The 57,209-nt window shown below is 61.0% G+C and carries 50 protein-coding genes, 3 tRNA genes and 1 pseudogene (1 of these 54 running past the window's edge); 41 read left to right on the top strand and 13 right to left on the bottom strand.

From position 1 onward, the window contains the following. The 5 genes from J4P02_RS24935 to J4P02_RS24915 form a co-directional block, all read right to left on the bottom strand. Nucleotides 1-38: the beginning of an FAD-binding and (Fe-S)-binding domain-containing protein gene (locus J4P02_RS24935; RefSeq protein ID WP_426195297.1), read on the bottom strand. Its footprint begins 2,773 nt before the window's first position; 38 of the gene's 2,811 nt are visible here — the first part of the coding sequence; its start codon is at nt 36-38; the stop codon falls past the left edge of the window. Continuing rightward, nucleotides 35-706: a LutC/YkgG family protein gene (locus tag J4P02_RS24930; protein WP_426195294.1), complete on the bottom strand. Its 672-nt coding sequence runs from the start codon at nt 704-706 to the stop codon at nt 35-37. Before J4P02_RS24930 ends, J4P02_RS24935 begins: the two co-directional genes overlap by 4 nt. After that, nucleotides 706-2,160, bottom strand: a complete 1,455-nt coding sequence (locus tag J4P02_RS24925) for a LutB/LldF family L-lactate oxidation iron-sulfur protein (RefSeq protein WP_426195292.1) — start codon at nt 2,158-2,160, stop codon at nt 706-708. Before J4P02_RS24925 ends, J4P02_RS24930 begins: the two co-directional genes overlap by 1 nt. Continuing rightward, nucleotides 2,157-2,981 (bottom strand): (Fe-S)-binding protein, encoded by an 825-nt coding sequence (locus J4P02_RS24920; protein ID WP_426195290.1) that lies wholly within the window; start codon nt 2,979-2,981, stop codon nt 2,157-2,159. Before J4P02_RS24920 ends, J4P02_RS24925 begins: the two co-directional genes overlap by 4 nt. Nucleotides 2,982-3,123: 142 nt before the next feature. Beyond that, complete coding sequence (locus tag J4P02_RS24915; protein ID WP_426195288.1) at nt 3,124-4,818, bottom strand: lactate permease LctP family transporter; 1,695 nt, start codon at nt 4,816-4,818, stop codon at nt 3,124-3,126. A gap of 261 nt (nt 4,819-5,079) precedes the next feature. Here J4P02_RS24915 and J4P02_RS24910 point away from each other — a divergent pair, with 261 nt between their 5' ends. Further along, on the top strand, nt 5,080-5,847 hold the full coding sequence (locus J4P02_RS24910; protein ID WP_426195286.1) for a GntR family transcriptional regulator: 768 nt from the start codon (nt 5,080-5,082) through the stop codon (nt 5,845-5,847). A gap of 81 nt (nt 5,848-5,928) precedes the next feature. On the opposite strand, the gene smpB is transcribed toward J4P02_RS24910, so the two are convergent. After that, nucleotides 5,929-6,411 (bottom strand): SsrA-binding protein SmpB, encoded by a 483-nt coding sequence (smpB, locus tag J4P02_RS24905; RefSeq protein ID WP_022642145.1) that lies wholly within the window; start codon nt 6,409-6,411, stop codon nt 5,929-5,931. Nucleotides 6,412-6,528: 117 nt separating this feature from the next. Here smpB and J4P02_RS24900 point away from each other — a divergent pair, with 117 nt between their 5' ends. From J4P02_RS24900 to J4P02_RS24890, 3 genes are read left to right on the top strand one after another with little or no spacing between them, the layout of a single operon-like run. Then, entirely contained in the window at nt 6,529-7,932 is a 1,404-nt protein-coding gene (locus tag J4P02_RS24900; RefSeq protein WP_426195423.1) for a sodium-dependent transporter, read from the top strand. A 7-nt stretch (nt 7,933-7,939) separates the two neighbouring features. After that, the gene (locus tag J4P02_RS24895) at nt 7,940-8,374 is read left to right on the top strand and encodes a type II toxin-antitoxin system RatA family toxin (protein WP_426195284.1); all 435 of its coding nucleotides are present in this window, start codon (nt 7,940-7,942) and stop codon (nt 8,372-8,374) included. Continuing rightward, nucleotides 8,367-8,681, top strand: coding sequence for an RnfH family protein (locus J4P02_RS24890; RefSeq protein ID WP_426195282.1), 315 nt, complete (start codon nt 8,367-8,369; stop codon nt 8,679-8,681). Before J4P02_RS24895 ends, J4P02_RS24890 begins: the two co-directional genes overlap by 8 nt. Nucleotides 8,682-8,737: 56 nt before the next feature. Here the strand turns inward: J4P02_RS24890 and J4P02_RS24885 are convergent, their stop codons facing one another. Beyond that, entirely contained in the window at nt 8,738-9,265 is a 528-nt protein-coding gene (locus J4P02_RS24885) for an outer membrane protein assembly factor BamE (protein ID WP_426195280.1), read from the bottom strand. Nucleotides 9,266-9,363: 98 nt separating this feature from the next. Here J4P02_RS24885 and fur point away from each other — a divergent pair, with 98 nt between their 5' ends. After that, nucleotides 9,364-9,771, top strand: a complete 408-nt coding sequence (fur, locus tag J4P02_RS24880; RefSeq protein WP_426195421.1) for a ferric iron uptake transcriptional regulator — start codon at nt 9,364-9,366, stop codon at nt 9,769-9,771. Between the two features lie 94 nt (nt 9,772-9,865). On the opposite strand, the gene recN is transcribed toward fur, so the two are convergent. Beyond that, entirely contained in the window at nt 9,866-11,539 is a 1,674-nt protein-coding gene (gene recN, locus J4P02_RS24875; RefSeq protein WP_426195278.1) for a DNA repair protein RecN, read from the bottom strand. A gap of 249 nt (nt 11,540-11,788) precedes the next feature. Between recN and grpE the strand changes: the two genes are divergently transcribed. The 8 genes from grpE to J4P02_RS24835 all read left to right on the top strand — a co-directional run bounded on the left by grpE (nt 11,789) and on the right by J4P02_RS24835 (nt 22,288). Then, entirely contained in the window at nt 11,789-12,355 is a 567-nt protein-coding gene (grpE, locus tag J4P02_RS24870; protein WP_426195276.1) for a nucleotide exchange factor GrpE, read from the top strand. 102 nt (nt 12,356-12,457) lie between these two features. Further along, nucleotides 12,458-14,374, top strand: a complete 1,917-nt coding sequence (gene dnaK / locus J4P02_RS24865; RefSeq protein WP_426195274.1) for a molecular chaperone DnaK — start codon at nt 12,458-12,460, stop codon at nt 14,372-14,374. Between the two features lie 321 nt (nt 14,375-14,695). After that, nucleotides 14,696-15,820, top strand: a complete 1,125-nt coding sequence (dnaJ, locus tag J4P02_RS24860; RefSeq protein WP_426195272.1) for a molecular chaperone DnaJ — start codon at nt 14,696-14,698, stop codon at nt 15,818-15,820. Between the two features lie 10 nt (nt 15,821-15,830). Further along, nucleotides 15,831-16,637 (top strand): 4-hydroxy-tetrahydrodipicolinate reductase, encoded by an 807-nt coding sequence (gene dapB, locus J4P02_RS24855; protein ID WP_426195270.1) that lies wholly within the window; start codon nt 15,831-15,833, stop codon nt 16,635-16,637. 256 nt (nt 16,638-16,893) lie between these two features. Next, on the top strand, nt 16,894-18,030 hold the full coding sequence (carA, locus tag J4P02_RS24850; RefSeq protein WP_426195268.1) for a glutamine-hydrolyzing carbamoyl-phosphate synthase small subunit: 1,137 nt from the start codon (nt 16,894-16,896) through the stop codon (nt 18,028-18,030). Nucleotides 18,031-18,160: 130 nt separating this feature from the next. Continuing rightward, nucleotides 18,161-21,382: a carbamoyl-phosphate synthase large subunit gene (gene carB / locus J4P02_RS24845; protein WP_426195266.1), complete on the top strand. Its 3,222-nt coding sequence runs from the start codon at nt 18,161-18,163 to the stop codon at nt 21,380-21,382. Further along, complete coding sequence (gene greA / locus J4P02_RS24840) at nt 21,379-21,855, top strand: transcription elongation factor GreA (RefSeq protein WP_426195264.1); 477 nt, start codon at nt 21,379-21,381, stop codon at nt 21,853-21,855. The genes carB and greA overlap by 4 nt, the downstream gene beginning before the upstream one ends. A gap of 28 nt (nt 21,856-21,883) precedes the next feature. After that, nucleotides 21,884-22,288: an MFS transporter gene (locus J4P02_RS24835; RefSeq protein WP_426195262.1), complete on the top strand. Its 405-nt coding sequence runs from the start codon at nt 21,884-21,886 to the stop codon at nt 22,286-22,288. A gap of 12 nt (nt 22,289-22,300) precedes the next feature. On the opposite strand, the gene yhbY is transcribed toward J4P02_RS24835, so the two are convergent. Continuing rightward, nucleotides 22,301-22,609, bottom strand: a complete 309-nt coding sequence (yhbY, locus tag J4P02_RS24830; protein WP_426195260.1) for a ribosome assembly RNA-binding protein YhbY — start codon at nt 22,607-22,609, stop codon at nt 22,301-22,303. A gap of 104 nt (nt 22,610-22,713) precedes the next feature. Here yhbY and rlmE point away from each other — a divergent pair, with 104 nt between their 5' ends. From rlmE to J4P02_RS24745, 17 genes are all read left to right on the top strand, one after another. After that, nucleotides 22,714-23,343 carry a 23S rRNA (uridine(2552)-2'-O)-methyltransferase RlmE gene (rlmE, locus tag J4P02_RS24825; protein ID WP_426195258.1) on the top strand — a complete coding sequence of 210 codons (630 nt, stop codon included), beginning with the start codon at nt 22,714-22,716 and terminating at the stop codon, nt 23,341-23,343. Between the two features lie 201 nt (nt 23,344-23,544). Further along, nucleotides 23,545-25,449, top strand: coding sequence for an ATP-dependent zinc metalloprotease FtsH (gene ftsH / locus J4P02_RS24820; protein WP_426195256.1), 1,905 nt, complete (start codon nt 23,545-23,547; stop codon nt 25,447-25,449). An 8-nt stretch (nt 25,450-25,457) separates the two neighbouring features. Then, nucleotides 25,458-26,309: a dihydropteroate synthase gene (folP, locus tag J4P02_RS24815; RefSeq protein ID WP_426195254.1), complete on the top strand. Its 852-nt coding sequence runs from the start codon at nt 25,458-25,460 to the stop codon at nt 26,307-26,309. Between the two features lie 16 nt (nt 26,310-26,325). After that, a complete protein-coding gene (glmM, locus tag J4P02_RS24810) occupies nt 26,326-27,663 on the top strand; it encodes a phosphoglucosamine mutase (RefSeq protein ID WP_426195252.1) in 1,338 nt (445 codons plus the stop codon). 66 nt (nt 27,664-27,729) lie between these two features. Then, entirely contained in the window at nt 27,730-28,485 is a 756-nt protein-coding gene (gene tpiA, locus J4P02_RS24805) for a triose-phosphate isomerase (RefSeq protein ID WP_426195250.1), read from the top strand. Between the two features lie 4 nt (nt 28,486-28,489). Further along, nucleotides 28,490-28,873: a preprotein translocase subunit SecG gene (gene secG, locus J4P02_RS24800; protein ID WP_426195419.1), complete on the top strand. Its 384-nt coding sequence runs from the start codon at nt 28,490-28,492 to the stop codon at nt 28,871-28,873. Between the two features lie 29 nt (nt 28,874-28,902). Then, nucleotides 28,903-28,988: transfer RNA gene (locus J4P02_RS24795), tRNA-Leu, on the top strand. A gap of 96 nt (nt 28,989-29,084) precedes the next feature. Further along, a tRNA-Met gene (locus J4P02_RS24790) sits at nt 29,085-29,161 on the top strand. A 129-nt stretch (nt 29,162-29,290) separates the two neighbouring features. Next, nucleotides 29,291-29,749, top strand: a complete 459-nt coding sequence (gene rimP, locus J4P02_RS24785; RefSeq protein ID WP_426195248.1) for a ribosome maturation factor RimP — start codon at nt 29,291-29,293, stop codon at nt 29,747-29,749. 47 nt (nt 29,750-29,796) lie between these two features. Then, nucleotides 29,797-31,278, top strand: coding sequence for a transcription termination factor NusA (nusA, locus tag J4P02_RS24780; protein ID WP_426195246.1), 1,482 nt, complete (start codon nt 29,797-29,799; stop codon nt 31,276-31,278). Nucleotides 31,279-31,305: 27 nt separating this feature from the next. Continuing rightward, nucleotides 31,306-33,819, top strand: a complete 2,514-nt coding sequence (infB, locus tag J4P02_RS24775; protein ID WP_426195244.1) for a translation initiation factor IF-2 — start codon at nt 31,306-31,308, stop codon at nt 33,817-33,819. Nucleotides 33,820-33,977: 158 nt separating this feature from the next. Further along, on the top strand, nt 33,978-34,379 hold the full coding sequence (gene rbfA, locus J4P02_RS24770) for a 30S ribosome-binding factor RbfA (protein ID WP_426195242.1): 402 nt from the start codon (nt 33,978-33,980) through the stop codon (nt 34,377-34,379). 3 nt (nt 34,380-34,382) lie between these two features. Beyond that, complete coding sequence (gene truB, locus J4P02_RS24765) at nt 34,383-35,300, top strand: tRNA pseudouridine(55) synthase TruB (protein ID WP_426195240.1); 918 nt, start codon at nt 34,383-34,385, stop codon at nt 35,298-35,300. A 140-nt stretch (nt 35,301-35,440) separates the two neighbouring features. Next, nucleotides 35,441-35,710: a 30S ribosomal protein S15 gene (gene rpsO, locus J4P02_RS24760; RefSeq protein ID WP_011059205.1), complete on the top strand. Its 270-nt coding sequence runs from the start codon at nt 35,441-35,443 to the stop codon at nt 35,708-35,710. 197 nt (nt 35,711-35,907) lie between these two features. Then, nucleotides 35,908-38,013 carry a polyribonucleotide nucleotidyltransferase gene (gene pnp, locus J4P02_RS24755; protein WP_426195237.1) on the top strand — a complete coding sequence of 702 codons (2,106 nt, stop codon included), beginning with the start codon at nt 35,908-35,910 and terminating at the stop codon, nt 38,011-38,013. Between the two features lie 117 nt (nt 38,014-38,130). Continuing rightward, nucleotides 38,131-38,206 (top strand) — tRNA-Thr (locus J4P02_RS24750). A 367-nt stretch (nt 38,207-38,573) separates the two neighbouring features. After that, on the top strand, nt 38,574-39,092 hold the full coding sequence (locus J4P02_RS24745) for a hypothetical protein (protein ID WP_426195235.1): 519 nt from the start codon (nt 38,574-38,576) through the stop codon (nt 39,090-39,092). A 124-nt stretch (nt 39,093-39,216) separates the two neighbouring features. Here J4P02_RS24745 and J4P02_RS24740 read toward each other — a convergent pair whose 3' ends face one another. Next, a complete protein-coding gene (locus tag J4P02_RS24740) occupies nt 39,217-39,558 on the bottom strand; it encodes a hypothetical protein (protein ID WP_426195233.1) in 342 nt (113 codons plus the stop codon). A gap of 316 nt (nt 39,559-39,874) precedes the next feature. On the opposite strand from J4P02_RS24740, the gene J4P02_RS24735 reads away from it, so the two are divergent. Continuing rightward, nucleotides 39,875-40,171, top strand: a complete 297-nt coding sequence (locus J4P02_RS24735; protein WP_426195231.1) for a DUF6388 family protein — start codon at nt 39,875-39,877, stop codon at nt 40,169-40,171. 65 nt (nt 40,172-40,236) lie between these two features. Here the strand turns inward: J4P02_RS24735 and nadC are convergent, their stop codons facing one another. Beyond that, nucleotides 40,237-41,085: a carboxylating nicotinate-nucleotide diphosphorylase gene (gene nadC, locus J4P02_RS24730; RefSeq protein ID WP_426195229.1), complete on the bottom strand. Its 849-nt coding sequence runs from the start codon at nt 41,083-41,085 to the stop codon at nt 40,237-40,239. Nucleotides 41,086-41,449: 364 nt separating this feature from the next. Here nadC and J4P02_RS24725 point away from each other — a divergent pair, with 364 nt between their 5' ends. From J4P02_RS24725 to J4P02_RS24700, 6 genes and pseudogenes are all read left to right on the top strand, one after another. Next, on the top strand, nt 41,450-43,678 hold the full coding sequence (locus tag J4P02_RS24725) for a DUF1631 domain-containing protein (RefSeq protein WP_426195227.1): 2,229 nt from the start codon (nt 41,450-41,452) through the stop codon (nt 43,676-43,678). Between the two features lie 63 nt (nt 43,679-43,741). Beyond that, nucleotides 43,742-44,302, top strand: a complete 561-nt coding sequence (ampD, locus tag J4P02_RS24720) for a 1,6-anhydro-N-acetylmuramyl-L-alanine amidase AmpD (RefSeq protein ID WP_426195225.1) — start codon at nt 43,742-43,744, stop codon at nt 44,300-44,302. Then, on the top strand, nt 44,299-45,135 hold the full coding sequence (gene ampE, locus J4P02_RS24715) for a regulatory signaling modulator protein AmpE (RefSeq protein WP_426195223.1): 837 nt from the start codon (nt 44,299-44,301) through the stop codon (nt 45,133-45,135). The genes ampD and ampE overlap by 4 nt, the downstream gene beginning before the upstream one ends. A gap of 323 nt (nt 45,136-45,458) precedes the next feature. Then, nucleotides 45,459-46,550, top strand: a pseudogene (locus J4P02_RS24710) (methyl-accepting chemotaxis protein); the annotation flags it as partial. Beyond that, nucleotides 46,527-47,456 (top strand): methyl-accepting chemotaxis protein, encoded by a 930-nt coding sequence (locus J4P02_RS24705; RefSeq protein ID WP_426195417.1) that lies wholly within the window; start codon nt 46,527-46,529, stop codon nt 47,454-47,456. The pseudogene J4P02_RS24710 and the gene J4P02_RS24705, both read left to right, overlap by 24 nt. A 185-nt stretch (nt 47,457-47,641) precedes the next feature. Continuing rightward, nucleotides 47,642-48,013, top strand: a complete 372-nt coding sequence (locus J4P02_RS24700) for a hypothetical protein (RefSeq protein ID WP_426195221.1) — start codon at nt 47,642-47,644, stop codon at nt 48,011-48,013. Here J4P02_RS24700 and J4P02_RS24695 read toward each other — a convergent pair. Further along, nucleotides 47,999-48,790: a TatD family hydrolase gene (locus J4P02_RS24695; RefSeq protein ID WP_426195219.1), complete on the bottom strand. Its 792-nt coding sequence runs from the start codon at nt 48,788-48,790 to the stop codon at nt 47,999-48,001. The two genes, J4P02_RS24700 and J4P02_RS24695, sit on opposite strands and share 15 nt — an antisense overlap. 3 nt (nt 48,791-48,793) lie before the next feature. Then, nucleotides 48,794-49,789, bottom strand: a complete 996-nt coding sequence (cra, locus tag J4P02_RS24690) for a catabolite repressor/activator (RefSeq protein WP_426195217.1) — start codon at nt 49,787-49,789, stop codon at nt 48,794-48,796. A gap of 299 nt (nt 49,790-50,088) precedes the next feature. Between cra and ptsP the strand changes: the two genes are divergently transcribed. From ptsP to J4P02_RS24670, 4 genes are all read left to right on the top strand, one after another. After that, nucleotides 50,089-52,950, top strand: coding sequence for a phosphoenolpyruvate--protein phosphotransferase (gene ptsP, locus J4P02_RS24685; protein ID WP_426195215.1), 2,862 nt, complete (start codon nt 50,089-50,091; stop codon nt 52,948-52,950). Then, complete coding sequence (gene pfkB, locus J4P02_RS24680; protein WP_426195213.1) at nt 52,950-53,891, top strand: 1-phosphofructokinase; 942 nt, start codon at nt 52,950-52,952, stop codon at nt 53,889-53,891. The genes ptsP and pfkB overlap by 1 nt, the downstream gene beginning before the upstream one ends. Before the next feature lie 11 nt (nt 53,892-53,902). Beyond that, a complete protein-coding gene (locus J4P02_RS24675) occupies nt 53,903-55,645 on the top strand; it encodes a PTS fructose-like transporter subunit IIB (RefSeq protein ID WP_426195211.1) in 1,743 nt (580 codons plus the stop codon). A 442-nt stretch (nt 55,646-56,087) separates the two neighbouring features. Further along, the gene (locus J4P02_RS24670; protein WP_426195209.1) at nt 56,088-56,468 is read left to right on the top strand and encodes a DUF6124 family protein; all 381 of its coding nucleotides are present in this window, start codon (nt 56,088-56,090) and stop codon (nt 56,466-56,468) included. Nucleotides 56,469-57,209 lie beyond the last annotated feature (741 nt).

The following is a 57,209-nucleotide window of genomic DNA, read 5'->3' as shown; positions in this document are numbered from 1 at the left end:
TGCTGGGCGTCACGCAGAAAAGTGGCCGGTAGGCTCATTGGTCCTCCAGGATCAGCACCACCAGGTCTTTCGGGCCGTGGGCGCCGTAGGCCAGGACTTGCTCGATATCAGCGGTCTTCGACGGGCCGGACACCAGCAGCGCATTGGTCGGCATGCCGGCGGCCCAGTTCATCTGTTGCTGCACCTGATAGAAGTTGTCGCGGATTTCGCTGGCCTTGAGCAGGGCGAAATGCACCGGCGGCACCAGGCTCATCAGTCGTGGTTCCTCCCGGGTCGGCCACATGATCAGGCTGCCGGTGGCGGCAATGGCGCCCAGGGTGCCGGTGAGGCTGGCCGGGGTGTCGTTGAACAGTTCGGCTTTCCATTCTTCCACCGGGCGGTCGTAGGCCTTGAGCGCCGGCAGCCCGGGATGCTCGGCCCAGTGCTGGGTAATGCGCTGGCCGTGGGGCGTGCTCGGGGCGATCAGCAGGCTGGGCAATTGGCGATCAGTGAGCAATTGCGCCAGCAGGTCTGGCCAGGCGGCATCTGTAGTCAGGTGGATCTCGGTGTGCACCGCTTCCATCAGCTTGCGCAACTGCGGGATGCGTTGTTCTGCGCTGTAGCTATAGGGCTCGGTCACCAGCGCTTCGTCGAAGTTATCCACAATGGGCGTGGTGCCGGCGAGGCTGTTGCGCAGCTTGGCGAGGATATTGTGTTTGGCGCTCATCAGCGGTCTCCCTGCTTGGCCAGGTGCTCACGGGCCAGGTCGTGCAGCGACCGGGCGGCGGGTTTTGGCGCGCTGTGGTTTTGCGTCCAGGGGCCGACCTTGCTCGGGGTGAGGGCACGCAGCCGGGTGGCGGCCAGGGTGAACAGGCGATACAGGGTCGGCGAGCTGTTGAGGCGGGCCCAGGCGTTCCAGATCAAGCGCTCCTTGCGCGAGTACTTGCTGCCCTGGCCGCGCATCACCTGATGGGGGCTGTCCGGGGCCTTGACGTTCTCTTCCCGCAGGCGCCGCAGCAACGCCGGGATTGGAATCTTCACCGGGCAGACTTCACCACAGGCACCACACAGCGACGAGGCGCTGGGGTGATCCGGCACCTTGGCCAGGCCCACCATGTGCGGGGTGATGATCTTGCCAATCGGCCCCGGGTACACCTCGCCATAGGTGTGGCCGCCGACCCGGGTGTACACCGGGCAGTGGTTCATGCAGGCGCCGCAGCGAATGCAGTTCAGGGTCTGGCGCAGTTCGCTGTCGGCAAAGGCCTGGCTGCGGCCATTGTCCAGCAGCACCAGGTGCACTTCTTGGGGGCCGTCCAGCTCATGTGCCTGGCGCGGGGCGGAGATCATGTTGACGTAGGTGGTGATGGGCTGGCCGAGGGCCGAACGGGTCAGCAGCGACAGCAGCGGCACCACGTCCCGCAGGTTTTCCACAACCTTTTCGATGCCGGTGACGGCGATATGCACCGGCGGCACTGTGGTGGACATGCGCCCGTTGCCTTCGTTTTCCACCAGCAGCAGGGTGCCGGTCTCGGCCACGGCGAAGTTGACGCCGGAGACGCCGATATCGGCTTCGAAGAATTTCTGCCGCAAGACCTTGCGACCGATCTGAATGAGTTGGTCAACGTCCTTGGTGTACTCCACGCCGAGTTTGTCGTGGAACAAGGACGCGACCTGACCGGCATTCTTGTGGATCGCCGGCATAATGATGTGTGAAGGCTTCTCATGGTCGAGCTGGACGATGAACTCGCCCATGTCCGACTCAAGGCATTCAATGCCTTGTTCAGCGAGGACATGGTTCATTTCCATCTCTTCGCTGACCATCGATTTGCCCTTGATCACTTGCCGCGCCTCGTGAGCGCGGATGATCGAAAGAACGATGCCATTGGCCTCGTCCACCGTTTCCGCCCAGTGCACTGTCACACCGTTGCGGGTCAGGTTCTGTTCCAGGCGCTCGAGCAAGTCGGGCAGCTTGGACAGCGCCCGGGCGCGAATCGCATTGCCCAGGGCGCGTAGATGTTCTCTTTCGTGGGCATCGCTGAACGAGGCCGCACGTTTGGCCATGAGTGAATCCATGGCGCTGCGAAAGTTGTTTCGCAGTTGTTGGTCGCCCAGGGCCTGGTGGGCCCGGGTGCGAAAATCGTCCGCCACCGTGGTGGTCGGAATCAGCTCCGGAGTGCTCATCGGGCACCTCCGGTACGTTGCCAGAGGAAGCTCGCCAGGTGCTGGCCGCGCAATGCCTCTTGCTGTTTCTCCAGGGCGCCGTTGATGTTCATCAGGCAGCCGCAGTCGGCGCTCAATACCTGGTGCGCGCCGGATTCCTTCAGCGCGCGGGTCTTGTCCGCCACCATGGCGCCGGAGATGTCCGGCATACGGACGCTGAAAGTCCCGCCAAAGCCACAGCATTCGCTTTCGTGGCTGTGTTCTACCCGTTCCACGTTGCTCAGCTGTGACAACAACTCACGGCCGTGCAGGTGGGTGTTCATTTCCCGGCGTGCCGAGCAGGAAGTGTGCAGCGCCACCTTGACCGGGGCACCGCTGTCCTTGAACTGCACCTTGCACACATGCAGCAGGAACTCCGCCAGCTCGTAGGTGCGGGCGGCCAGGGCCTGCACCTGTTGCAGCGTTTCGGGCTCGTCCTTGAACAAGTCCGCGTAGTGCTCGCGGAGCATGCCCGCGCAGGAGCCCGAAGGCACCACCACCGGGTAGTCGCCGGCAAACAGCGCCAGTTGCGAGCGGGCCACGGTGCGCGCCTGCTCGGTGTAACCCGAGGTGTAGGCCGGTTGTCCGCAGCAGCTTTGCCCTTGCGGGTAGTCCACGCGAATGCCTTCGCGCTCCAGCAGGTGAATCGCGTCCATCCCGGCTTCGGGATAGAACAGGTCGACCACGCAGGTGCCGAACAGGTAGACCCGCGACGGTTTCGCGCTGGGGTACTGCCGGGGTTCGGCCAGCGGCGGTGCGACACGGGTCGCATTGGGCACGGCGTTGTAGAAAAGCTCGCTCATCAGGCGTGTCTCCGGGTGGTCCCGGTTATTCGTCCGTCGCGGCGGCTGAAAGATAAACCAGCAAGCTTTCAGCAGCCTTGCAGACCGGGTGGTGAATGATTGACGCCGGAGGTCGGTCCGGCGTCGGTTGTTGCCGTGTTGCTTAGTGCACCAGCATGCCGGTGAACCAGTAGGCCTGGGCCAGGGTGATCAGACCGACAATAGTGGCAAAGAACAGACTGTGCTTGAGGGTGAAGCGGAACAGGTCCGATTCCTTGCCCACCAGGCCGGTGGCGGCGCAGGCCACGGCGATCGATTGTGGCGAGATCATCTTGCCGGTCACGCCGCCGCTGGTGTTGGCCGCTACCAGCAGGGTGTCGTTGACCCCGATCTGATGCGCGGTGGTGGCCTGCAGCGAACTGAACAAGGCGTTGGACGAGGTATCGGAACCGGTGAGGAACACCCCGAGCCAGCCCAGGAGCGGCGAGAAGAACGGGAACGCGGCGCCGGTGGCCGCCAATACCAGGGCCATGGTCGAGGACATGCCCGAGTAGTTGGTGACGAAGGCGAACGCCAGCACCATGCCGATGGACAGGATCGGCCAGCGCAGCTCGTAGAAGGTCTCCTTCAAAGTGGTAAGACCAGTTTTGACATTGATTTTCAGCACCAGCATGGAGATCAGCGCAGAGAAGAAGATCGCCGTGCCGGTGGCCGAGATCGGGTCGAGCTTGAACACCGCTGGAATGGCGGTCGGCGTGGTCACGATTGGCGCCATCTTGATCACCATCTGATCCAGATGGGGGATGGCGAAGTTGAACACCCAGGCGTACATCGAACCGCCGGCGGCGAACATCGCCTTGAACGGCTTGAGGGTCCAGATGGTCACCAGCACGGTGAGGATCAGGAACGGCGACCAGGCCTTGAAGATCTGCCCCAGGCTGTAGGGCGAGGCCACGGTGCTGCGTGGCTGGCCGAAGCCGCCGACGCTGGCGGTGATGGCTGCGCTGGAGCTGGCACCGGCGATCTGCGCACCGGCTGTGCGCTTGGGCTGCCAGATCTTCAGGAACAGGGTCAGGGAGATCAGGCTGGCCAGGGCCGAGGTGATGTCCGGCAGCTCCGGGCCGATGAAGTTCGAAGTGAAATACTGGGTCACGGCAAAGCTCAGGCCGGCCACCAGGGCGGCGGGCCAGGTTTCCTTGACGCCGCGCAGGCCGTCCATCATGAACACCAGCCAGAACGGCACGAACAGCGACAGCAGCGGCAGCTGGCGGCCGGTCATGGCGCCAATCTTGAAGGCGTCGATGCCGGTCACTTGCCCGGCGACGATGATCGGAATGCCCAGGGCGCCGAAGGCCACGGGTGCGGTGTTGGCGATCAGGCACAGGCCGGCGGCGTACAGCGGGTTGAAGCCCAGGCCTACCAGCAGGGCGGCGGTGATCGCCACTGGGGCACCGAAACCGGCCGCCCCTTCGAGGAAGGCGCCAAAGCAGAAACCGATCAGCAACACCTGCAGGCGCTGGTCGTCGGTGATCGACAGCACCGAGCTGCGGATGATTTCGAACTGGCCGCTTTTCACGGTCAGCTTGTAGAGGAATACGGCGGCGACAATGATCCAGGCGATGGGCCACAGACCGTAGGCAAATCCATAGCCAGCGGCAGCGAAGGCCATGTCGGCGGGCATCTTGAAGGCGAAGATCGCCACCAGGATCGACAAGGCCAGGGTGATACTCCCGGCGACGTGTCCTTTGAGGCGGAACACGGCCAGAGCCAGGAAGAAGAACACGATCGGGATGACAGCGGCGAGGGCGGACAGGCCGAGGCTGCCAAGCGGGCTATAGAGCTGTTGCCAGGTTTGCATAATGGGGTGGCCCCTAATTGTTGTTGGTCAGGCACTGCTAGCGTCTTGGTTAATTGGTAATACCAATTTACAATCGCTGTTGGCTAGGGTAAAAGCCTGGTGCGCAGTGTGTCAATTTGCCGCCCTAAAACTTTTGTCGAATGCGCTACGGGCGGCCCATCTGATCGGTGCAAATGGCCGCGCTCTGATGGGTGTTGATAGGCCGTGAATAGGCCAGAATAGAGCCCCCCGGCGTAGGGTCGGGAGGGGGGAGAGTGAGTGATGGGCTTTGATCAGATACGCCAGCGCCGTTTGTCCGACGATATTGTCGAGCGTCTGGAAGGGATGATTCTCGAGGGCACCTTGAAGGCGGGTGAGCGCCTGCCGGCCGAGCGTGCCTTGGCGGAGCAATTCGGGGTTTCGCGTCCCTCGCTGCGTGAGGCGATCCAGAAGCTCACGGCCAAGGGTTTGCTGATCAGTCGCCAGGGAGGCGGCAATTATGTGGTGGAGTCCCTGGGTTCAACCTTCAGTGATCCGCTTCTGCACCTGCTGGAAAACAACAGCGACGCCCAGCGCGACCTGTTGGAATTTCGCCATACCCTGGAGGCGTCCTGCGCCTATTACGCGGCATTGCGTGCCACCGCGGTGGACCGCGAGCGGCTGACCCTGGCATTCGAGGAGCTGCAGAGTTGCTACACGCGGGCTGACGATGTGAGCCGCAGCGAAGAAGGCGCGGCGGATGCCAATTTCCATCTGGCGATTGCCGAGGCCAGCCATAACGCGGTGCTGCTGCACACCATTCGTGGGCTGTTCGACCTGCTCAAGCGCAATGTGGTGACCAATATCGGCGGCATGTACAAGCAGCGCACTGAAACCCGGGACATGCTGATCGCTCAGCATCGCGATTTGTATCTGGCGATTATCGAGGGGCGCGCGGAGCAGGCGCGGGAGATTTCCAGCCGGCACATTCTCTATGTGCAGGAAGTGCTCGAGGAAGTGCGTCAGGAAGTGCAGCGGGTGGCCCGGGCCGAACGGCGCAAGGGCATCTAATGCAAATCGCCGACCAGCCGGCTCCTACCAGGGTGTCGTAGGAGCCGGCTGACCGGCGAAATAAACCTCAAGGCAGGAAGATCAGTCTTCCTTGCCCTTGGTCCGCACCGCACGCTGCAATTCACGATCGGAATCGCGCTCGCGTTCGGTGTGTCGCTTGTCGTATTCCTTCTTGCCCTTGCCCAGTGCGATTTCGCACTTGACCAGGTGCTTGCTCCAGTAGAGCGAAAGGCAGACGCAGGCGTAACCCTTCTGCTGCACGGCGGCGAACAGCTTCTCCAGCTCGCGCTGGTTGAGCAGCAGCTTGCGGGTGCGCGTCGGGTCGGCAATGACGTGGGTGCTGGCGGTGGTCAGCGGGGTGAAATGGCTGCCGAACAGCCAGGCCTCGCCATCCTTGAGCAGCACGTAACTGTCCACCAGTTGCGCCTTGCCCGCCCGCAGACTCTTTACTTCCCAGCCGGCCAGGACCAGACCAGCCTCGAACCGATGTTCGATGAAGTAATCGTGTCGCGCCTTTTTATTTTGCGCGATGGTCCCTGTTGGGTGTTTCTTCTGTTTAGCCATAGGGGCGGCATTATAGGGAGTTGCAAGCGCGGCCGCTACGGTGATGCAGCGTGCTTGAGCAGGTTGATTGAATCCCGGACAATGCGCGCTCTTTTTTTTCGGTTGGGCGCGTTAACGATGTCGACAGGCAGGGTCTCTGTCCACGGCGGCTGGGCAAGCCGCTGGGTCTTTATACTCGCTGCAACAGGTTCGGCCGTGGGCCTGGGGAGCATCTGGAAGTTCCCCTACATGGTTGGCGTCTATGGTGGTGGTGCCTTCGTCCTGGTGTTTCTGGCGTGCATTGCGCTGATTGGCTTGCCGGTGATGCTGGCGGAAACCCTGATCGGGCGTCGAGCGCGGCAAAGTCCGGCAAATGCCTTGAAGGTTCTGGCCGTTGAAGCCGGGCATTCGGCCAAGTGGTCCTGGGGCGCCTTTGCCGGAATGATCACGGCCTTGCTGATCCTGTCCTTCTATAGCGTGGTGGGCGGCTGGTCCCTGGACTACATCTTCGATATGGGGCGCGGCGACTTCCAGGGTATTTCCGCCAATCAGGTGGCGGGCTACTTTTCTGCGGTGACGGCTGACCCTTGGCGCATGACGCTGTGGCACACGCTGTTCATGCTGTTGTCGGCCTGGGTGATTGCCAGGGGCGTGGTGGCCGGGCTTGAGCGCAGCCTGCGGATCATGATGCCGTTGCTGTTCGTGATGCTGCTGGTGCTGCTGGGTTACAGCATGACCACCGGGCATTTCATGCAGGGTCTGCATTTCATGTTCGACTTCAGCCTGGAGCAGTTGCTCGACGGGCTGCTGCCGGCCATGGGGCATGCGTTCTTTTCCCTGAGCGTGGGTGTCGGTTCGATCATGATTTATGGCGCCTATATGCCCAAGGATGCGTCCCTGTCTGGCACCGTGGTCGGGGTGGCGCTGCTGGATACCTTCGTTTCGTTGCTGGCGGGCATGGCGCTGTTCCCCATTGTGTTCGCCGCAGGGTTGAACCCCAGCGAAGGGCCGGGGCTGATGTTCATCAGCCTGCCGTTCGCCTTTGGTAATGTGGCGTTCGGCCAGCTTATGGGCGTAGTGTTCTTTATCCTGGTGGCGATTGCGGCCTGGAGTTCGGCCATTTCCTTGTTGGAACCCATGGTGGCTTATCTCGTCGAGAGGACTAAAATCCGCCGCGGCTGGGTGACATTCTGGTTGGCGTTCAGTTGCTGGTTCGTGGGGTTGGGAACGGTGTTTTCCTTCAACATCTGGCAGCAGGCCAAGTTTTTCGTGAACGATGGCGGTGCTTTCCATCTCTACCAATGGGGGGCCGCTGGCGGTCTGGACTTCTTTGGTGTGATCGACTTCTTCACCTCGCGGATCATGTTGCCCCTTGGCGGTTTGTGCTTCGTGGTATTTGCCGGTTGGGTGATGGGACGTGAGGCGGTTCGTGACGAGCTGTCGCTGCGCAGTCCGCTGCTGTTCAGCCTGGCCTTGTTCTTGATGCGCTATGTGGCGCCCATCGGCATTCTTGTGGTGTTTGCCGCCCAGTTGTGGAAATGAAGCTCAGATGACGACCCATATTCAACGTTCGGCCCTGCTGCCTTATCCGGCGCAGTTTCTTTATGACCTGGTCAATGATGTGGCCCGCTACCCGGAATTTCTCCCCTGGTGCTCGGCCAGCGAAGTTTTGGAAAGCAGCGATGTGCGGATGCGCGCTAGCCTGGCGGTGGCCAAGGGCGGCATGAGCCAGCGTTTCGTCACCTGCAATAGCCTGGTGCCGGGGCAGTCGATCGAGATGAACCTGGAAGAGGGGCCGTTCGCTCAGCTGCATGGCGTGTGGGTGTTCAAGCCGCTGGGAGAGAAGGCCTGCAAGATCAGCCTCGATCTGTCCTTCGATTATGCCGGGCCCCTGGTGCGGGCCACCTTGGGGCCGCTGTTCAACCAGGCGGCCAACACCCTGGTGGATGCATTCTGCCAGCGGGCCAAGCAACTGCATGGCTGAGTCGATGATTGCGATCGAGGTGGCCTACGCTGGCGTCGACCGCCAGTTGCTGGTCAGCCTGGAGGTGCCTCAGGGCACGACTCTGCGCGCGGCGCTGCAGGCTTGTGTCATGGGCGAGCAATTTGCCGAGCTGGATTTGGCGAGCTGTCCGGTGGGCATCTTCGGCAAGCAGGTCACGGCTCCCGAGTCGCGTGTGCTTGAGGCGGGGGATCGGATCGAGATCTACCGGCCGCTGCTGGCGGATCCGAAGGAAGTGCGGCGCTTGCGGGCGGCCAAGGCGGCCGAGGCTCGTAAGCGCGAGCAATGATGGCTTGCAGCAGGCAATAAAAAGCCCGGAAATGTCCGGGCTTTTTTCGCCGCCGATTATTGCGGCGAGGTGTCCAGGGGCTCTGGAGTGGGTACGGGTACGGTCTTGACCCCGTCCACGTCCTTCTGGATCTGGTCCAGCAGCGAACCTGGCTTGACCGGCTTCTCGGCCTTGGGCTTCTCGACGTTCTCGGCTGGCGCAGTAACGGTGTTGCCGCTTTCCTTGCCCAGCAGGGCTTCGTCGCGGCTCACGCCTGGCATGAAATCGCCGGCGAGGCTGACCAGTTGGTCGTTGCCGTTGAAGATCAGGCTGACGCGTTCCTGTTGGCGCTCACCGCCACCAGGTTGCAGGCTGTAGAGATAATCCCAGCGATTGGCATGGAATGTGTCGGTCAACAGGGGGTTGCCCATGATAAACCGTACTTGCCGTCGGGTCATTCCCGGGCGCAACTGGTCTATCATGTCCTGCGTCACGACATTGCCCTGCTGGATGTCGATTTTGTAAACCCCGGGGAATGAACAACCGGCGAGTGCGAGCAGTCCCACGAAGGTGAAACTGGTTAGCAAGAGCTTGGTGTTTTGCATCGGTGGGCGACTTCCACTATCTTGGCTGGGACAACGTAAACCCCGATCATACCCGCATTAAGAGAAGCTGCGAAGCAGCATCGGCGAGAAAGCTGACCATGGTTGAAAATAGCGAACTACGTAAAGCCGGCCTTAAAGTGACTCTGCCACGGGTCAAAATTCTGCAAATGCTCGATTCCACCGAGCAGCGGCACATGAGCGCTGAAGATGTCTACAAGGCGCTGATGGAAGCGGGCGAAGATGTGGGCCTGGCCACGGTTTACCGTGTACTGACTCAATTCGAGGCCGCCGGGTTGGTGGTGCGGCATAACTTTGATGGCGGTCACGCTGTATTCGAGTTGGCGGATGGCGGTCACCACGACCATATGGTCAACGTGGAGTCTGGCGAAGTGATCGAGTTCTTCGACGAAGAAATCGAAAAGCTTCAGAAGGCGATTGTCGAAAAGCACGGTTTCGAGTTGGTGGATCACAATCTTGTGCTGTATGTGCGCCACAAGAAAAAGTAAGCCCCTCACGCGACCTTCGAGGTCGTGAAACGATCGAAGGCGACCTCAGGGTCGCCTTCGTGCTTTGTGCCTATATAAAGAAGCGTTGATGGCTTCAGGCCTTGGTGGTCACCACCATCTTCTTGGCGTGGGCCAGGGATTCCTTGGTCAGATCGATGCCGCCCAGCATCCGGGCAATTTCCTCGACTCTTTCGTTCTTGCCCAGTTTGGATACGGCGGTGTGGGTTGCGTTGCTGCCGCGGACCTTGTGCACAAATAGATGCTGATGCCCCTGGGCGGCAACCTGCGGCAGGTGAGTGACGGTCAACACCTGGCCACGTTCCCCAAGGCGACGCAGCAACTGGCCGACGATCTCGGCCGTCGGGCCGCCGATGCCCACGTCGACTTCGTCGAATACCAGGGTCGGCACTCGCGAGGTCTGGGCGGTGATGACCTGGATCGCCAGGCTGATACGTGACAGCTCACCTCCGGAGGCAACCTTGGCCAGTGCCTTGAGGGGTTGCCCCGGGTTGGCGCTGACCAGCAATTCGACCTGCTCCAGGCCCTGGGGCTGCAGCTCGTCATTGCTGTTGGCGCGCAACTCGATGGTGAAGCGGCCGCCAGGCATGCCCAGGCGCTGGATTTCAAGCTCCACAGCGCTGGCCAGGCTGGTTGCCGCCTGATGGCGCAGCTGACTCAGTTCCTGGGCCTTCTCGTGATAATGCCGGGCAAACGACTGCAGCTCTTCACCGAGTCGCTCGATGGATTCGTCGTTGGCGTCCAGGGTTTCTATCTCGTCCAGCAGGGTCTGCTGCATGGCGGCCAGTTCGAATGGCTGGATGCGATGCTTGCGCGCCAGGGTGTAGATGGAGTCCAGGCGTTCTTCGAGTTGTTGCAGGCGTGCCGGGTCTGCATCGAAGTGATCGAGGAAGCGATTCAGCTCGCCAACGGCTTCTTCCACCTGGATCTGCGCGCTGGCCAGCAGGTTGGTGGCTTCGCCCAGCGAGCCAGACGCATTGCCAATGCTCGACAGGCGGTTGAGGCTGACGGTCAGGGCGTTGAGCACGTTGCCGGAATCGCTTTCGCTGCATTGCTCCACCACCTGGCGGCAGATGCCCAGCAAGGCTTCGGCGTTGGTCAGGTTCTTGTGTTCCTGCTCCAGCTCTTCGAGTTCGTTTTCGCCGAGCCCGAGGTTTTCCAGTTCTTCGAGCTGGTAGCTGAGCAGTTGGTGGCGGGCCCGTTGTTCGTCGCCGGAGTTGGACAGGCGCTCCAGCTCCTGGCGGGTCTGGCGCCAGCGCTGGGCGGCCAGCTGTACCTGGCGAGCCAGGTCGGTGGCGCCGGCATATTCGTCCAGCAGGCGGCGGTGGGTATCGGTTTTCAGCAGTGACTGATGCTCGTGCTGGCTGTGGATATCGATCAGCAGTTCGCCCAGGGCCTTGAGGTCGCCAAGGGGGCAGGGCGTGCCGTTGATATAGCCGCGGGAGCGCCCTTCGGTGGTGATGACTCGGCGCAGGATGCACGGGCCGTCGTTGTCCAGGTCGCGCTCGGCCAGCCAGGTGCGGGCCTCGGGAATGTCCGCCAGGTCGAAGGTGGCCAGGATATCGGCCTTGTCGGCGCCGGGTCGTACCACGCCACTGTCGGCGCGATCGCCCAGGGTCAGGCCGAGGGCGTCGAGCATGATCGACTTGCCGGCGCCGGTTTCGCCGGTGATCACGCTCATCCCGCGGTCCAGTTCCAGGTCCAGGTGTTCGACGATGGCGTAATTGTGTACGGACAGGTGCACCAGCATTAAGGCCGCTCCCAAACTAGATGTCTGGTTATTTATACAGTGTTTTGTTTCTGGCTGACAATATTTTCCCTTAGCTCGATTCGCTTGCTCTTGAGGGCTTTTTAGCGCGTTCGGGAATCAGTTTGGGCTGGTTTTCCAGGGTGGAATGACTTTTGCGGTGGTGACGGACTTGAACCTGGAAAATGCGTCCCCATATAGCTGGGCAGAAGCGTGAGCCCGGCTCACAGACGATATTGAGAGGAGAGTTTCATGGCTGACGAACAGACCCTGGATACGCAAAATCTAGACGCCAATCAGGCTCCCGAGGCTTCGGGTGAAGACCTGGCGGCTCGTGTACAAGTGCTCGAAGAGCAACTGGCTGGCGCGCAGGATCAGGCTTTGCGTGTTGCAGCCGATCTGCAGAACGTCCGCCGCCGTGCCGAGCAGGATGTGGAAAAGGCGCACAAGTTCGCTCTCGAGAAGTTTGCCGGCGACCTGCTGCCAGTGATCGATAGCCTGGAGCGTGGCCTGGAGTTGTCCAACCCGGACGACGAAAGCATCCGCCCAATGCGTGAAGGCATCGAGCTGACCTTGAAGATGTTCCACGACACCCTCAAGCGTTATCAGCTGGAAGCCATCGATCCGCACGGCGAACCCTTCAACGCTGAACAGCATCAGGCCATGGCCATGCAGGAAAGCGCGGACCTTGAGCCAAACAGTGTTCTGAAAGTGTTCCAGAAGGGCTACCAGCTCAACGGTCGCCTGCTGCGCCCGGCCATGGTCGTGGTCAGCAAGGCCCCTGCACCGGTTTCGCCTTCGATCGACGAAAAGGCTTGAAAACGGCTGTAGAGCCCCCATTTATCAGTCAAGCGTTTAAGTGCTACCGCAGTTTGCCACCACAGCTGCGGCAACCAAATCCAAAGTTTCGGGAGAGTTAACATGGGCAAAATCATCGGTATTGACTTGGGGACCACCAACTCGTGCGTCTCCATTCTTGAAAACGGCAACGTAAAAGTTATCGAAAACGCCGAAGGCGCGCGTACCACGCCGTCGATCATCGCGTACGCCAACGATGGCGAGATTCTGGTGGGTCAGTCGGCCAAGCGTCAGGCTGTCACCAACCCGCACAACACCCTGTACGCGGTAAAGCGTCTGATCGGCCGTCGTTTCGACGAAGAGGTTGTGCAGAAAGACATCCAGATGGTCCCTTACAAGATCGTCAAGGCTGACAACAGCGACGCCTGGGTTGAAGTGAACGGCCAGAAAATGGCTCCGCCACAGATCTCGGCTGAAATCCTCAAGAAAATGAAGAAGACCGCCGAAGACTACCTCGGCGAAGCGGTGACCGAGGCGGTCATCACTGTTCCGGCCTACTTCAACGACAGCCAGCGTCAAGCCACCAAGGACGCCGGTCGCATCGCTGGTCTGGACGTAAAACGTATCATCAACGAGCCAACCGCAGCCGCTCTGGCCTACGGCATGGACAAGGCCAAGGGCGATCACACCGTGATCGTTTACGACCTGGGCGGCGGTACCTTCGACGTTTCGGTGATCGAGATCGCTGAAGTCGACGGCGAGCACCAGTTCGAAGTACTGGCTACCAACGGCGACACCTTCCTGGGTGGTGAAGACTTCGACATCCGTCTGATCGACTACCTGGTTGATGAGTTCAAGAAAGAAAGCGGCATGAACCTCAAGGGTGACCCGCTGGCCATGCAGCGCCTGAAAGAAGCTGCCGAGAAAGCCAAGATCGAGCTGTCCTCGAGCCAGCAGACCGACGTCAACCTGCCGTACATCACTGCAGACGCCACCGGTCCTAAGCACCTGAACGTGAAGATCTCCCGCGCCAAGCTGGAATCCCTGGTTGAAGACCTGGTTCAGCGCACCATCGAGCCTTGCCGTATCGCGCTGAAAGATGCCGGTATCGACGTGGGTTCGATCAACGACGTGATCCTGGTCGGCGGCCAGACCCGTATGCCGCTGGTGCAGAAAACCGTAACCGACTTCTTCGGTAAGGAAGCTCGCAAGGACGTCAACCCGGACGAAGCCGTTGCCATGGGTGCTGCCATCCAGGGTGCGGTACTGGCCGGTGACGTGAAGGACGTGCTGCTGCTGGACGTCAGCCCGCTGACCCTGGGTATCGAAACCATGGGTGGCGTGATGACCGCGCTGATCGAGAAGAACACCACGATTCCTACCAAGAAATCCCAGGTGTTCTCGACTGCCGACGACAACCAGGGCGCCGTGACCATTCACGTGCTGCAGGGCGAGCGCAAGCAAGCCGCGCAGAACAAGTCCCTGGGCAAGTTCGACCTGGCCGACATTCCACCTGCTCCACGTGGCGTGCCGCAGATTGAAGTGACCTTCGACATCGACGCCAACGGCATCCTGCACGTAGGTGCGAAGGACAAGGCCACTGGCAAGACTCAGTCGATCGTGATCAAGGCTAACTCCGGTCTGTCGGATGAAGAAATCCAGCAGATGATCCGTGACGCTGAAGCCAACTCGGAAGAGGACCGCAAGTTCGAAGAGCTGGCCACTGCCCGTAACCAGGGTGATGCGCTGGTGCACTCGACTCGCAAGATGGTGGCTGATGCCGGTGACAAAGTGACCGCCGAAGAGAAAACCGCGATCGAAGCGGCCGTGGTTGCCCTGGAAGCCGCTGTCAAAGGCGACGACAAGGCTGCCATCGACGCCAAGGTCGAGGAGCTGTCGAAAGTCTCGGCTCCGGTTGCCCAGAAGATGTACGCCGAACAGGCCCAGCCTGCAGAAGGTGCGGCATCGCACGCCGAGTCCGCTGAAAAAGCCGACGACGTCGTCGACGCTGAGTTCGAAGAAGTAAAAGACCACAAGTAATGGCTTGTTGGTCGGCCGGTTGACTGCCTTCGGGCGGCGGCTGGTAGGATGTCGCCGCGCGGGAGCTTGCTCCCGCGTTGGCGTGTCTGGAGTCAGTGAATTTTTCACGGTGCACAAGTCTGTTTGTGCACTGGCGGTCGGCTCGGAGAAGCTCCTGCTTTCCGGCTGCAATGACCGCAATCGTCGACCCGCAACAGGGTCGTCTATCGAAGACCAGGATCGTTGAATTGACGTGAGTTGGGTCCGGGCCTGGATTGGGGCTCAGCGAGTTTGGCAGAGCTCAGGAGGGTTTGCCGGACGTCCTTAAGAGTGCAAAGACTTATGGCAAAGCGTGACTATTACGAAGTGTTGGGTGTGGAGCGTGGTTCCAGCGAAGCGGAGCTGAAAAAGGCTTACCGTCGCTTGGCGATGAAGCACCACCCGGACCGTAATCCCGGCGACAAAGCGTCGGAAGACATGTTCAAGGAGGCCAACGAGGCCTACGAAGTACTGTCCGATTCCAGCAAGCGTGCAGCGTACGATCAATACGGTCATGCCGGTGTCGATCCGAGCATGGGTGGCGGCGGTGCCGGCTTCGGCGGGCAGAACTTCTCCGATATCTTCGGTGATGTGTTCAGTGATTTCTTTGGTGGCGGTCGCGGTGGTTCCCGTGGCGGCGCGCAGCGCGGCAGCGACCTGCGCTACACCCTGGAGTTGAATCTGGAAGAGGCAGTGCGTGGCACCACGGTCAATATTCGTGTGCCGACGCTGGTCAATTGCAAGCCCTGTGATGGCTCGGGTGCCAAGAAGGGCTCCTCGCCCGTTACTTGCCCGACTTGCGGTGGCATTGGCCAGGTGCGCATGCAGCAGGGCTTCTTCTCGGTGCAGCAGACCTGTCCGCGTTGCCAGGGGCAGGGCAAGATCATTTCCGATCCGTGCGATTCCTGTCATGGCGAAGGTCGTGTCGAAGAGTACAAGACGCTGTCGGTGAAGGTGCCGGCGGGTGTCGATACCGGTGACCGCATCCGTCTTTCGGGTGAGGGCGAAGCAGGTGCCCAGGGTGGCCCGACCGGCGACCTGTATGTGGTGATCAATGTGCGCGAGCACGCGATCTTCCAGCGCGATGGCAAGCATCTGTTCTGTGAAGTACCGATCAGCTTTGTTGATGCGGCCCTGGGTGGCGAGCTGGAAATTCCGACCCTGGATGGCCGGGTCAAGCTGAAGATTCCAGAGGGAACCCAGACCGGCAAGCAGTTCCGCGTGCGTGGCAAAGGCGTGGCGCCAGTGCGTGGCGGTGGTGCGGGCGACCTGATGTGCCGCGTTGCAGTGGAAACTCCGGTCAATCTCAGTCGTCGTCAGCGTGAGTTGCTGGAAGAGTTGCGTGGTTCGCTGGAAGGCGACAATTCGCATTCGCCGAAAACCACCGGCTGGTTCGAGGGCGTCAAGCGCTTCTTCGGCGACCTGTAAGGAGTAACGCATGCGACGTATTGCTGTGATGGGCGCCGCTGGGCGCATGGGCAAGACCCTGGTCGAGGCTGTACAGCTGCGCTCGCCGCTGTCCGGGCTGACGGCCGCCATTGTGCGTCCCGGCAGTTCACTGGTCGGGGCGGATGCTGGCGAGTTGGCGTCCCTGGGGCGTCTTGGGGTGTCGATGTCCGACAGCCTGGAAAAAGTCGTCGATGAGTTCGATGTGCTGATCGATTTCACCCTGCCGGACGTGATGCTCAAGAACCTAGCGTTCTGTCGCAAGGCCGGCAAGGCCATGGTGATCGGCACCACGGGTTTGGGCGCCAAGGAAAAGCAATTGCTGGCCGAGGCGGGGAAGGAGATTCCCATTGTCTTCGCGGCCAACTTCAGTGTCGGGGTCAACCTGTCGCTGAAGCTGCTGGACATGGCGGCGCGGGTGCTGGGCGATGATGCGGATATCGAAATCATCGAAGCTCATCACCGGCACAAGATCGATGCGCCATCGGGCACTGCCTTGCGCATGGGTGAGGTCATCGCCAATGCTCTGGGGCGTGATCTGCAGCAGGTCGCGGTCTATGGTCGCGAAGGGCATACCGGCGCGCGTGAGCGCGAAACCATTGGTTTCGCCACTGTGCGCGGCGGTGACGTGGTGGGCGATCACACTGTGTTGTTCGCCACTGAGGGCGAGCGTCTGGAGATCACTCACAAGGCATCGAGCCGCATGACTTTCGCCAAGGGCGCGGTACGTGCTGCCTTGTGGCTGGATGGTCGCGAGGCGGGTCTTTACGACATGCAGGATGTGCTGGACCTGCGTTGAATTGCATGGATCGCGGGGCTGAGGTTGTACTTCGGTCCCGTGATCAACCGCTAAGCGATGTTCTGTCGCATTCCCTTGCCTTTAAGGCTCATTAGCGGTGGACCGAAAAAGCCTTTTTCTGTAAGCTACAGCTTTAGTGTGTCCACTAAAAGCGCGCAGATAATTCGATGAAGAAGCGGGGTGACGTGTCTATACGTCATTCCGCTTTTTTGCAACCTGCGATCGCCCCTTCAGGCTCTATTTACGGGAGGTCTTCTTGACTAAGCCAGCCATACTCGCCCTTGCTGATGGCAGCATTTTTCGTGGCGAAGCCATTGGAGCCGACGGTCAGACCGTTGGTGAGGTGGTGTTCAACACCGCAATGACCGGCTATCAGGAAATTCTTACCGATCCTTCCTACGCCCAGCAGATCGTTACCCTGACTTACCCGCATATCGGCAACACCGGCACCACGCCGGAAGATGCCGAGTCCGATCGCGTCTGGTCGGCTGGCCTGGTCATTCGCGACCTGCCGCTGGTGGCCAGCAACTGGCGTAACACCCTGTCCCTGTCCGACTACCTGAAAGCCAACAACGTTGTGGCGATCGCTGGTATCGACACCCGTCGCCTGACCCGCATCCTGCGTGAGAAAGGCGCCCAGAACGGCTGCATCATGGCCGGCGACAACATCTCCGAGGAAGCTGCCATTGCCGCGGCACGCGGTTTCCCGGGCCTGAAGGGCATGGACCTGGCGAAGGTCGTCAGCACCAAGCAAAGCTACGAATGGCGCTCCACTGTCTGGGACCTGAAGACCGACAGCCACGCGACCATCGACGCATCCGAGCTGCCATATCACGTAGTGGCCTATGACTACGGGGTCAAGCTGAACATCCTGCGCATGCTGGTGGAGCGCGGTTGCCGCGTCACCGTCGTGCCAGCCCAGACGCCAGCCAGCGACGTGCTGGCGCTGAATCCGGACGGCGTGTTCCTGTCCAACGGCCCTGGCGATCCCGAGCCTTGCGATTATGCAATCCAGGCCATCAAGGATGTGCTCGAGACCGAGATTCCGGTATTCGGTATCTGCCTGGGTCACCAACTGCTGGCCCTGGCCTCCGGTGCCAAGACCGTGAAAATGGGTCATGGCCATCACGGTGCCAACCACCCGGTCCAGGATCTGGACAGCGGCGTGGTCATGATCACCAGCCAGAACCACGGTTTTGCGGTGGATGAAACCAGCCTGCCGGGCAATGTCCGGGCAATCCACAAGTCGCTGTTCGACGGCACCCTGCAGGGTATCGAGCGTACCGACAAGAGCGCGTTCAGCTTCCAGGGCCACCCTGAAGCCAGCCCGGGCCCGAACGATGTGGCGCCGCTGTTCGATCGTTTCATCAACGAGATGGCCAAGCGACGCTGAGCGCTCGCCTTGAAAATGTAGCGAGCAACGCCTGAGGGCGGCCCCGGCAAGTCCGGTGGAGTCCCCTCGGGTGTCTCAGAGAATGTTCAAGACGGCTTGCCGACTGACCTGCGGATTTGAGTGACAACCCATGCCAAAACGTACAGATATTAAAAGCATCCTGATTCTCGGCGCTGGCCCGATCGTGATCGGCCAGGCCTGCGAATTCGACTACTCCGGCGCCCAGGCCTGCAAGGCCCTGCGCGAGGAGGGTTTCCGCGTCATCCTGGTGAACTCCAACCCCGCCACCATCATGACCGACCCGGCCATGGCCGATGCCACCTACATCGAACCGATCAAATGGCAGACCGTTGCCAAGATCATCGAGAAGGAGCGTCCGGACGCACTGCTGCCAACCATGGGCGGCCAGACGGCACTGAACTGCGCCCTGGACCTGGAGCGCGAAGGCGTTCTGGAGAAGTTCGGCGTGGAAATGATCGGCGCCAATGCCGACACCATCGACAAGGCTGAAGACCGTTCGCGCTTCGACAAGGCCATGAAGTCCATCGGTCTGGAATGCCCGCGCTCGGGTATCGCCCACAGCATGGAAGAGGCCAATGCGGTCCTCGACAAGCTGGGCTTCCCCTGCATCATCCGTCCGTCCTTCACCATGGGCGGCACCGGCGGCGGCATCGCCTACAACCGTGAAGAGTTCGAAGAAATCTGCGCCCGTGGTCTGGATCTGTCGCCAACCAAGGAACTGCTGATCGACGAATCCCTGATCGGTTGGAAAGAGTACGAGATGGAGGTGGTCCGCGACAAAAAGGACAACTGCATCATCGTCTGCTCCATCGAGAACTTCGATCCGATGGGCGTGCACACCGGTGACTCGATCACCGTTGCCCCAGCACAGACCCTGACCGACAAGGAATACCAGATCATGCGCAACGCCTCCCTGGCGGTGCTGCGTGAAATCGGTGTGGAAACTGGCGGCTCCAACGTGCAGTTCGGTATCTGCCCGGACACTGGCCGTATGGTAGTGATCGAGATGAACCCGCGGGTATCGCGTTCCTCGGCCCTGGCCTCGAAGGCCACCGGCTTCCCGATCGCCAAGATCGCCGCCAAGCTGGCTATCGGCTACACCCTCGACGAGCTGCAGAACGACATCACCGGCGGCCGCACTCCAGCGTCCTTCGAGCCGTCGATCGACTACGTCGTGACCAAGCTGCCACGCTTTGCCTTCGAGAAATTCCCGAAAGCCGACGCCCGCCTGACCACTCAGATGAAGTCCGTGGGCGAAGTCATGGCCATCGGCCGGACCTTCCAGGAGTCGCTGCAGAAAGCCCTGCGCGGTCTGGAAGTGGGTGTTTGCGGCCTGGACCCGAAAGTCGACCTGGCCAGCCCTGATGCTGCCGGCATTCTCAAGCGCGAGCTGACCGTTCCGGGCGCTGAGCGTATCTGGTACGTGGCCGACGCGATGCGTTCGGGCATGAGCTGCGATGAAATCTTTGCCCTGACCGGTATCGATCATTGGTTCCTGGTGCAAATGGAAGACCTGATCAAGGACGAAGAGAAGGTCAAGACCCTGGGTCTGGCCAATATCGACAAGGCGCTGATGCTGCGCCTGAAGCGCAAGGGCTTCTCTGACCAGCGTCTGGCCAAGCTGCTGGGTATCACCGACAAGAACCTGCGTCGTCACCGTCACAAGCTGGAAGTGTTCCCGGTCTACAAGCGCGTCGACACCTGCGCGGCCGAGTTCGCTACCGACACCGCGTACCTGTACTCGACCTACGAGGAAGAGTGCGAGGCCAATCCGTCGAACCGCGACAAGATCATGATCCTGGGTGGCGGTCCTAACCGTATCGGCCAGGGCATCGAGTTCGACTATTGCTGCGTGCACGCGGCACTGGCCCTGCGCGAAGACGGTTACGAGACCATCATGGTCAACTGCAACCCGGAAACCGTTTCCACCGACTACGACACCTCCGACCGCCTGTACTTCGAGCCGCTGACCCTGGAAGACGTGCTGGAAGTGGTGCGCGTCGAGAAGCCGAAGGGCGTGATCGTCCACTACGGCGGCCAGACTCCGCTGAAACTGGCTCGTGCCCTGGAAGAGGCTGGCGTGCCTATCATCGGTACCAGCCCAGACTCCATTGACCGTGCCGAAGACCGCGAGCGCTTCCAGCAGATGGTTCAGCGCCTGAACCTGCTCCAGCCGCCAAACGCCACCGTGCGCAGCGAAGACGAAGCCATTCGTGCTGCCGGCACCATCGGTTATCCGCTGGTGGTGCGCCCGTCCTACGTACTGGGCGGCCGGGCCATGGAGATCGTCTACGAGCTGGACGAACTCAAGCGCTACCTGCGCGAAGCCGTGCAGGTGTCCAACGACAGCCCGGTGCTGCTGGACCACTTCCTCAACTGCGCCATCGAGATGGACGTGGATGCGGTCTGTGACGGTACCGACGTGGTGATCGGTGCGATCATGCAGCACATCGAGCAGGCCGGTGTTCACTCCGGTGACTCGGCATGCTCCCTGCCGCCTTACTCGCTGCCGGCCCATGTTCAGGATGAGGTTCGTGAGCAGGTCAAGAAAATGGCCCTGGAGCTGGGTGTAGTCGGCCTGATGAACGTGCAGCTGGCCCTGCAGGGCGACAAGATCTATGTGATCGAAGTCAACCCGCGTGCCTCGCGTACCGTGCCTTTCGTTTCCAAGTGCATCGGTACTTCGCTGGCGATGATCGCGGCGCGGGTCATGGCCGGCAAGACTTTGAAAGAGCTGGGCTTCACCAAGGAAATCATTCCGAACTTCTACAGCGTCAAGGAAGCGGTATTCCCGTTCGCCAAGTTCCCGGGTGTCGACCCGATCCTCGGCCCGGAAATGAAGTCCACCGGCGAAGTGATGGGCGTGGGCGATACCTTCGGCGAGGCCTTTGCCAAAGCCCAGATGGGCGCCAGCGAAGTACTGCCGACCGGCGGGGCTGCCTTTATCAGCGTGCGCGACGATGACAAACCGCTGGTTGCGGGCGTGGCCCGTGATCTGATCAACTTGGGCTTCGAAGTGGTCGCCACTGCGGGCACTGCCAAGGTGATCGAGGCGGCAGGCCTGAAAGTGCGTCGCGTGAACAAGGTGACCGAAGGTCGTCCGCACGTGGTCGACATGATCAAGAACGACGAAGTCACTCTGATCATCAACACCACTGAAGGTCGTCAGTCGATCGCCGACTCCTACTCCATTCGTCGTAACGCCCTGCAGCACAAGATCTACTGCACCACCACCATTGCTGCTGGCGAAGCTATCTGTGAAGCGTTGAAGTTCGGTCCTGAAAAAACCGTGCGCCGCTTGCAGGATCTACACGCAGGATTGAAGGCATGAATAAATACCCGATGACCGTCCAGGGCGCTCGCGCCCTGGAAGAAGAACATACTCACCTGACCAAGGTCGTGCGTCCTAAGCTTAGCCAGGACATCGGCACGGCCCGCGAGTTGGGTGACCTGAAGGAAAACGCTGAATACCATGCCGCTCGCGAACAGCAAGGCATGGTCGAAGCGCGGATCCGTGATATCGAAGGTCGTTTGCAGAATTCGGTGGTCATCGACGTCACGACCATTCCTCATTCCGGCAAGGTGATCTTTGGTACCACCGTGGAGATCGCCAACGTCGAAACCGACGAAAGCGTGACCTACCAGATCGTTGGTGAGGACGAGGCTGATATCAAGCTCGGCAAGATTTCCGTCGGTTCGCCTATCGCTCGCGCCTTGATCGCCAAGGAAGAGGGTGATGTGGTGGCAGTGAAAACGCCTGGTGGCGTTATCGAGTACGAGATTGTCGAAGTCCGCCACATCTGAAAGAAGGCGCCCGCTGCATGCGGGCGCCATGCTTTGGCAGCTGGCCCAGATGTTGTGGGTCGGCGGCTTATGGTTTCTGCATCTCGGTCTGTTGCCCGCTCTGGGGCAGATTGGCCTCGCGCCATTGCTTATCGAAGAAGTTTCGGCACTGCTCAGTGCGTTGCTGGTGGGGTTTGCCGCGGCGTGCCTTGTTCTGCAGGCCCTGGTGTTGATCCAGTCCGAGGGCGTGAGGAGTTTGTGGCGGGATATTCGAGGGCAACTGCTGTTGATGGCGATCTATGCGTGTGCGATGTATTTCAGCGTACGCATTCTGTTGCCGGAAGCTCAGCGCTGGCAGTTGTTCAGCTATCTGATTCTGGGCTTTTCCGGTTTGGTGCTGGTGTTGCAACCAGTGCCAGGGTGGGGTGGCAGGGTGCGCCAGGCACACCCTTGACCCGAGTCGACGTCAGTGGAAACGATGGACGTTCGACAGTTGCTTGTTTACCTTGGCGTTCTTGCGGTAGATCAGCGCCATCTTGCCGATGACCTGTACCAGATCTGCCTTGCCGGCCTTGCACAATTGGGCAATGGCTTCCAGGCGCGATTCGCGCTCAAGGATGTTGAGCTTGACCTTGATCAGCTCGTGATCGCTCAAGGCGCGTTCAAGTTCGGCTAATACACCTTCGGTCAAACCGTTGTCAGCCACAGTCAATACTGGTTTCAGATGGTGGCCAATGGATTTGTACTGTTTCTTCTGCTCTTGAGTGAGCGGCATAATCTGACCCCTGCGTCTGATCTTGTAAAAAAGCGGCGGCCAGTTTACCCGAGCGAGTCCGGGACCGCCCAGTTAATCACGACCCGTTTTATTTGAGGTGGCCCGTGGCCCGTTCCAAAACCAGCCAGAACTGGCTGAAAGAGCATTTCAACGACCCATTCGTCAAGATGGCGCAAAAAGATGGGTACCGTTCCCGTGCCAGCTACAAGCTGCTGGAGATCCAGGAGAAGGACCGTCTTATCCGCCCTGGAATGAGTGTTGTCGACCTGGGTGCCGCCCCGGGCGGTTGGTCGCAGGTGACCAGTCGTCTGATTGGTGGGCAGGGGCGTTTGATTGCTTCCGATATCCTGGAAATGGACAGCATCCCCGATGTGACCTTTATTCAGGGGGATTTCACCGAAGATGCAGTGTTGGCGCGAATTCTCGAAGCGGTTGGAAATTCCGAGGTCGACCTTGTGATTTCCGATATGGCCCCCAATATGAGTGGGTTACCAGCGGTGGACATGCCTCGGGCTATGTTCCTGTGTGAGCTGGCGCTGGATCTTGCCGGTCGCGTATTGCGTCCAGGTGGTGATTTCTTGATCAAGATCTTCCAGGGGGAAGGTTTTGATGAGTACCACAAGAGTGTTCGGCGGATGTTCGATAAAGTGCAGATGCGCAAACCGACATCCTCCCGTGATCGCTCTCGAGAGCAGTACCTGTTGGCTCGCGGCTTCCGTGGTCGCGAGGAGTAAGTAAGGGTTTTAGATGGGGCAATAGGATTTTCGTATTTCGCCCCGTCAGATTAAGCGCATATTGTGTAGTCTAGGTTTCACATAGGGTTACAGACAGCGCCTGCCAGAGCTGTAGGTAATGTAGTAAGTTAGGCCGGTGAATATCATGCGAAGCGCGCGCCAGTAGCGGAGCTTGCTTCAGAGGGTAGTTAATTGAACGACATGGCAAAGAATCTGATCCTGTGGTTGATCATCGCTGCCGTCCTGGTGACGGTGATGAACAACTTCTCCAGCCCTAACGAGCCGCAGACCCTCAACTATTCCGACTTCATCCAGCAAGTTAAGGATGGCAAGGTCGAGCGCGTAGCGGTTGATGGCTACGTGATTACCGGCAAACGCAACGATGGCGACAGCTTCAAGACCATCCGTCCTGCGATTCAGGACAACGGCCTGATTGGCGACCTGGTAGACAACCATGTTGTGGTCGAAGGCAAGCAGCCAGAGCAGCAGAGCATCTGGACTCAGCTGCTGGTAGCCAGCTTCCCGATCCTGGTGATTATTGCGGTCTTCATGTTCTTCATGCGTCAGATGCAGGGCGGTGCCGGTGGTAAAGGCGGGCCCATGAGCTTTGGCAAGAGCAAGGCGCGCCTGCTGTCCGAAGATCAGGTGAAGACTACCCTGGCTGACGTTGCTGGTTGCGACGAGGCCAAGGAAGAAGTCGGTGAGTTGGTGGAGTTTCTCCGTGATCCGGGCAAATTCCAGCGCTTGGGCGGTCGTATTCCTCGCGGTGTGCTGATGGTCGGTCCTCCGGGTACTGGTAAGACCCTGTTGGCCAAAGCCATTGCTGGTGAGGCCAAGGTGCCGTTCTTCACCATCTCCGGCTCCGACTTCGTCGAGATGTTTGTGGGTGTGGGTGCTAGCCGGGTTCGCGACATGTTCGAACAGGCGAAGAAGCATGCGCCTTGCATCATTTTTATCGACGAAATCGATGCCGTTGGTCGCCACCGTGGTGCCGGCATGGGCGGTGGTCATGACGAGCGTGAGCAGACCCTCAACCAGTTGCTGGTAGAGATGGACGGCTTCGAGATGAACGACGGCATCATCGTGATTGCCGCGACCAACCGTCCGGACGTATTGGACCCGGCGCTGCTGCGACCTGGTCGTTTCGACCGTCAGGTGGTGGTTGGCCTGCCAGATATCCGTGGTCGTGAGCAGATTCTCAAGGTACACATGCGCAAGGTGCCCATGGGCGAAGACGTTGCGCCAGCGGTGATCGCTCGTGGTACGCCGGGCTTCTCCGGTGCCGACCTGGCAAACCTGGTGAACGAGGCATCGCTGTTCGCCGCGCGCAGCGGCAAGCGCATCGTTGAAATGAAGGAATTCGAGCTGGCCAAGGACAAGATCATGATGGGCGCCGAGCGCAAATCCATGGTCATGTCCGAGAAGGAAAAGCAGAACACCGCTTATCACGAAGCCGGTCACGCAATTGTTGGTCGTGTCGTGCCTGAGCATGACCCGGTCTACAAGGTCTCGATCATTCCTCGTGGCCGGGCCCTGGGTGTCACCATGTTCCTGCCGGAAGAGGATCGCTACAGCCTTTCCAAGCGTGCGCTGATCAGCCAGATCTGTTCGCTCTACGGCGGTCGTATTGCCGAGGAAATGACCCTGGGCTTCGATGGCGTGACCACCGGTGCATCCAACGACATCATGCGTGCCAGTCAAATTGCCCGGAACATGGTGACCAAATGGGGCCTGTCCGAGAAGCTCGGCCCGCTGATGTATGCCGAAGAAGAGGGCGAGGTGTTCCTGGGGCGCAGCGCTGGCAGCCAGCACGCCAGTGTTTCCGCTGAAACGGCGAAGCTGATCGACTCCGAAGTGCGCAGCATCATTGACCAGTGCTACGGCACTGCGAAGCAGATCCTGACCGACAACCGCGACAAGCTGGACGCCATGGCGGATGCCTTGATGAAGTATGAAACCATCGATGCCGATCAGATCGACGACATCATGGCTGGTCGTACTCCGCGTGAACCTCGTGATTGGGAGGGCGGTTCGGGCACTACTCCTCCGGTGGTGCAAAACGAACGTCCGGAAACACCCATTGGCGGCCCAGCTGCCGACCACTAAGGTTTTAAATGACTTCAGCTTCTTCCTCTACCCGGTTGCCTTGCGGCAACCGGGTTCTTGATTTGGCCCATGCGCATGTCATGGGAATCCTCAATGTAACCCCTGATTCCTTTTCCGATGGCGGCCGCTTCAGCCAGGTGGATGTCGCGTTGCGCCATGCCGAGGCTATGGTTGCTGCGGGTGCTACGCTGATCGATATCGGTGGCGAGTCCACGCGCCCGGGCGCTCGAGTCGTCTCGCCGATCGAGGAACTGGAGCGTGTAGCGCCAGTCGTTGAGCGCATGCATCGTGAGCTGGATGTGATCATCTCGGTTGATACTTCGACTCCGGCAGTGATGCGTGAAACCGCTCGCCTTGGTGCGGGGCTGATCAACGATGTGCGTGCGCTGCGGCGTGATGGTGCCTTGGATGCGGCGGCGGCTACTGGCCTGCCGGTCTGTCTGATGCACATGCTCGGCGAGCCGGGAGATATGCAGGACAATCCGCACTATCAGGATGTCACCCGAGAGGTTGGGGTATTCCTGGCCGAGCGCGTGGCGGCCTGCGCTGCTGCAGGGATAGATGCCGAGCGGATCATCCTTGATCCCGGTTTTGGTTTTGCCAAAAACCTCCAGCACAACTTGAGTCTGTTCAAGCATATGGAGGCCCTGCATGCCCTGGGGCGACCTCTCCTGGTTGGGGTGTCGCGCAAAAGCATGGTCGGTCAGGCCCTTAATCGTCCTGTGGCTGAACGTTTGCACGGCAGTCTGGCGCTTGCGGCGCTAGCGGTGGCCAAGGGCGCGAAGATTATCCGGGTTCATGATGTCGCTGAGACCGTGGACGTGGTGCGAATGATTACGGCAGTGCAATCCGCCGAATAAGAATGATGGAGTACCTATGACTAAGAAATACTTTGGCACCGACGGCATTCGTGGTCGTGTGGGTGAATACCCTATTACTCCTGATTTCATGCTCAAGCTCGGCTGGGCCGCAGGCATGGCCTTTCGCAGCATGGGCGCCTGTCGTGTGCTGGTGGGCAAGGACACGCGCATCTCGGGCTACATGTTCGAGTCGGCGTTGGAGGCCGGGTTGTCTGCTGCCGGTGCGGACGTCATGCTGCTAGGGCCAATGCCGACCCCGGCCATTGCCTATCTGACGCGTACCTTTCACGCCGAAGCCGGTATCGTCATCAGTGCTTCGCACAATCCCCATGACGACAACGGCATCAAGTTCTTCTCGGGTGAAGGCACCAAGTTGCCTGATGAAGTCGAACTGATGATCGAAGAGTTGCTGGACGCTCCGATGACCGTTGTGGAATCGAGCAAGCTCGGCAAGGTGTCGCGGATCAACGATGCTTCGGGGCGCTACATCGAGTTCTGTAAGAGCAGCGTGCCATCCAGCACTAGCTTTGCCGGATTGAAGATCGTCCTGGATTGCGCCCACGGTGCAACCTACAAAGTGGCCCCCAGCGTCTTCCGTGAGCTGGGGGCGCAGGTCACCGTGCTGTCTGCACAGCCCAATGGTTTGAACATCAACGAGAACTGCGGTTCGACCCATATGGCGCAACTGCAGGCTGCGGTTCTGGCCGAGCATGCGGATCTGGGCATTGCCTTTGATGGTGATGGCGACCGAGTGCTGATGGTCGACCAGACAGGCGCCATCGTCGATGGTGACGAACTCTTGTTCATCATCGCTCGTGATCTGCATGAGCGTGACAAGCTGCAGGGCGGCGTAGTCGGAACCCTCATGAGCAATCTGGGGCTGGAGCTGGCCCTGGCGGATCTGGGCATTCCATTTGTCCGGGCCAATGTCGGTGACCGCTATGTGATTGCCGAACTGCTGGAGCGTAACTGGCTGGTGGGGGGTGAAAACTCCGGACATATCGTGTGCTTCCGTCACGCCACTACCGGGGATGCGATCATTGCCGCGCTGCAAGTGCTCATGGCGCTCAAGGCGCGCGGTGAGAGCCTGGCGCAATCGCGTCAAGGGGTGCGCAAGTGCCCTCAGGTGCTGGTCAATGTGCGTTTTGGCGGTGGGGAGAATCCGGTCGAGCATCCAGCTGTCAAGCAGGCGTGCGAGCGTGTGACCGCCGCCATGGCAGGGCGTGGCCGGGTTCTGTTGCGTAAATCCGGTACCGAGCCTTTGGTGCGTGTCATGGTCGAAGGTAGTGACGAGGCTCAAGTTCGGGCCTATGCCGATGAGCTGGCAAAACTGGTTGCTGAAGTTTCTGCCTGATTTCAGCTTGCCAGTGTTGTTTTGGTTGGGTAACATCTGCGCCCACTTTGACCGACGAGGTAAAGCATGCGCCGCCCTATGGTTGCTGGTAACTGGAAGATGCACGGTACCCGCGCCAGCGTCGCTGAGCTGATCAACGGCCTTCGTCATCTGGCCTTGCCTAGCGGTGTTGATGTCGCGGTTTTCCCGCCTTGCTTGTATATCAATCAAGTGATTGATGGCTTGAAAGGCAAGTCGATTCAGGTCGGCGCGCAGAACTCTGCGGTGGAATCCATGCAAGGTGCGTTGACGGGCGAGATCGCGCCGAGTCAGTTGGTGGATGCAGGTTGTTCCCTGGTGCTGATTGGGCACTCCGAGCGCCGCCTTATCATGGGCGAGCGTGACGTGACCCTCAATCGCAAGTTCGCGGCAGCGCAGGCCTGTGGCCTGAAGCCGATTCTGTGTGTAGGGGAAACCCTCGAGCAGCGCGAAGCCGGGAAGACTCTAGAGGTTGTCGGGCGTCAGCTGGGCAGCATTATCGAAGAGTTGGGTGTTGGTGCATTCGCCAATGCTGTTATCGCTTACGAGCCGGTCTGGGCCATTGGCACCGGGCTGACTGCAACACCGCAGCAAGCGCAGGATGTGCACGCCGCCATCCGCGCGCAGTTGGCGGCAGAGAATTCTGAAGTGGCACGAGGAGTGCGGCTTCTATACGGCGGCAGCGTGAAAGCGGCCAATGCGGTCGAACTGTTCGGCATGCCGGATATCGATGGGGGGCTCATTGGTGGAGCTTCCCTGAATGCAGATGAGTTCGGTGCGATTTGTCGCGCCGCGGGAAACTGAAAAAATGCTGGAAACAGTCGTAGTCGTTTTTCATCTGCTGGGTGCGCTGGGCGTAGTTGCTCTGGTTTTGCTGCAGCAGGGTAAAGGTGCGGATGCTGGCGCGTCTTTCGGTGCAGGTGCTTCAAATACTGTGTTCGGAAGCCAAGGTTCCTCTACCTTTCTTAGTAAGTTTACTGCTATACTTGCCGCCGGTTTCTTCATAACCAGCTTGGGGTTAGGTTACTTTGCTAAAGAGAAAGCTCATGAGCTGACTCAAGTAGGTTTGCCAAATCCAGCAGTGTTGGAAGTACCAAAGCAAAAACCGGCTTCTGATGATGTCCCGGTGCTCCAAGAGCAAAAGTCGGCAAATACTGCGACTGACGTACCTCCAGCTCCAGAGCAGAAGTAAGAAGGGTTTTACGCAGTAACGTAGTCTATGCCGAGGTGGTGGAATTGGTAGACACGCAACCTTGAGGTGGTTGTGCCCATAGGGTGTAGGGGTTCGAGTCCCCTTCTCGGTACCAATTATCAGGAGAGCCCGCTGTTGCGGGCTTTCTTGTAGGTGGAAGGTTACATTGACCCAAAAAGGGATCGGTCGTATACTTTCGCCCCAGCTTTGTCGCGGGGTGGAGCAGTCTGGTAGCTCGTCGGGCTCATAACCCGAAGGTCGTCGGTTCAAATCCGGCCCCCGCAACCAGTTTTAGCGGAGCCCCTTTTCAGGGGCTTTTTGTTAGCTGGATTCTTTATACGCCGCTATTCAACGGCGTTTCCGGGATGGGCGTTTCGCCCATTTTTTATTTGCATAAGCATGCGCGAGGGGGTTCAGGTGTCGAGCAAGCTAGAACAGTTGCAGGCCTTGTTGGCCCCGGTGGTCGTGGCCCTTGGCTATGAATGCTGGGGTATCGAGTTTTCGGCTCAGGGCCGCCACTCAATGTTGCGCGTTTATATCGATAAGGAAGGCGGCGTGCTGGTGGACGATTGTGCCATTGTCAGCCGTCAGCTCAGCGGTGTCCTCGACGTAGAAGATCCGATTTCCGTCGAATACACCCTTGAAGTTTCCTCGCCTGGCATGGAACGCCCGCTGTTCACCCTGGAACAGTTTGCCAAGTATGTCGGTGAGCAAGTGAAGATCAAGCTGCGCTCGCCCTTCGAAGGTCGGCGTAATTTTCAGGGCCTTCTCCGCGGGGTGGAGGAGCAGGACGTCGTGGTGCAGGTGGATAACCACGAGTTCCTGTTGCCGATCGATATGATCGACAAGGCCAACATTATTCCCAGTTTTGACTGAGACGCGGATCCCGCGGATCCAATGGCTTGCGAAAGGCGAGGCGTACGATGAGCAAAGAAGTACTGCTGGTTGTTGAGTCGGTATCCAATGAAAAGGGTGTACCGGCAAGCGTGATTTTTGAAGCGCTGGAGCTGGCCCTGGCCACTGCTACCAAAAAGCGTTTTGAAGACGAAGTGGACCTGCGTGTGGATATCAATCGCCACACCGGCTCCTACGAGACTTTCCGTCGCTGGACGGTGGTCGAGGAAGCCGATCTGGATGATCCAGCGGTGGAAACCTGGCTGAGCAAGGCCCGCGAAACTCATCCCGATGCCAAGGTCGGTGATGTGATCGAGGAAAAGATCGAGTCCATCGAGTTCGGCCGCATCGCTGCGCAGACTGCCAAGCAGGTCATAGTGCAGAAGGTTCGCGAAGCTGAGCGTGCACAGGTGGTTGATGCCTATCGCGAGCGTCTGGGCGAGATCATCTCCGGCACCGTGAAAAAAGTAACCCGTGACAATGTGATCGTCGACCTGGGCAACAACGCTGAAGCGCTGCTGGCCCGTGAAGACATCATCTCCCGCGAGACTTTCCGGGTTGGCGTGCGCCTGCGTGCGCTGCTCAAGGAGATCCGCACCGAAAACCGCGGCCCACAGCTGATCCTGTCGCGTACCGCGCCGGAAATGCTCATCGAGCTGTTCCGTATCGAAGTGCCTGAAATTGCCGAAGGCCTGATCGAAGTCATGGCCGCCTCCCGTGATCCGGGTTCGCGAGCCAAGATCGCCGTTCGCTCCAAGGACAAGCGCATCGACCCGCAGGGCGCGTGCATCGGCATGCGCGGTTCGCGCGTCCAGGCCGTTTCCGGCGAGCTGGGTGGCGAGCGTGTGGATATCGTCCTGTGGGACGAGAACCCGGCACAGTTCGTGATCAACGCCATGTCGCCGGCTGAAGTCGCGGCAATTATCGTCGACGAAGATGCCCATGCCATGGACATCGCCGTAGGCGCAGACAATCTGGCTCAGGCCATCGGTCGTGGTGGTCAGAACGTGCGTCTGGCCAGCCAGTTGACTGGCTGGACCCTGAACGTGATGACCGAATCGGACATCCAGGCCAAGCAGCAAGCAGAAACCGGCGACATCCTGCGCAACTTCATCGACGAGCTGGAAGTCGACGAAGAACTGGCACAGGTTCTGGTTGATGAAGGCTTCACCAGCCTGGAAGAGATTGCCTACGTACCGCTGGAAGAAATGCTCAACATCGACGGCTTTGACGAAGACATCGTCAACGAGCTTCGTGCTCGTGCCAAGGATCGCTTGTTGACTAAAGCCATCGCTACTGAGGAAAAGCTGGCAGACGCCCATCCGGCCGAAGACCTGCTCTCGCTTGAGGGTATGGACAAGGATTTGGCGATGGAACTGGCGGTGCGCGGCGTCATTACCCGCGAAGACCTGGCCGAGCAGTCTATTGACGACCTGCTCGACATCGACGGCATTGACGATGATCGTGCCGGCAAGTTGATCATGGCCGCCCGAGCCCACTGGTTCGAGTAATTAGGCGCGGCCTGAGGAGAGAAGTGCATGACGCAAGTCACGGTGAAACAACTGGCCGATGAGGTCAAAACACCGGTAGAGCGCCTGTTGCAGCAGATGCGTGAGGCAGGTCTGCCGCACACCGCCGCCGAGGAACATGTGAGTGACAGTGAGAAGCAATCGTTGCTGACTCACCTGAAAAGCAGTCACAAGGCGAAAGTGGAAGAACCACGCAAAATTACTTTGCAGCGCAAGACCACCAGCACCCTGCGGGTTGCCGGCAGCAAGAGCATCAGTGTTGAAGTGCGCAAGAAGAAAGTCTTCGTGCAGCGCAGCCCGGAAGAAATCGAAGCCGAGCGTCAGCGCGAGCTGGAAGAACGTCGCGCAGTAGAAAACGCTGCCCGCCAGAAGGCTGAAGAAGAAGCCAAGCGCCGCGCCGAAGAAGAAGCGCGTCGCCAGCCTGCTCCGGTTGCCGAACCTGTGGTCGCAGCAGTTGCAGCCCCGGCTCCCGAGCCTGTAGCTGTAGAGACCGTGCAGGAAGCGCCGGTAGCCGCTCCTGCGGTTGACGCACGCAAGAAGGACGAGCAGCGTCGTCCGGATAAAACCCGTAACGACGACAACCGTCGTGGCGGCGATGGCGAGCGCAAGAACGCTCCACATCGCGCCTCGGTCAAGGAAAAGGCGCCTGCGCCTCGCGTTGCCCCACGTACCACCGACGAAGAAAGCGATGGCTTCCGTCGTGGTGGTCGCGGTAAGGCCAAGCTGAAGAAACGCAATGCCCACGGCTTCCAGAACCCTACCGGTCCTGTGATTCGTGACGTGCAGATCGGCGAAACCATCACCGTGGGCGAACTGGCCCAGCAGATGTCGGTGAAGGCTGCCGAAGTCATCAAGTTCATGTTCAAGCTGGGTACTCCAGCCACCATCAACCAGGTACTGGACCAGGAAACTGCCCAGCTGGTTGCTGAGGAACTGGGCCACAAAGTGACCCTGATCAGCGACACCGCCCTGGAAGATTCCCTGGCCGAGTCCCTGAAGTTCGAAGGTGAAGCGGTTGCCCGTGCGCCGGTCGTGACCGTAATGGGTCACGTTGACCATGGTAAGACCTCGCTGCTGGACTACATCCGTCGCGCCAAAGTGGCCGCGGGCGAAGCCGGTGGCATCACCCAGCACATCGGTGCCTACCACGTAGAAACCGATCGCGGCATGGTCACCTTCCTCGACACCCCGGGTCACGCTGCGTTTACCGCCATGCGTGCTCGTGGTGCCAAGGCTACCGACATCGTGATCCTGGTGGTTGCAGCGGACGACGGCGTAATGCCGCAGACCATTGAAGCCGTTCAGCACGCACAAGCTGCCGGCGTTCCGCTGGTGGTTGCGGTGAACAAGATCGACAAGCCAGGCGCTGATCTGGATCGTATCCGCAGTGAGCTCTCGGTTCACGGCGTGACGTCCGAAGACTGGGGTGGCGATACCCCGTTCGTACCGGTCTCCGCGAAAATGGGTACCGGCGTCGACGACCTGCTGGAAGCTGTTCTGCTGCAGGCTGAAGTACTGGAACTCAAGGCCACTCCTTCGGCTCCAGGCCGTGGTGTGGTAGTCGAGTCCCGTCTTGACAAGGGCCGTGGCCCGGTAGCGACCGTGCTGGTTCAGGACGGTACTCTGCGTCAAGGCGACATGGTGCTGGTGGGTTCGAACTATGGCCGCGTGCGCGCCATGCTCGACGAGAACGGCAAGCCAATCAAGGAAGCCGGTCCTTCCATTCCGGTCGAGATCCTTGGCCTGGACGGTACCCCGGACGCTGGCGACGAGATGAGCGTAGTGGCTGACGAGAAGAAAGCCCGTGAAGTGGCTCTGTTCCGTCAAGGCAAGTTCCGCGAAGTCAAGCTGGCCCGTGCTCACGCCGGCAAGCTGGAAAACATCTTCGAAAACATGGGCCAGGAAGAGAAGAAGACGCTTAACATCGTCCTCAAATCCGACGTCCGTGGTTCGTTGGAAGCTCTGCAGGGCGCTCTGAATGGCCTGGGCAACGACGAAGTGCAAGTGCGCGTAGTGGGCGGCGGCGTCGGTGGTATCACCGAAAGCGACGCCAACCTGGCACTGGCCTCCAACGCTGTACTGTTCGGCTTCAACGTGCGTGCCGATGCCGGCGCGCGCAAGATCGTCGAGCAGGAAGGTCTGGATATGCGTTACTACAACGTGATCTACGACATCATCGAAGACGTCAAGAAAGCCCTGACCGGTATGCTCGGCAGCGACGTTCGCGAGAACATCCTGGGTATTGCCGAAGTTCGCGACGTGTTCCGCTCGCCGAAGTTCGGTGCGATCGCCGGTTGCATGGTCATCGAAGGTGTCGTGCACCGTAACCGTCCAATCCGTGTACTGCGTGAAGACATCGTTATCTTCGAAGGCGAGCTGGAATCCCTGCGCCGCTTCAAGGATGACGCGTCCGAAGTGCGTTCCGGCATGGAGTGCGGTATCGGCGTGAAGAGCTACAACGACGTCAAGGTCGGCGACAAGATCGAAGTCTTCGAGAAGGTTCAGGTTGCTCGCAGCCTCTGACTCGCGCACTTCAAGAGCCCTGGTGGCCCGTGGCAACAACATGCCCGGGGCCGCCAGCGGCCTCAAACGCAACGCCCGGTCCGGCTTCTGCCAGGCCGGGCGTTTGCCGCTTTCAGACCACACGGGTTTCGCCGTGAGGCAGTAACAGGTAACAAGACATGGCAAAAGAATACAGCCGTACCCAACGTATCGGTGATCAGATGCAGCGCGAACTGGCGCAACTGATCCGCCGTGAAGTCAAGGATCCACGTGTCGGCCTGGTGACCATCACCGCCGTGGAAGTCAGCCGCGACGTCGGCCACGCGAAGATCTTCATCACTGTGATGGGTCAGGAGAATCCTGAGGAAATCACCCAGAGCATCAAGGTGCTGAACTCGGCGGCAGGTTTCCTGCGCATGCAACTGGCCCGGGAAATGAAGCTGCGCAGCGTGCCGCAACTGCACTTCCATTACGACGAGAGCGTAGCCCGCGGGGCACACCTGTCGGCCCTGATCGAGCGTGCCGTGGCTGAAGACAGCCAGCATGGCGACGCGCCTGCCCCTGAAGACGCCAAGGAGTAAGCGGTGGCTCAGGTCAAGCGTATCCGTCGTAACGTCAGCGGCATCATCCTTCTGGACAAGCCGCTGGGCTTCACCTCCAACGCGGCCTTGCAGAAGGTCCGTTGGTTGCTCAATGCCGAAAAGGCCGGTCATACCGGCAGCCTCGACCCCCTGGCCACCGGCGTGCTGCCGCTGTGCTTCGGCGAGGCCACCAAGTTCTCGCAATACCTGCTCGATTCCGACAAGGGTTACGAAACCCTGGCGCAACTGGGCAAGACCACCACCACTGCAGATGCCGAAGGTGAGGTTCTGCTGGAGCGGGCGGTGACCGTTGGTCGTACCGATATCGAAGCGGTTTTGCCCGAATTTCGCGGTGAAATCAAACAGATACCGCCGATGTACTCGGCGCTTAAGCGTGACGGCCAGCCCCTCTACAAGTTGGCTCGTGCAGGGGAAGTGGTGGAGCGCGAACCGCGTTCTGTTACTATTGCGCGCTTGGAATTACTCGCTTTCGAAGGCGACACTGCCCGCCTGGCGGTGGACTGCAGCAAAGGCACCTATATCCGCACCCTGGTGGAAGATATCGGTGAAAAACTGGGTTGCGGTGCTTACGTCGCAGAACTGCGACGGACCCAGGCCGGGCCTTTCAGCCTGGCCCAGACGGTCACCCTGGAAGAGCTCGAGGCGGTGCACGCTGAAGGCGGCAATGAAGCGGTGGATCGCTTCCTGATGCCATCGGACAGCGGCTTGCTGGATTGGCCGCTGCTGCAGTTCTCGGAACACAGTGCCTTCTACTGGCTCAATGGCCAGCCGGTACGTGCCCCGGACGCACCGAAGTTCGGCATGGTGCGAGTACAGGATCACAACGGTCGCTTTATCGGTATCGGTGAAGTGAGCGAAGACGGGCGCATCGCGCCGCGTCGCCTGATTCGGTCAGAATGACCGGAACCAGCCTGTGTAACAGCAGGCTGGCGAGGGTGGCTGTCAACAGGCACGGTCACTACTCATTTATAGATACAGGGATTTGTCCCTGGCCTGTTGAAACCGTTCTTGAACGGTTTCCTGATATAAGGATTGCCCACATGGCACTCAGCGTTGAAGAAAAAGCTCAGATCGTAACCGACTACCAGCAAGCTGTTGGTGACACTGGTTCGCCAGAAGTGCAAGTTGCACTGCTGACCGCCAACATCAACAAACTGCAAGGTCACTTCAAGGCCAACGGTAAAGACCACCACTCCCGTCGTGGCCTGATCCGCATGGTAAACCAGCGTCGTAAGCTGCTGGACTACCTGAAAGGCAAGGACCTGAGCCGTTACAGCACCCTGATCGGTCGTCTGGGTCTGCGTCGCTAATCAGCGATTGCGCTATGAGGTTGGTTGCTTGCCATGCGTCAGCGGTTTTTCCGCCGGCGTATGGCAGGCTTCCAGCCTCAAGTTTTATCTGCAACACCGTTTTACCTGGACAATAAAGGCTGGGCCGATTCCCGCCATTGCCCAAGAATTTCGCAAGACACCAGTTTCCCCAAGAGCCACAAAGAAGGTAGGACACCGTGAACCCGGTAATCAAAAAATTCCAGTTCGGTCAGTCGACCGTAACCCTCGAGACTGGCCGTATCGCCCGTCAAGCCTCCGGCGCAGTGCTGGTCACCGTTGACGACGACGTCAGCGTATTGGTGACCGTGGTTGGCGCCAAGCAAGCCGATCCAGGCAAGGGCTTCTTCCCTCTGTCCGTTCACTACCAGGAAAAGACTTACGCTGCCGGTAAGATCCCTGGCGGTTTCTTCAAGCGTGAAGGCCGTCCTTCCGAGAAAGAAACCCTGACTTCGCGTCTGATCGACCGTCCGATCCGTCCGCTGTTCCCAGAAGGCTTCATGAACGAAGTGCAGGTTGTCTGCACCGTGGTTTCCACCAGCAAGAAGACCGATCCGGACATCGCTGCGATGATCGGTACCTCGGCTGCCCTGGCCATCTCCGGCATTCCGTTCGACGGCCCGATCGGCGCCGCTCGCGTGGCATTCCACGAAAGCACCGGCTACCTGCTGAACCCGACCTACGAGCAGCTTGCTGCTTCCAGCCTGGACATGGTCGTGGCCGGTACTGAAGAAGCCGTGCTGATGGTTGAATCGGAAGCCAAAGAGCTGACCGAAGACCAGATGCTGGGCGCCGTGCTGTTCGCCCACGACGAATTCCAGTCGGTGATCAAGGCTGTCAAAGAGCTGGCCGCCGAAGCCGCCAAGCCAACCTGGGACTGGGCTGCTGCCCCAGAAGCCACCGAACTGCTGGGCGCTATCCGTGCCGAGTTCGGCGAAGCCATCTCCCAGGCCTACACCATCACCGTCAAGGCCGACCGTTATGCCCGCCTGGGCGAGCTGAAAGACCAAGTGGTCGCCAAGCTCTCCGGTGAAGAAGGCCAGCCTTCCGCCGGCGACGTCAAAGCCGCTTTCGGCGAGATCGAATACCGCACCGTTCGCGAAAACATCGTCAACGGCAAGCCACGTATCGACGGCCGCGACACCCGCACCGTACGTCCGCTGAACATCGAAGTCGGCGTGCTGCCGAAGACTCACGGTTCGGCTCTGTTCACCCGTGGCGAAACCCAGGCCCTGGTTGTTGCGACCCTGGGTACTGCCCGCGACGCACAGCTGCTGGACACCCTGGAAGGCGAGAAGAAAGACCCCTTCATGCTGCACTACAACTTCCCTCCGTTCTCGGTGGGCGAGTGTGGTCGCATGGGCGGCGCTGGTCGTCGTGAAATCGGTCACGGCCGTCTGGCCCGTCGTTCGGTCCAGGCCATGCTGCCAGCCGCCGACGTGTTCCCCTACACCATCCGCGTAGTGTCGGAAATCACCGAATCCAACGGTTCCAGCTCCATGGCTTCCGTGTGCGGTGCTTCCCTGGCCCTGATGGACGCCGGTGTACCGATGAAGGCGCCGGTTGCGGGTATCGCCATGGGTCTGGTGAAAGAAGGCGAGAAATTCGCCGTCCTGACCGACATCCTGGGTGACGAAGACCACCTGGGCGACATGGACTTCAAAGTGGCCGGTACCGCCAAGGGTGTTACCGCGCTGCAGATGGACATCAAGATCAAGGGCATCACCGAAGAAATCATGGAGATCGCCCTGGGCCAGGCCCTGGAAGCTCGCCTGAACATCCTCGGCCAGATGAACCAGATCATCGGTCAATCCCGTAGCGAACTGTCGGCCAACGCACCGACCATGATCGCGATGAAGATCGACACCGACAAGATCCGTGACGTCATCGGTAAAGGCGGCGCCACCATCCGCGCGATCTGCGAAGAAACCAAGGCTTCGATCGACATCGAAGACGACGGCTCGATCAAGATCTTCGGCGAAACCAAGGAAGCTGCAGAGGCCGCGCGTCAGCGCGTTCTGGGCATCACCGCGGAAGCCGAGATCGGCAAGATCTACGTCGGCAAGGTTGAGCGCATCGTCGACTTCGGCGCCTTCGTCAACATCCTTCCGGGCAAGGACGGTCTGGTGCACATCTCCATGCTGAGCGATGCTCGCGTCGAGAAAGTCACCGACATCCTCAAGGAAGGTCAGGAAGTGGAAGTGCTGGTACTGGACGTGGACAACCGCGGCCGTATCAAGCTGTCCATCAAGGACGTGGCGGCTGCCAAGGCTTCGGGCGTTTAATCGCCCTCTAGCCTGACGCTGCACAAGCAAACGCCCCGACTGGTTCGGGGCGTTTTGCTATCCGCAGAAAACCTCCTGGTTGCCGCTACCGGGCACCAGTGCTAGGTTTTAGCCCACGCCGGTGTAGCTCAGTCGGTAGAGCAGCGCACTCGTAACGCGAAGGTCGCAGGTTCGATTCCTGTCTCCGGCACCAGTTATAGGGTTTAGCCTGAGCGTTGAGAGTTCAGGGTGGGCATTCACCAGAGTTCATTCTGGACGCTTCAGAGTTTGCTGTTTTATTCAGTTAAGCACTCTTGTAGTTGGTTGTTTAAGTGCGCCTCATATTTTATGGGTGTTTATGCGTAAGAGATGTTTTCCTCAACTAATCTTCTCTCGTCTGTACCCTGCATAACATATTTAAGCTCTATAGCGTCTTCGGCGCACAAGTAACGCTGGCTTTTGTGTCAGCGGAAAATTTGCGCTCAGTTGCCCATGCTAATGCTTGATGCTGTCCGTGATTCAGGTGGTGCCCGTGAAGGCTATTGCCCATAATGACGCCTGGGAATCATGGAGTGTTCAGTGTGAAGACGTGGAAGTTGGCTTTAATCGGAGTCGTGTCGCTGTCCCTTGCCGCCTGCGAGAAGCAGCCAGCTTATGAGTTTGAAGGAAAATATTTTGCAGCCGAAGGCGACGCATGCACCACGCCAACCAATGCGAAAGACCTCGAACAATATTTCTTGGAAATAACCAAGGAGGTACAGGGCGGAAGTGTGCTGTATTCCGCTAAGTTTCCTTCGGCTGCAAGTGCCAAACTGCCTATTGTCAGTGCGCAGAGTGTCTCGCCAGTTGATAATCAACTCACGTTCAACTTTGCGGAAGCTAAGGTGTCCAGGCCCCTTCCGGGGAATTCAAAGTTCAATATCGTGGTGTCTGTCATTCCTAATCAAAGCAAGGAAGGGCATCTATGGTTGGTTAAGGCCGGGATGCTCATTACCCGCGATGGGGAAGTTCAGGAATACGATATTCTTGATAACCTAAGAAGGTTTATCGAGGTCGGGAAAACAGGCGCTTGCTTGAGAAAAGCAACAGCAGCAGGCTGAGCGTGACCCCATCTGAGCCAACCGACTCATCTTGGTTCTTTACCCCGGATTCGCTTTCTGTCTCCGCCACAAGATGCATAAGACCAAGCCCGCTAGCTGCGGGCTTGGCGTTTCAAGTCGCGGTTTATTTCACCCTGCTGCTGAGATCGTTCACGCTGCGCTTGAGCTCCTCGATCGTTCGGGCCTGATCACTGATGGTGCTCTGCAGCTTCTCCATCTCGGTATGGGTGCTTTTCAGCTGGTCCTGCAGTTTCTCCAAGTCAGCGCTGCTGTAGCCTGAGCTATGCAGCGTGTAGGTTCCGTGGGCGTCGCGATGGATGACCCCGAGCTGATCGGAGGACGAGGAACTGCTGCCCTGGTAATCAATGGCCGCCAGGGCCGGCAGGGGGAGTGCCATGCTACCGAGCAACAGCGCCGTCATGCTGATTGAAAGGAGGGCTGACGCTGGCTTTGAACGACTGGGCATCACTGAGCTTCCTTGTGAAGTGCCGATATGGCACATCGCTATGACTGCATGGATGACACCTGGTTCCCGCAACCTACCTGGCAGCCCTGCCATATCGAAACGGAAACGGCTGGTTTTTCAGTAAAGGCTGCATCGAGTCATATAAATCCTCGGGCAAAGGTCCTATATTCGGCTTCTGTCTGAGTACCAGCATGCTGTTTTCAGATGATCCCGAATGGTTCTGCAGGCCCGATAGATCAAGGCTTCAACGGTTTTTCGGCAGAGAGATCCTGACGATACAGATCCATCCTCCATTCCCATGATCAGAGAGAACGAGATGATTCCTAAAGAAGCGAGAATCGACGTAGCGCTTGAACGGTACCTGGCTGCCACGCCTTCCTTGCAAGAGGAAATCAGCGCCCTGAGCCCCGAAGAGCAGAAGCAGCAGGCGCAATGGGCATTTGAGGACGAGGCGGAGTCACGCGGCATCGAGCCGTGGGAACTGGTGCTCGATCTGGTGGCCGAGAGCCCGGAAGAGCTCAAGGCCATGCGCCTGGAAGTGCATCAGGAGGTTGCTGAAGCACTCGGCATGGACCTCCAGGACTACCTGGAACTCAACGAAATAGACGCTTGAGCGCAGCGGCAAGTCGCAAGCTTCAAGCTGCAAGTGTCTTGTAGCTTGAAGCTTGCCGCTGCTCCTCAGAGACTCAGGCGCATCGACAGGTCCAGCGCCTTGACGTCCTTGGTCATGGCACCGATGGAGATGTAATCCACCCCGGTTTCGGCAATCGGACGCAGGGTGCTTTCATTGATCCCGCCGCTGGCTTCGAGCTTGGCCTTGCCGGCATTCAGGCGTACGGCCTCGCGCATGTCATCCAGGCTCAACTCGTCGAGCATGATGATGTCGGCACCGGCAGCCAGGGCTTCCTTCAGCTCTCCCAGGCTTTCCACTTCCACTTCCACCGGCTTGCCCGGGGCAATCCGGTGGGCGGCGCTGACCGCCTGGGCGATGCCACCGCAGGCGGCGATATGGTTTTCCTTGATCAGGAAGGCGTCGTACAGGCCGATGCGATGGTTGTGGCAGCCGCCGCAGGTCACCGCGTATTTCTGCGCCAGGCGCAGGCCCGGCAGGGTCTTGCGGGTGTCCAGCAGCTTGACCTGGGTGTCGCCGACAAAGTCGGCCAGGTAGCGCGCGCGCGTGGCCACCCCGGACAGCAGCTGCAGGAAGTTCAGCGCGCTGCGTTCGCCGGTGAGCAGCGAACGGGCCGGGCCTTCGAGGTGGAACAGTGCCTGGTTGGGCACCACTCGCTCACCGTCGGCCACTTGCCAATGCACCGCGACCCGTGGGTCCAACTGGCGGAACACCGCATCGACCCAGGCAGTACCCGCAATCACTGCGGCTTCGCGGGTAATGATGGTGGCTTTGGCCAGGCGTTCGGCCGGGATCAGTTGCGCGGTGATATCGCCGCTGCCGATGTCTTCCAGCAGCGCACGGCGCACGTTGGCTTCGATTTCGGCGGTCAGGTCGGCGAGGCGTAGATTCGGCATAACGGACTCCACAAACAAAGTGCGCCGATTATAGGGGCATGGGATCGGCGAACCCAAGGTACCGAGTACCGGCAAGCGCTTGGCGAACCTGTCTCTCGTCGAATTGTCCCAAGGCTAAGAGGGGCTTTTCTCGGACAGGTGGAGGTTATTTCTGGGCTGGCGACAGAGTCTGCTGGCGTAAGAGGGGACTTTTACAAGATAATATGACTTGTAATTGACGTCATAGCTTTGACGTATCTTTGGCTCCCCCTTAATTGAAGTACAGCGCCGTGCCTTGTCCTGCGCTGAACAGCCGACTGTGAACGTCGTCGGCTCGACTGAAACTTGATCTCGAACCGAAGAATCACCTTTCCAGGAGGCTTGGATGCACAACGACGGGAATGTAGTGCCTTTGCACAAGGCGGCTACAGATCAGGCGAGCGCTTCGCCGCTTGCCCGCCTGCCGGTGATTCTGCTTCAGGTTCGTGACAAGGCCGCCCAGCAATTGCGCCATGGCTTGCAGGAGTTGTTCGATAACGCCGACGACACCCTGTTCGAAATGGCTGACCGGGCGCAGAGCAATGTCGAGCAGAACATCCTCTTTGAAGCCATGCGCGACCTGCGCCTGAAGCGCAAGAGCATCGAACGCGGCTTCCTGGAAAAATTCTCCGAGGCCTTTGCCGGCCTGGTGCAATACGACCCGGCCCAGGCCATTCCCCATGGCGTGGCCTACGCCTTTGCGGCTGAACCTTCCCAGGATGACCTGGAAAAGAAACTGGCCGTGGAGGCCATGGTGGCCAAGGTGCTCAACCGCGACGGTTTTGCCTTGGGGCAATTGAGCGCGCGCCTCGGGGTGCTGTTGGGCCGACGCCTTATGGATGGGCAGAACCCACTGGGGCCAGCACTGCTCTGTGAACACTTCCTCCAGGCCGGGCGCAGCCTGGGTGTGGGGATCAAGGTCAAGCTGATCATCCTCAAGCTGTTCGAGCGCTATGTGCTTAGCGATGCCGAGCAGCTGTATGGCGAGGCCAACCAACTGTTGATCGCCACCGGCATTCTGCCGGAGCTGATGCCGGCACCGGCCCGGCGAGTCAGCGACCATGCTCGCTCCGAGACCCAGGAGGCCGCTGCCGAAGGTGGCATGCTCAAGCCCGGGCAAAATCCCATCGACGAAAGCGTGCAGGAAGTCTTCGCCGCCCTGCAGACCCTGCTGCTGCGAGTGCGTGGCAGCGTCGCCCCGACCCTGGAAGCCAGCGCCGAAACCCAGCCGATCTCCACCCGCGACCTGCTGCGCCTGCTTTCGCACCTGCAGCAATATGTGCCGGCGCCCAGCGCCCAGGACGATTTCGACCTGCGCAACCAGCTCGAACAATTGCTTACCCGGGTCAGCGTCAAGAGTGGCAAGTCGCGGGTGGTGGATGTGGCTGATGAGGACGTGATCAACCTGATCGCCATGCTTTTCGAGTGCATCCTCGACGACCGCAACCTGCCTGCATCGCTCAAGGCCCTGATCGGTCGCTTGCAGATTCCCATGCTCAAGGTGGCGGTGCTGGACAAAAGCTTCTTCAGCCGCGGCAGCCATCCGGCCCGCCGCCTGCTCAACGAGATTGCCGCCGCCGCCATGGGCTGGGGCGCTTGCGACGACCACCAGCGCGACAGCCTGTACCTGCGCATCGAACAGGTGGTGCAGCGCCTGCTGAGCGAGTTCAGCGACGACCCGGCGATCTTTTCCGAACTGCTGGCGGATTTTCTTGCCTTCACCGCCGATGAGCGCCGCCGCGCCGAGTTGCTCGAACAACGCCTCCGCGATGCCGAAGAAGGCCGGGCCCGGGCCGAGCTGGCCCGTCGGCGGGTCGAGCAGGTGCTTAACCAGGCCTTGCTGGGCAAGGTGCTGCCGCACAAGGTGGTGGATTTTGTGCGCGACGCCTGGAGCCAGGTGCTGCTGTTAAGTTGCCTCAAGCACGGTGATGGTTCGCTTGAATGGCAGAGCGCCGAGCAGACCCTGCACGACCTGATCTGGAGCGTGCAGCGCCATGAGCAGCCAGACAGCGCCATGCGCCTGCTGGCCCTGGTGCCGGGGTTGCTCAAGGGCTTGCGTGATGGCTTGAGCAACGCGGCGTTCGATCCGTTCGCCACCAGTGAGTTCTTCAGCCAGCTGGAGTTGCTGCACCTGCAAGCGTTCGAACACCAGGCCCTGGCCGAGCAGCAGCGCAGCGTGGCCCTTGAAGCGCAAGCTCCGGAGATGGTCGTGGTGGCCCGGGAAATTGTTCTCCCTTCTGCCGAGGAGGGGCCTCTGGAGGCCGCGCCCCTGGTGTTGCCGGCCAATGATCCCAGCGTGCTGCAAGTCGATCAGTTGCGGCTCGGCGCCTGGGTCGAATTCCAGGAAGATGAAGACAACAGCCTGCGCTGCAAGCTGGCGGCCATAGTGCCCCATCCGGTGGCCAAGTATGTGTTCGTCAATCGCACCGGGCTCAAGGTCCTGGAGCGCACGCGCATGGGCCTGGCCCTGGAGTTTCACCGCGGCGCGGTGCGCACCCTGGACGATACCCTGCTGTTCGACCGAGCCCTGGAGTCGGTGATCGGCACCTTGCAGCGGCTCAATCACGGCAAGTGATCGCAACCTGGGGGGCGAACGCGGCATACTGGGCCACTCAAGGCTTTAGTTGAAGGAATAGGTATGCGGCTGGACCCTGCCACGGGTTGGTGTGATGGCGTACGGCATTGCCCGTCAGCCAATTTCAATGAGCGTCCGGCGGGCGAGATCTCCCTGCTGGTGATCCACAACATCAGCCTGCCGCCGGGGCAGTTTGGCACCGGCAAGGTGCAGGAATTCTTCCAGAATCGCCTTGATGTCACAGAGCATCCCTATTTTGCCGGGATCGCCGACTTGCGCGTGTCCGCGCATTTTCTGATCGAACGTGACGGCACGGTCACCCAGTTTGTCTCCTGTCTGGAGCGGGCCTGGCATGCCGGGGTGTCGAGCTTCGAGGGGCGCGAGACCTGCAATGACTATTCCTTGGGCATCGAGCTCGAGGGCACCGACGAGTTGCCCTTCAGTGACGCCCAGTACCAGTCCTTGATTGCCCTGACCGCACAATTGCAGGCGGCCTTCGCCGCCATCACGCCACAACGGATCTGTGGCCATAGCGATATCGCGCCCGGACGCAAGACCGATCCGGGCCCGGCGTTTGACTGGGCACGCTATCGTGCCGCCTTGAACAAGGGGGAAGGAGCATGAGTTTTCTGGTGTTGCTATTGGCGGTGTGGGTCGAGAAGTTCTCGGCCTTGCGTCAGCGGATTCAGCGCGACGGCTGGTGGCTGGGGCAACTGGCACGGCTGGAAGCCACGGCGCGCCTGGGCGCACGTCCCTGGCTGCTGCTGGCGCTGCTGGTGCTGCTGCCGGTGACGCTGCTGGGTTTGCTGCTGCTGGTGCTGCAACCCTTGGCCTACGGCTTGCTCGCCCTGCCGGTGCACCTGCTGGTGGTGATCTATGCCCTGGGGCGTGGCGACCTGTTGGCCGGCCTCGGGCCCTTTCGTGATGCCTGGCGCCGCGAAGACCTGCAAGCCGCGCTGCACGTGGCCAAGCGCGACCTGGATATCTGTGCCGACGATGGCGAGCAACTGCTGGAACGGGTCCAGGGCCACCTGCTGTGGCAAGCCTTCCAGAGCTTCTTCGTGGTGATTTTCTGGTACTTCCTGCTAGGGCCGGTGGCGGCCCTGAGCTACCGCCTGCTGGCCCTGGCCGCCGAGCACGGCAAGAACCCGGCCCTGGTGGAGCGTGCGGCGCAGTTGCGTCATGCCTTCGACTGGCTGCCGGTGCGGCTGCTGGCGGCCAGCTTTGCCCTGGTGGGCAACTTTGTCGCCGTGAGCCGGGTGATGCTCCACGAACTGCTCAACTGGCACATCAGCGCCGCGCAACTGGTGGGCAAGGTCGGCCTGGTGGCCGCCGAGATCCCACCACCGGTGACCGGACCCGAAGGCATCAACAGCCTGGACCGCATCTGGGAGCTGCTGCTGCGCGCGGCAGTGCTCTGGTACGCCGGCTTTGCCCTGTGGACCGTCCTCGCCTGAGCCCGCCCCTGGCTTATGGTGGCGAGGGAGCTTGCTCCCGCTGGGCTGCACGGCAGCCCATCCCCACACCGCGAGGCAAACCTGGCGACGGTGGAGCCGTCGAACGGGAGCCAGCTCCCTCGCCACCTGGTGGGCATTTCCCGGGCTGCGCAGCGCACCCCGCCAGTGGTTAACTTTAAGTTACAAAACCTCCCCCGAAATTGAGCTATACAGACGGAGCGCCGAATAGTGGCCCTGTGCTGCCTTCGCCTGCCTGCCAATAAAAATAAAAGAAAAAGGGAGACTTCCTTGTGAAGAGTTTGCTCTATCCCGCTGTCGCGCTGATGAACCGCCTGAGCTTCGGCATGAAGTTCAGCCTGATCAGCGTGCTGTTCTTTGTTCCCATGCTGGTGACCAACTTCTACCTGGTGCGCGACTCCTACCGCGAATTCCAGGGCACCCAAGTCGAGCTGCAGAGCCTCGACCTGCTGGGCAGCAGCCTCAGCCTGCGGCGCGACCTGGAGACCCTCAACAACCTGGTGCAGATCAACGCCAGCCTCGGCCAGTCCGACAAGGCCCGGGACCTGGAAGGCAAGATAGTCGCCCTGGAAAAATCCGTGCTCGAACACCTGCAGGCGTTGCAGGCGGTCACCGTCGACCCGCAGCAGGTGGAGGTGTTCAACGCCAAGCGCGATGAGCTGGTGGTCGCCTTCAAGGCCCAGCAGGTGGAGCGTTCGGTGCAAGACAAGAGTGCGCTGATCGGCAAGCTGGTGACCAGCGCGCAGATCTTCAGCCAGATCATCGCCAGCCAGTCCGGCCTGAGTCGCGATGGCCAGAGCGATATCCGCCAGCTCAGCGAACTGGTCACCAGCGTCACGCCGAAAATCACCCAGGTGCTGGGCGAAGGCCGAGCCATGGGCGCCTATTCCCTGGGGCTGGGTTTTCTCAACTCCTCGTCCAGCACCCGTTTCGATGAGCTGCAGGTGCAGATCGAAAAGCTCCAGGCCGAATATGCCCTCAAGCTGCAGGATGCCCTGGGCTCCAGCCGTGCCGCCCACGACAGCCTCGACGGGCTGGCCAATGCCAGTCGCGCCAGCCTCAAGCAGGCCAGTGAAGTGTTCGAGGAACAGGTGGTGATGGCCGACACCCTGGATGCGCCCTGGCAAGCCTTCTACGACAAGATCAGCGGCCTGATGGCGCAAACCTACCAGCTCAACGAAGGCACCCTGAAATTCCTCGATGTCGAACTGCAACAGCGCCTTGAGCAGAACCGCAGCCATATGCTGTTGCTGGTGGCGGCCCTGGCCCTGGTGTTTCTCTCCATCGTCTACCTGTACGGCGGTTTCTACCTCTCCACCCGCACCACCCTGCGGCGCCTGGGGGCGATGATGGACACCGTGGCGGCCGGGGACATGACCGTGACCTTCACCGCCCACAGCCGCGATGAACTGGGGGAACTGGGCAGCGTGTTCAATGGCACGGTGCGCAAGATCCACGACCTGATCGAACGCGTGGGCCACACCGTCAGCGAAGTGGAGCGCCAGGCCGGGCAGGTGGAAAACGTCTCGGCCCAGAGCAACCAGGCGGTGGCTGGCCAGCGCAGCCAGATCGAGCAGGTGGCCACTGCCATGAACCAGATGTCTGCCACTTCCCAGGAAGTGGCCCGCAGTGCGGCGGCGGCGGTCAGCAGTGCCCACAGCGTCAATCAGGAAACCGTCAATGGTCGCGGGCTGGTGGAGTCGCAACAGGGCAGCATTGCCCGGCTGGCCAGCGAGATCGACCAGTCGGTGCTGGTGATCAATCAGCTGGCCAGCGACAGCCAGTCCATCAGCCAGGTGCTGGAAGTGATCAAGAGCATCGCCGAGCAGACCAACCTGCTGGCGCTCAATGCCGCCATCGAAGCGGCCCGGGCCGGCGAGCAGGGCAGGGGCTTTGCCGTGGTCGCCGATGAGGTGCGCACCCTGGCCAAGCGCACCCAGCAGTCCACCGAGGAAATCGAGGCGATGATCAGCAAGCTCCACGGTGGCGTCAGCGCCGCAGTCAAGGCCATGGGCAGCAGCCACGCCATGGCCAATGGCACCGTGGATCAGTCGGAGAAGGTGCAGCAGGCACTGGAAAACATCCTCGGCGCGGTGGGCATGATCGTCGACCAGAACCAGCAGATCGCCGCCGCGGTGGAGCAGCAGACCGCGGTGGCCCACGATATCGACCAGAACATCGTCGAGATCAACCGTGCCGGCGAGCGCACCGCCGAGGGCGCGCACCAGACCGAGAACGCCAGCCGCCAGTTATCGGTCCAGGTGGTGCAGCTCAAGCAGTTGATTGGCGCCTTCCGAGTCTGACCCTCTGGCCCAGGCGAAGCCCGCAGCAATCGGGGGCTTCGCCGGCTCGCCAACAACCTGTAGTAATTAAGTGCTTTGTTTGGTGTGTGTTTCCTGTTTCCCTGCGTGTCCGTTTTTGAGCGCCCCACCTGGGGCGGCTCGACCAGACCGCCAGGGTTTGCCCCTTGGCTTCAGGAAATACGCTGATGACCGCCACCTCTGGAGTGCTGGGCCGCTGTGCCCATTGCCAGACCCTGCTCGACCTTGCGCCCTGGCACCTCAATGCCATGGCCATGCGTGAGCCCTTCGCCTGCAATCACTGCGGCAAAGCCTTGAAACTCGACTGCCCGGAACAGCTCAAGCGCCTCAAGACCCTGGGCTCCATCGCGACCTTGCGGGCCATGCTGATCGTGCTGTGCGCCACGGTATGGCTGGTGACCCTGGTGCTGGAGTGGATAGGGTTGGTGAGCCTGGCTCAGCAACTCTGGATCTCGGCGTTGATGTTGCTGGGTTACCTGCTGCTGATGGGCCAGGCCCGGCGTCGGCAGCGCCGCCCCTTACTGCTACAGGCCGCCTGAGGACCAGCCGAACAGTTCGCAGGCGTTGCGGGTGCTGGCGCTGGCCAGTTGTTCGGGCGCGATGCCGATGATGTCTGCCAGGGCGGCGCAAATCGCCGGCAAGTGCTGGGGGCTGTTGCGCTGGCCGGGAAACATGGCCGGGGCCATGTCCGGCGCATCGGTCTCCAGCACCAGGGATTCCAGCGGCAGCTCGGCGATCACCTTGCGCAGGCGCAGGGCTTGAGGCCAGGTGGCCGCACCGCCCAGGCCCAGCTTGAAACCCAGCTTGAGGTACTCCCGGGCTTCCTCGCGGCTGCCGGCAAAGGCATGGATGATGCCGCCGCGCTTGAGCTTGAAGCGCTTCAAGGTGGCGATCACTGCCGCATGGCTGCGCCTGACATGCAACAGGGCCGGTAGCTGGAAATCCGCCGCCAGCTGCAACTGCGCCTCGAACAGCGCCTGCTGGCGCTCGCGGTCCAGTTGCGGCAGAAAGTAGTCCAGGCCGATTTCGCCCACCGCGCACACTTGCCGGTGCCCCGCCAACCGCGTCAGCCAGTCCCCCAATTGCTGCAGATGTTCCGGTTGGTGGTCGTCCAGGTACACCGGATGCAAGCCAAAGGCGGCGTATAGCTGGGCATCGCTTTGCACCAGGTCCCAGAGCCGCTGCCAATTGGCTTGATACACCCCCAGCACCACCATGGGCCCGACGCCCTGGGCGCGGCTGTTTGCCAGCAGCGCCTCACGGTCGTTGTCGAAGTCGGGAAAATCCAGGTGGGTATGGCTGTCGATCAGCACCACGGTTCAGCCCTGCAGGATGCGCTGCTTGAAGGTTCGGGCAATGGCCTGCACGCCGGGCTGATAATGGCCTTCCTCGATGGCCGCCAGGGCCAGTTGCAGGGCTTTTTCGGCAATCAGCTGATGCTGCTGGGCCATGGCGTTCACCGGCAGCGGCAGGAAATCCAGCAACTGGGTATCGCCAAAGGTGCCCAGGCGCAGCGGCCGGGATTTCAACGGGAAGTCGTGCAAGGCATCGAACACCCCCTGCAACAGCACATAGGAGGTGGTCACCAGCGCGTCCGGCAAATGCCCCAGGCGCTGCAGCAACTCCTCCATCAATTGGCGGCCGCAGTCGCGGCTGAACGCCTCGCCGTGCTCCACCAGCACCTGCCCGCCAAAACCTTGCAGGGCCTGGCGGAAACCGGCGGCGCGGTCTTGGCTGATGCTCAGTTCCGGGCGCGCGCCCAGCAGCACTATCTGCCGGGGTTCGGGTTGCAGCAGGCTCTGGGTCAGTTGCAGGCTGGCCTGCTGATCGTCGCTGATCACCGAGCAGAACTGCTCCGGCGGCATCATCCGGTCGATGGCGATTACCGGCAGGCCCTGAGCCTGCAATTGCTGATAGCTGTCATCTTCCGGCGGCAGGCAACTGGCGACGAACAGCGCATCGCAACGCCGTGCGCGAAACAGCTGGAGCAACTGGCGCTCGCTGTCCGGGGCGTCGTCGGAACTGGCGATCAGCAACTGATAGCCTCGAGCCCGGGCGCCTTGTTCCAGCAGCTTGGCGATGCGCGCGTAGCTGGGGTTCTCCAGGTCCGGAAGAATAAAGCCCAGGGTTCGGGTGCGGCGGCTGCGCAAACCGGCGGCCTGGGGATTGGGGGTGAAGCCGTGCTCGGCCACCACTGCCCGCACCCGTTCCACGGTAGCGTTGCTGATGCGTTGCTGTTCGGCCTTGCCATTGATGACATAACTGGCGGTGGTGACGGACACACCGGCCAGGCGAGCGATATCACTGAGTTTCAACCCGGGATTTCCTTGTTTTTGGTGCTTGCCCCGATATTTTCGCCAATCCTACCTGATCTGGGCAGGCGACCAACGTCGGAAGCGGCAACCGACCGGAAGGACTTCAAGGCGCTGAGATTATCGAGTAATTTAGCAATCTGGCTAGATTAAACGTTTCAGCAAGCGTATTTTTCAGACTTTGACCCAAACGGGAAAATGCCCCTGCCAGGCCCCGAGTCCCGTTTGTGGCAGTAAAGCCGCCTAGGCTGCTTACTTACAACAATACCTAGCGCCGCTCCCCGCGCTAAATAGGAGAAGTCATGCTCGAGCTCACTGTAGAGCAGATATCCATGGGCCAATCGGCTGTGGATAAGTCCGCGGCGCTGCATTTGCTGGCCGACAAACTGGTGGCCGACGGCCTGGTGGCCGGTGGTTACCTGGCCGGCCTCGAGGCCCGCGAAGCCCAGGGCTCGACCTTTCTTGGCCAGGGGATTGCCATTCCCCATGGCACCCCGGAAACCCGCGACCAGGTGTTTGCCACCGGCGTGCGCCTGCTGCAGTTTCCCGACGGCGTGGATTGGGGCGACGGGCAGATCGTCTACCTGGCCATCGGCATCGCGGCGAAATCCGACGAGCATTTGCGCCTCCTGCAACTCTTGACCCGCGCCCTGGGTGAGACCGACCTCGGCCAGGCCCTGCGTCGTGCCAGCTCCCCTGAAGCCCTGCTCAAGCTGTTGCAGAGCGCGCCCCAGGAACTGGCGCTGGATGCGCAGATGATCGGCCTCGGGGTCGCGGCGGAAGATTTCGAAGAGCTGGTGTGGCGCGGTGCCCGCCTGTTGCGCCAGGCCGATTGCGTCAGCAATGGTTTTGCCGCGGTGCTGCAACAAGTGGATGCGCTGCCCCTGGGCGATGGCCTGTGGTGGCTGCACAGCGAGCAGACCGTGCTACGCCCCGGGCTGGCCTTTGTCACCCCGGAACAACCCATCCGTTACCTGGGCCAGCCCCTGAGCGGCCTGTTCTGCCTGGCCAGCCTGGGGGAAGCCCATCAGGCCTTGCTGGAACGCCTGTGCGCGCTGTTGATCGAGGGCCGGGGCCAGGAACTGGGCCGCGCCACTAGTAGCCGCGCGGTGCTGGAAGTGCTCGGTGGCGAACTGCCGGCCGACTGGCCCAGCGCCCGTATCGCCCTGGCCAATGCTCATGGCCTGCATGCGCGCCCGGCCAAGGAGCTGGCGCAGTTGGCGAAGAACTTCGCCGGCGAGATCCGCATCCGTATCGCCGATGGCAAAGACGCCGCTGTTTCGGTGAAAAGCCTGAGCAAGCTGCTGAGCCTCGGTGCCCGGCGCGGCCAGGTGCTGGAGTTGATCGCCGAACCGAGCATTGCCGCCGATGCCTTGCCCGCGTTGCTGGCCGCCATCGAGGCTGGCCTGGGGGAGGAGGTCGAGCCCTTGCCGGCAGTCAGCGCTCCCTGGCACGAGCCGCAAGAAGTCGTCGAGCCGCTGAGCGCCCCGGCTTCCGGCAGCCTGCTCCAGGCCATTGCCGCGGCCCCCGGCATCGCCATCGGCCCGGCCCATATCCAGGTCCAGCAAGTGATCGATTACCCGCTGCGGGGCGAGTCCACCGCCGTCGAGCGCCAGCGCCTGCAGCAGGCCCTGGCCGAGGTGCGTGAGGATATCCAGGGGCTGATCCAGCGCAGCCAGGCCAAGGCCATTCGCGAGATCTTCATCACCCACCAGGAAATGCTCGACGACCCCGAGCTGACCGACGAAGTGGACACCCGCCTCAAGCAGGGCGAAAGCGCCGAAGCGGCCTGGATGACCGTGATCGAAGCTGCCGCCAAACAGCAGGAGGCGCTGCAGGACGCGCTGCTCGCCGAGCGTGCCGCCGACCTGCGGGACATCGGCCGCCGGGTGCTGGCCCAGTTGTGCGGCATCCAAACCCCGGCCGAGCCGGAGCAGCCCTACATCCTGGTGATGGACGAAGTCGGTCCCTCTGATGTTGCGCGCCTCGATCCGGCGCGCGTGGCGGGGATTCTCACCGCCCGGGGCGGCGCCACGGCCCACAGCGCCATCGTTGCCCGGGCCCTGGGCATTCCGGCCCTGGTGGGCGCGGGTGCCAGCGTGCTGCTGATCAAATCCGGCACGCCCTTGCTGCTGGACGGCCAGCGCGGCCGCCTGCACGTGGACGCCGACCCGGCCACCCTGCAACGGGCCGCCCAGGAGCGCGACCACCGCGAACAACGGCTCAAGGCCGCCGCCGAGCAACGCCATCAAGCGGCCCACACCACGGACGGCCACGGGGTCGAGGTGTTCGCCAATATCGGTGAAAGCGCCGGGGTGGCCGCGGCTGTGGAAAACGGCGCCGAAGGCATTGGCCTGCTGCGCACCGAGCTGATCTTCATGGCCCACCCCCAGGCCCCGGACGAAGCCACCCAGGAAGCCGAATACCGTCGCGTGCTCGATGGCCTGGCCGGGCGTCCGCTGGTGGTGCGCACCCTGGATGTGGGGGGCGACAAACCGTTGCCTTACTGGCCCATCGCCAAGGAGGAAAACCCCTTCCTCGGCGTGCGCGGCATCCGCCTGACCCTGCAACGCCCGCTCATCATGGAAGCGCAGTTGCGCGCCTTGTTGCGTTCGGCGGACAACCGGCCGTTGCGGATCATGTTCCCCATGGTCGGCAGCGTCGAGGAGTGGCGCCAGGCCCGGGACATGACCGAGCGCCTGCGCCGGGAAATCCCCGTGGCCGACCTGCAACTGGGGATCATGATCGAAGTGCCTTCCGCCGCCTTGCTGGCGCCGGTGCTGGCCAAGGAAGTGGACTTCTTCAGTGTCGGTACCAACGACCTCACCCAGTACACCCTGGCCATCGACCGTGGCCACCCGACCCTTTCCGCCCAGGCCGATGGCCTGCACCCGGCGGTGCTGCAACTGATCGACATCACCGTGCGCGCCGCCCATGCCCACGGCAAATGGGTTGGCGTGTGCGGCGAGCTGGCGGCCGACCCATTGGCGGTGCCGGTGCTGGTGGGCCTGGGGGTGGATGAACTCAGCGTTTCCGCACGCAGCATCGCCGAGGTCAAGGCGCGGATTCGCGAACTGCGCCTGACCCAGGCACAAACCCTGGCGCAACAGGCCCTTGCCGTCGGTAGCGCCCATGAAGTGCGCGCCCTAGTGGAGGCCATGTAATGGCGAAAATTCTCACCCTGACCCTCAACCCGGCGCTGGACCTTACGGTTCAGATGGCGCACCTGGAAGTGGGGCAGGTCAACCGCAGCGACGCTATGCACACCCATGCCGCCGGCAAGGGCGTGAACGTGGCCCAGGTGCTGGCCGACCTGGGCCATCAACTGACCGTCAGCGGCTTTCTCGGGGAAAACAATCCACAGGCCTTCGACGCCTTGTTCGCCCAGCGCGGTTTTGTCGATGCCTTTATCCGCGTGCCCGGGGACACCCGCAGCAATATCAAGCTGGCCGAAGGCGATGGCCGCATCACCGATATCAACGGCCCTGGGCCGCAGGTTAGTGAAGCCGCGCAACAGGCCCTGCTTGAACGCCTGGAGCAGATCGCTCCAGGGCATGACGCGCTGGTGGTGGCCGGCAGCCTGCCACGTGGGGTCAGCGTCGAATGGTTTCAGGGGCTGCTGCTGCGCCTGAAAAGCCTGGGCCTGAAAGTCGCCCTCGACACCAGCGGCGCCGCCTTGCGCGCCGGCCTGGCGGCAGGCCCCTGGCTGGTCAAGCCCAACACTGAAGAACTGGCCGAGGCCCTGGGCAGCCCAGTGGTTTCAGTGGCGGGCCAGGCCGAGGCCGCACGCCAGCTGCACGCCCAGGGCGTGGAGCATGTGGTGATTTCCCATGGCGCCGAGGGGGTCAACTGGTTCAGCGCCGCGCCGTCCCTGCAGGCCCTGCCGCCCAAGGTCAGCGTGGTCAGCACCGTGGGCGCCGGCGACTCGCTGCTGGCGGGCATGCTCCATGGCCTGCTCAGCGCCCAGCCTTTCGAGCAGACCCTGCGCACGGCCACGGCGATTGCCGCCATGGCCGTGACCCAGATCGGTTTCGGCATCAGCGACAGGGCGCAACTGGCCCGGCTGGAGCAGGGGGTGCGCGTGCATCCCCTCCTAGAACAATAAGAGGGTTGCCCATGAAGTTAGCCATAGTTACCGCCTGCCCCAACGGCATGGTCACCAGCCTGCTCAGTGCCCGCCTGCTGGATGCCGCCGCCCAGCGCCAGGGCTGGAGCACCAGCGTGGAAGTGCAGGCCGAGGCGCACCCGGAGCGCCGACTTTCTGCGGCCACCATCGAGGCCGCCGAGTGGGTGCTGGTGGTCAGCACCGGGCCTGTGGACATGTCGCGTTTCGTCGGCAAGCGGGTGTATCGCAGCAGCCCGTCCCAGGCCTTGCAGGATGTGGATGCGGTGCTGCGTCGTGGTGCCGAAGAGGCCCAGGTGCATGTAGCCGCCCAAGCCAGTGCCGAGCCTCCAACCGAGACTGGCAAACGCCCCCCGCGCCTGGTGGCAATCACCGCCTGCCCCACCGGCGTGGCCCATACCTTTATGGCCGCCGAGGCCCTGCAGCAAACCGCCAAGCGCCTGGGCTACGAGCTGCAAGTGGAAACCCAGGGCTCGGTGGGCGCACGCAATCCGCTCAGCGCCCAAGCCATTGCCGAGGCCGATGTGGTGCTGCTGGCGGCGGATATCGAAGTGCCCACCGAGCGTTTTGCCGGCAAGAAAATCTACCGCTGTGGCACTGGCGTGGCCCTGAAACAGTCCGAGGCCACCCTCAACAAGGCCCTGGCCGAGGGCCGGCTGGAGTCTGCCGCGCCAGGCGCCCAGGCCCCGGCCAAGCAGGAGAAGACCGGGGTCTACAAGCACCTGCTGACCGGCGTGTCGTTCATGCTGCCGATGGTGGTGGCGGGGGGGCTGATGATTGCCCTGTCCTTTGTCTTCGGCATCACCGCGTTCAAGGAGCAGGGCACCCTGGCCGCGGCGCTGATGCAGATCGGCGGCGACACCGCCTTCAAGTTGATGGTGCCGTTGCTGGCCGGCTACATCGCCTATTCCATCGCCGACCGCCCGGGGCTGGCGCCGGGCATGATTGGCGGGATGCTCGCTAGCACCCTGGGCGCGGGTTTTATCGGTGGCATAGTCGCCGGTTTTCTCGCCGGTTATGCGGCCAAGGCGATCAATAAATATGCGCGCCTGCCGCAAAGCCTGGAGGCCTTGAAGCCGATCCTGATCATCCCGCTGCTGGCCAGCCTGTTTACCGGGCTGGTGATGATCTATGTGGTGGGCAAGCCCGTGGCGGGCATGCTTGAAGCCCTGACCCACTTCCTCGACAGCATGGGCACCACCAACGCCATTCTGCTGGGGGTGTTGCTGGGCGGGATGATGTGCGTCGACCTGGGCGGGCCGATCAACAAGGCCGCCTATGCCTTCTCGGTGGGGCTGCTGGCGTCCCAGAGTTACGCGCCGATGGCCGCCACCATGGCCGCGGGCATGGTGCCGCCCATTGGCTTAGGGATTGCCACTCTTATTGCCCGGCGCAAGTTCGCCCAGACCGAGCGCGAGGCCGGCAAGGCGGCCTTGGTCTTGGGCCTGTGCTTTATCTCCGAAGGGGCGATTCCCTTTGCCGCCAAGGACCCACTGCGGGTGATCCCGGCGAGCATCGCCGGCGGTGCTCTGACCGGGGCCTTGTCGATGTATTTCGGCTGCAAGCTGATGGCGCCCCACGGTGGGTTGTTCGTCATGCTGATTCCGAATGCCATCAACCATGCGGCGCTGTACCTGCTGGCGATAATCGCCGGCAGCCTGCTCACTGCAGTGGTGTATGCCCTGGTCAAGCGCCCTGAAGCCGTAGAGCTGGCCCTGCAACCCGCCGCCTCGTAGGAGCCGGCTTGCCGGCGAATAGGTTCCTGAGCCCTGCGCTGTTCCGGCCGACGCCTTCGCTGGCAAGCCAGCTTCTACGGTGAAGGTGGCCTCACAGCGGGCTTATTGCGGCTTTTATCGGCGGCTATCGTCGGGCAAGTCTCTTTCTTTTGTAAGGGGTTTCCGAGACACTCCCAGGCGCTTGCGGCTGGGTACTCGGCTTACTAGGCTCGGTTCGTCACTGACTGTTCAGTGATCGGGTTTAGCAGCTCGATAAGTCTCAGACGTATAAGCGCTATCTCTTCTTGGCCGGGTCTTATTCTGGCCAGCTTGTTATGGCGGCTGTACGTGGGGCACCTTCGGGTGCGCCGGGTTCCTGAGCCCTGGTCTGCTAACCCGCGTCCAGCTGCCACCTTTCGTTTAGCAGCGTTGGGTGAAGGCTCCATTGCTCGGGAGCTACACCATGAAAAAGATCGTCCCCGATCCGCCTGTTAGCCGCCCTTTCTCACGCCGTAATCCCGCCCACGATCTGGCCAACCAAGCGGTGCGCCATGCCCTGGCCAATACCGGCATAAATGGCTCGTTGATCTCGACGCTGCAACCCACCGCGGCCGGCCCAGCAGGCCCCGACAACCTCTTCAGCGTGCGCCCCGGTATCAGTGCGGAAGAAGCGCTGATTCATGTGTCCATGCTGCTCAAGTCTGCCGAGGAGGTGTCGGATGAAATCACCGAACACGCCAGCGGTATCGAGCGCGGTCTGATCTGGTCCTTGGTGCATTCAGTGGAAATGGCCCGAGGCGTGGTGGATGCCTTGCTCGATGGCAATCGCCACGCTCCCGGTTGATATCGACTGTGGCGAGGGAGCTTGCTCCCGCTGGCGCGCACCGCGCGCCCATGGCCAACCCCCGCAGCCTGCCAGGCCGACCGCGCATTCAGCCGTGACGGCCGCTGCGCAGCCGAGCGGGAGCAAGCTCCCTCGCCACAGCCATCTTTTCATCACTCGCGACTATTGCCGTAATGGATCGCTTCCAGCGCTGGCAAGCCAGCGCCCACGGAGAAAACGTCCTCACATCGGGCTTATTGCGGCTTTTATCGGCGGCTATCGTCGGGCAAGTCTCTTTCTTTTGTAAGGGGTTTCCGAGAGACTTCCAGGCGCTTGTGGCTATCTACCCAGCTGACTAGTCTCGGTTCATCACTGCCTATCAGTGATCGGGAATAGCAGCCCGGGTCGAACGCAAGCGATGCCATCAGCACTGCAGGTTTGCAGTGTTCTGTTATGGCGGCTGTGCGTGGGGGCGCTTTCGGGCGCACCGGTTCCTCGACCCGGTCTGCTAGCCCGCGTACAGCCGCCACCTTTCTGAGCGTCTAGCAGCGTCGGGTGTGGAGGCTTCATCGTCGAGGAGCTACACCATGAAAAAGATCGTCCCCGATCCTCCTGTTTCCCATTCTTCTTCCCGTCGTAATCCCGCCCACGATCTGGCCAACCAAGCGGTGCGCCATGCCCTGGCCAATACCGGCATAAATGGCTCGTTGATCTCGACGCTGCAACCCACCGCGGCCGGCCCAGCAGGCCCCGACAACCTCT

The sequence above is a fragment of the Pseudomonas sp. NFXW11 genome (assembly GCF_049887815.1).
Classification (GTDB): domain Bacteria; phylum Pseudomonadota; class Gammaproteobacteria; order Pseudomonadales; family Pseudomonadaceae; genus Aquipseudomonas.
The sequence above is the reverse complement of the archived record's forward strand: the minus strand, read 5'-3'. Positions and strand labels throughout refer to the sequence as shown.

Excerpts from the sequence above, each read along its gene's own strand:
- J4P02_RS24735 (WP_426195231.1), top strand. The coding sequence starts at position 39,875 with ATGATTCCTAAAGAAGCGAGAATCGACGTAGCGCTTGAACGGTACCTG.
- rbfA (WP_426195242.1), top strand. The coding sequence starts at position 33,978 with ATGGCAAAAGAATACAGCCGTACCCAACGTATCGGTGATCAGATGCAG.
- J4P02_RS24725 (WP_426195227.1), top strand. The coding sequence starts at position 41,450 with ATGCACAACGACGGGAATGTAGTGCCTTTGCACAAGGCGGCTACAGAT.
- ampD (WP_426195225.1), top strand. The coding sequence starts at position 43,742 with ATGCGGCTGGACCCTGCCACGGGTTGGTGTGATGGCGTACGGCATTGC.
- J4P02_RS24670 (WP_426195209.1), top strand. The coding sequence starts at position 56,088 with ATGAAAAAGATCGTCCCCGATCCGCCTGTTAGCCGCCCTTTCTCACGC.
- pfkB (WP_426195213.1), top strand. The coding sequence starts at position 52,950 with ATGGCGAAAATTCTCACCCTGACCCTCAACCCGGCGCTGGACCTTACG.
- J4P02_RS24920 (WP_426195290.1), bottom strand. The coding sequence starts at position 2,981 with ATGAGCGAGCTTTTCTACAACGCCGTGCCCAATGCGACCCGTGTCGCA.
- dapB (WP_426195270.1), top strand. The coding sequence starts at position 15,831 with ATGCGACGTATTGCTGTGATGGGCGCCGCTGGGCGCATGGGCAAGACC.
- dnaK (WP_426195274.1), top strand. The coding sequence starts at position 12,458 with ATGGGCAAAATCATCGGTATTGACTTGGGGACCACCAACTCGTGCGTC.
- grpE (WP_426195276.1), top strand. The coding sequence starts at position 11,789 with ATGGCTGACGAACAGACCCTGGATACGCAAAATCTAGACGCCAATCAG.
- J4P02_RS24835 (WP_426195262.1), top strand. The coding sequence starts at position 21,884 with ATGCTTTGGCAGCTGGCCCAGATGTTGTGGGTCGGCGGCTTATGGTTT.
- J4P02_RS24895 (WP_426195284.1), top strand. The coding sequence starts at position 7,940 with ATGACGACCCATATTCAACGTTCGGCCCTGCTGCCTTATCCGGCGCAG.
- nusA (WP_426195246.1), top strand. The coding sequence starts at position 29,797 with ATGAGCAAAGAAGTACTGCTGGTTGTTGAGTCGGTATCCAATGAAAAG.
- J4P02_RS24930 (WP_426195294.1), bottom strand. The coding sequence starts at position 706 with ATGAGCGCCAAACACAATATCCTCGCCAAGCTGCGCAACAGCCTCGCC.
- carB (WP_426195266.1), top strand. The coding sequence starts at position 18,161 with ATGCCAAAACGTACAGATATTAAAAGCATCCTGATTCTCGGCGCTGGC.
- J4P02_RS24925 (WP_426195292.1), bottom strand. The coding sequence starts at position 2,160 with ATGAGCACTCCGGAGCTGATTCCGACCACCACGGTGGCGGACGATTTT.
- secG (WP_426195419.1), top strand. The coding sequence starts at position 28,490 with ATGCTGGAAACAGTCGTAGTCGTTTTTCATCTGCTGGGTGCGCTGGGC.
- ptsP (WP_426195215.1), top strand. The coding sequence starts at position 50,089 with ATGCTCGAGCTCACTGTAGAGCAGATATCCATGGGCCAATCGGCTGTG.
- smpB (WP_022642145.1), bottom strand. The coding sequence starts at position 6,411 with ATGGCTAAACAGAAGAAACACCCAACAGGGACCATCGCGCAAAATAAA.
- nadC (WP_426195229.1), bottom strand. The coding sequence starts at position 41,085 with ATGCCGAATCTACGCCTCGCCGACCTGACCGCCGAAATCGAAGCCAAC.
- folP (WP_426195254.1), top strand. The coding sequence starts at position 25,458 with ATGACTTCAGCTTCTTCCTCTACCCGGTTGCCTTGCGGCAACCGGGTT.
- J4P02_RS24700 (WP_426195221.1), top strand. The coding sequence starts at position 47,642 with ATGACCGCCACCTCTGGAGTGCTGGGCCGCTGTGCCCATTGCCAGACC.
- ftsH (WP_426195256.1), top strand. The coding sequence starts at position 23,545 with ATGGCAAAGAATCTGATCCTGTGGTTGATCATCGCTGCCGTCCTGGTG.
- infB (WP_426195244.1), top strand. The coding sequence starts at position 31,306 with ATGACGCAAGTCACGGTGAAACAACTGGCCGATGAGGTCAAAACACCG.
- tpiA (WP_426195250.1), top strand. The coding sequence starts at position 27,730 with ATGCGCCGCCCTATGGTTGCTGGTAACTGGAAGATGCACGGTACCCGC.
- ampE (WP_426195223.1), top strand. The coding sequence starts at position 44,299 with ATGAGTTTTCTGGTGTTGCTATTGGCGGTGTGGGTCGAGAAGTTCTCG.
- J4P02_RS24705 (WP_426195417.1), top strand. The coding sequence starts at position 46,527 with ATGACCGTGACCTTCACCGCCCACAGCCGCGATGAACTGGGGGAACTG.
- J4P02_RS24900 (WP_426195423.1), top strand. The coding sequence starts at position 6,529 with ATGTCGACAGGCAGGGTCTCTGTCCACGGCGGCTGGGCAAGCCGCTGG.
- J4P02_RS24740 (WP_426195233.1), bottom strand. The coding sequence starts at position 39,558 with ATGCCCAGTCGTTCAAAGCCAGCGTCAGCCCTCCTTTCAATCAGCATG.
- rpsO (WP_011059205.1), top strand. The coding sequence starts at position 35,441 with ATGGCACTCAGCGTTGAAGAAAAAGCTCAGATCGTAACCGACTACCAG.
- glmM (WP_426195252.1), top strand. The coding sequence starts at position 26,326 with ATGACTAAGAAATACTTTGGCACCGACGGCATTCGTGGTCGTGTGGGT.
- J4P02_RS24675 (WP_426195211.1), top strand. The coding sequence starts at position 53,903 with ATGAAGTTAGCCATAGTTACCGCCTGCCCCAACGGCATGGTCACCAGC.
- J4P02_RS24910 (WP_426195286.1), top strand. The coding sequence starts at position 5,080 with ATGGGCTTTGATCAGATACGCCAGCGCCGTTTGTCCGACGATATTGTC.
- greA (WP_426195264.1), top strand. The coding sequence starts at position 21,379 with ATGAATAAATACCCGATGACCGTCCAGGGCGCTCGCGCCCTGGAAGAA.
- J4P02_RS24915 (WP_426195288.1), bottom strand. The coding sequence starts at position 4,818 with ATGCAAACCTGGCAACAGCTCTATAGCCCGCTTGGCAGCCTCGGCCTG.
- fur (WP_426195421.1), top strand. The coding sequence starts at position 9,364 with ATGGTTGAAAATAGCGAACTACGTAAAGCCGGCCTTAAAGTGACTCTG.
- J4P02_RS24885 (WP_426195280.1), bottom strand. The coding sequence starts at position 9,265 with ATGCAAAACACCAAGCTCTTGCTAACCAGTTTCACCTTCGTGGGACTG.
- J4P02_RS24890 (WP_426195282.1), top strand. The coding sequence starts at position 8,367 with ATGGCTGAGTCGATGATTGCGATCGAGGTGGCCTACGCTGGCGTCGAC.
- recN (WP_426195278.1), bottom strand. The coding sequence starts at position 11,539 with ATGCTGGTGCACCTGTCCGTACACAATTACGCCATCGTCGAACACCTG.
- yhbY (WP_426195260.1), bottom strand. The coding sequence starts at position 22,609 with ATGCCGCTCACTCAAGAGCAGAAGAAACAGTACAAATCCATTGGCCAC.
- dnaJ (WP_426195272.1), top strand. The coding sequence starts at position 14,696 with ATGGCAAAGCGTGACTATTACGAAGTGTTGGGTGTGGAGCGTGGTTCC.